Raw genomic sequence first — 54413 nt, forward strand, 5'->3', positions numbered from 1 at the left:
AGCGCGCTGCGCAACACGTATTTCGGCACCTGGGACGGCGTCGAGACGGACTTGCAGCTGCTCGGCGACGGCAGCTGGGTGGTGCACCACGATCTGTTGACTGGCAGAGTCGTCGACACGGGCTCGCCCCGCACCGTGAAACAGTTGACGGCCGACGACTGGCGCGCCGCCAGCATGAAGAACCGTGGCGTGGCCACGCCGGAAACGCCGCCGTTCGTCAGCGATGTTGCCGACCTGGCGACGGCGTTCCCGGCGAAAACCCTGAATGCGGAAATCAAGGACGTCGTGGCGTCGTGCGCGCCGATCAACACCCTGGTGGGGCAGTTGCGCGCGAATATCAAGCACGGCAACTGGTTCTTGACGTCAGGCGTGCCGAACAACCTGGCGTGCGCGCGCCGCGCCGACCCGCAGGGTTACCTGGGCCTGCTCGTGTTTGACGCGCGCAATGCGCAGGCGGCCGGCGCCAACCGGGTCAGCCGCTACATCGCGAAAAATGCCCGTCCGCCCAAGCTGGACAAGCCGTGGCTGCAGCGCGTGCAGCAACAGATCGGCATGCCCACGGGCGTGCACGTGGATGCGCGCAGCCTGGACGCCAATCCGAATTTGCTGGCCGATGCGGCCAGCCTGAACATGCCCGTCTTCGTGTACGCCGTCGATGGCGACTCGGCCCTGGCCGCGTCCTTGCTGCGCGCGCAGCAGCGCAGCCACCGCTGGCCCAGCGGCGTCATTCTTGATGGCAATCCCGAGACGTTTTGTGCGATGATGAAGTAAGCACTTTCACTGCGAGACCACGCCATGACCATGCCAAACACCGACCCCGCCGCCGCGCTTGCCCGTAGCGCCATTGGCGCCATGTTCTTTTCCGTGTTTGGCGGCCTGTGGGTGGCCGCCTGGTGCGTGCAGACGTATGGCGCGCAATCCGCGGCGCTGCTGCCGATTGCCGGCATCACCGTCTTGCTGTTCATGCTGGCGTGGCGCCAGTTTCGCCGCCACCGCGCCGCGCATGCGGCGGCGGAACAATCGCCGCAGGCCAGGCGCGTGGGCAGGCTGTTCAATATCGTGAATGCGGGGCAATGGATCGCCATCTTCATCGTCGGTAACGTTCTGAAAAACATGGGACTGCAGGCGTGGTTCATTCCTGCCGTCATCTTGATCGTGGGCTTGCATTTCTTTCCACTGGCCTGGCTGTTCAAGGCGCGCCGCCACCTGGCCATCGGCATGGCCCTGTGCGTATGGGCCATCGGCTATCCGCTCACCGTGCGCCACGGCCCCATCCATCCCATCGGCTGCCTCGGTGCCGGCCTGATCCTGTGGGTGGCGGCCCTGTCCGCCGTGCGCGCCGGTTTTGCCGTGCAGCAGAGCGCCTTGCAGCCCCAGAAATAGCTTTTCCGAAGGCCTGCGCAGGGCCGCTTTTTGCACAGTTTTTGCGCATCGCAGCATCGATAATGTTTGCATCGCGCGCGCGACTGGCATATAAATGTAATCGATTACATTTATATGAAAAGCACCATGCCAGCAGCCGTCCCATCCCCTTTGCCGACAGAAACCGTCTCCATCAGCGCCGTTGCCGCGCATGCGGGCGTGTCGGTGGCCACCGTCTCGCGCGTGATGAACGAGCAGGCGGGAGTGCGGGCGCCCACGCGCGACAAGGTGCTCGCTTCCGTGGCCGCGCTCGGCTACCGCATGAACCACCTGGCGCGCAGCCTGCGCACGGCCGAGAGCCGCATGCTGCTGACCATGGTGCCCGACGTGGGCAACCCCTTCTATGCGCAAATCGTGCGCGGCATCGATACGGTGGCGCGCGAACATGGCTATTTCGTGCTGCTGTGCGATACGGGCGCCGACGCGGGCCGCGAGCGCTCGTACTTCGACTTGCTGCGCATGCACCGCGCCGACGGCGCCATCTGCCTCGACCCGGACACGGTGCAGCACGCCCTGTCACATGAATCCGTCAGCCTGCCGTGGGTGGCCTGCTGCGAATTCGACCCTGCCGTCGCCGTGCCGTATGTCGGCATCGACAATCACCGGGCTGCCTCCGACGCCGTCGCGCATCTGCTGGCGCGTGGCCATACGCGCATCGGCCTGATCAACTCCGATGAACGCTATCTGTACGCACGGCAACGCCAGCAAGGCTACCTGGACACCCTGGCTGCCGCCGGCCTGCCCGTGCAGCCGCAGTGGGTGCACACGGTGCAAAGCCTCGATTACGAAGCGGGCACGGCCGCCACCTTGCGGATGATGGCGGAAGCGGATGCCCCAACGGCCATCTTTGCCGTCTCCGACACCCTGGCCATTGGCGTCTTGAGCGCGCTGCGCCAGCTGAAAAAACGCGTGCCCGAGGACGTGGCCGTCATCGGCTTCGACGATATCGCCATCGCCGCGCAGATCGACCCCGGTCTCACCACGATTGCGCAGCCGATGCGTGAACTGGGCGAGACGGCGGCCCGCTTGTTGCTGCAGCGTTTGGCGGACCCGGCGGCGCAAGTGCCGGGCGTGTTGTTGCAACACCAATTAATTTTGCGAGGGAGTGCATAGTGAGCGTTGCCGTCGGTTTCGAGGGGGTCTGCAAGGATTTCGGCCCCGTGCGCGTCTTGCATGGCGTCAGTTTTACCTTGTCGCCGGGGCGCGTGTATGGCTTGCTGGGTGAAAATGGCGCCGGCAAGTCGACCCTGATGAAAATCCTTGCCGGCTACGAGGCTGTGAGCGAAGGGCAGTTGCTGGTCGATGGCCAACCCCGGCGCTTTGCCAGTTCGCGCGCGGCGGAGTCGGCCGGTATCGTGCTGATCCACCAGGAATTCAACCTGGCCGAGCACCTGACGGTGGCGCAAAACATGTTCCTTGGCCACGAGAAAACGCGCGGCTGGCTGCTCGACGAGAGCGCCATGAAGGAAGAAGCGTCGCGTTACCTGAAACAGGTGGGCCTGGACGTGTCGCCCGACACGACCATCCGCGACCTCATAGTTGCTGAAAAGCAGCTTGTGGAAATCGCCAAGGCCTTGTCGCGCCGCGCCCGCTTCCTGATCATGGACGAGCCGACGGCCACCCTGACGTCGTCGGAAACCCAGCGATTGTTTGCCGTCATGGCGCAGCTGAAAGCGGATGGCGTGACGATTTTATATATCTCGCACAAGCTCGACGAGGTCGAGCGCAACACGGACGAGGTCATCGTCATGCGCGATGGGCGTTTCGTCACGCGCGAGCCGACGGCCAGCTTGACGCGCCAGCAGATGGCGAACCTGATGGTGGGGCGCGAATTGTCGGACATGTTCCCGGCCAAAGTGCCGCTGGCGAAAGACGCTCCTGTGTTGCTGAAAGTGGAGGGTTTGTCTGTGCCCGGCTGGGCCAAGGATCTGTCCTTCGAGGTGCGTGCCGGCGAAGTGCTGGGCTTTGCGGGCCTGGTGGGCGCGGGGCGCACGGAATCGTTCGAGGCCTTGCTGGGCTTGCGTCCGCGCAGCGCGGGTGTGATCGAGATCAATGGCCAGCCCGTGGACATCCGCACGCCGCGTGAAGCCATGCAGCACGGCATGACCTATCTGAGCGAAGACCGCAAGGGCAAGGGCTTGCACGTGAACCTGGGTTTACGGGAAAACCTCACCATGATGACGATGGAGCGCTATGCGCGGCCGTGGCTGGACTTGAAAGCGGAAAAGGGGGCGCTGGCCAAGGCCGTCGAGGATTTCAATATCCGCACGGGCGACCTGGACAGCCGCGCGCGCATGCTGTCTGGCGGCAACCAGCAAAAGCTGGCGCTGGCGAAATACCTGCATTCGGACCCGCGTGTCGTCGTGCTTGATGAACCGAGCCGTGGCGTGGACGTGGGCGCCAAGCGCGACATTTATTTCCTGATCCACCGCCTGGCCGCCGAAGGGCGCGCCGTGATCGTGATTTCATCCGAACTGATCGAATTGATAGGCCTGTGCCACCGCGTGGCCGTGATGCGCGCCGGCACCTTGCAAGCCACCCTGTCTGCTGACCACCTGACTGAAGAGGAGTTGATTGCCCATGCAACCGGCACGCACTGACACCACCGTATCCCCTATTGCTCGATTCGGCGCGCGCATCAAGGGCTTTGGCCCCGTGCTGGGACTGTTATCTCTGTGCATCGCGGGCACCTTGCTCAACGGCGACTTCGCCACCCTCGACAACCTGATGAACGTGCTCACGCGCACGGCGTTTATCGGCATCATCGCCGTCGGCATGACCTTCGTCATTATTTCTGGCGGCATCGATTTATCGGTCGGCTCGATGGCGGCCCTGATCGCCGGCTGCATGATTTATTTCATGAATGCGCTGGCGCAAGGCGCGGGCGGCAACCTGGCGCCGATCACCATGCTGGTGCTGGGCATCGCCATGGCGCTGGTATTGGGTGCCGGCTTTGGCCTGATGCATGGCTTGTTGATCAGCAAGGGCAATATCGAGCCGTTCATTGTTACCCTGGGCACCTTGGGCATCTTCCGCGCCGTCTTGACCTACCTGGCCGACGGCGGTGCCCTGACGCTGGACGCCACCCTGTCCGAGCTGTACAGCCCCGTGTACTACACGAGCGTGCTGGGCGCGCCGATACCCATCTGGATTTTCCTGTTTGTCGCCGCGGCCGGCGCCATCATTTTGAACCGCACGACCTTTGGCCGCCACGTGCAGGCGATTGGTTCCAACGAGCAAGTGGCGCGCTATGCGGCCATCAATGTCGACAAGGTGAAAATTGCCACCTATATGCTGCTGGGCGTCTGCGTGGGCATCGCCACGGTGCTGTACGTGCCGCGCCTGGGCTCGGCCACGCCGACGACGGGTTTGCTATGGGAACTCGAAGCCATCGCCGCCGTCGTCGTCGGCGGCACGGCCCTGAAGGGCGGAGAGGGGCGCATCGTCGGCACCGTGATCGGCGCCATCCTCTTGTCCGTGATCAGCAATATCCTGAATTTGACCAGCATCATCAGTGTCTACCTGAATGCCGCAGTGCAAGGCGTGGTGATCATTGCCGTCGCCTTCCTGCAGCGAGGCCGCAAATAAAAACACAGCGGCGTTCTGAAAGGGCAGCCAACGGGCGCCCACAACCTTGGAGGAGAGCAGCATGAAGAGCTTTATACGGGTAGCAGGGATGGCAGTGCTGGTGATGCAGGCGTGGGCGCTGCCTAGTGCGCAAGCCGCAGAAAAGCTGGTGGTGGGCGTGGCCATACCCACGGCCACGCACAGTTTTACTTCCGGCATCGTCTGGTGGGCGAACCAGGCCAAGGCGGAACTGGAAAAAGCCCATCCTGGCCTGAAAATCATCGTCAAGACGGCCGCCACGGCGCCCGAGCAGGCCAATCAGTTGCAGGACATGTTGACGGTGAACAAGATCAACACCCTGGTGATCTTCCCCATCGAATCGGCCTCGCTGACGCAGCCCGTCGCGCAAGTGAAAAACAAGGGTGTCTACGTGACCGTGGTCGACCGTGGCTTGACGAACACGCAATCGCAGGATGCGTACATCGCGGGCGACAACACGGCCTTCGGCAAGCTGCCGGCCGAATACCTGGCGAAAAGCCTGAATGGCAAGGGCAATATCGTCGTGCTGCGCGGCATGCCGACCACCCTCGACAACGAACGCTACGATGCATTCAGTGCCGTGATGAAGGGCCATCCCGAGATCAAGGTGCTCGACGCCAAGTATGGCAATTGGAACCGCGACGATGCCTTCAAGGTCATGCAGGATTACCTGACCCGCTTCAAGCACATCGACGCCGTCTGGGCCGCCGATGACGACATGGCCATCGGCGTGCAAAAGGCCATCGCGCAAGCCAAGCGCACGGACATCAAGCAAGTGTTCGGCGGCGCGGGCGCCAAGGGCGCCGTGAAAAAGATCATGGACGGTTCCGACCCGCTGATCGTGGCCGACGTGTCCTACTCGCCAAAGTTCATGTACGACGCCATCAAGCTGACGACGGAAGCGCGCCTGAAAGGTGATAAATTGCCGGCCAACACGATCATCCCTTCGGTGCTGATCACGCGCGAGAACGCCAAGCAGTTTTACTTTCCGAACTCGCCTTTTTAAATTGAACCTCCCCCAGGGCCAGATTCCTGGGGGCTAAAGGATACCCATGAAAACCATCCAGGGCCCGGCCATTTTCCTGGCCCAGTTTCTCGGCGATGAACCGCCGTTCGACTCGCTCGAGCACCTGGCGCAATGGGCGGCCGGCCTGGGCTACAAGGGCTTGCAGCTGCCGACGGCGCCGCGATTGTTTGATCTGGAACAAGCGGCCAATAGCCAGCAGTATTGCGACGACGTGAAAGCCCTGCTGGCGCGCCATGGCTTGCAGGTGACGGAACTGTCGACGCACTTGCAGGGTCAGCTGATCGCCGTGCATCCCGCCTACGACGCCCTGTTCGACGGCTTTGCGCCCGAGCACGTACGCGGCGATCCCGCCGCGCGCACGGCCTGGGCCACGCAGCAACTGCTGTGGGCGGCCACCGCCTCGCAGCGCCTGGGTTTGACTGCGCACGTGACGTTTTCCGGCGCGCTGGCCTGGCCGTATCTGTATCCATGGCCGCAGCGCCCGGCTGGCCTGGTGGAAACGGCATTTGCCGAGCTGGCCAAACGCTGGCTGCCCATCCTCGATGCGTTTGACGCGGCCGGCGTGGACGTCTGCTATGAATTGCATCCGGGCGAGGACTTGCATGACGGCGTGACCTTCGAGCGCTTCCTGGCCGCCGTCAACGACCACCCGCGCGCGTCGATCTTGTACGACCCCAGCCACTTCGTGCTGCAGCAGCTCGACTACCTGGCCTTCATCGACATTTATCATGCGCGCATCAAGGCCTTTCATGTGAAAGATGCGGAATTCCGGCCGAACGGGCGCCAGGGCGTGTATGGCGGTTATGGCGACTGGCAAGACCGGGCCGGGCGCTTCCGCTCGCTGGGCGACGGGCAGATCGATTTCAAGGCCATCTTTTCCAAGATGGCGCAGTACGATTTCCCCGGCTGGGCCGTGCTGGAATGGGAATGCTGTTTGAAACACCCGGAAGATGGCGCTGCAGAGGGCGCACGTTTCATCCGCGATCACATCATCCACGTGGCCGAACACGCATTTGACGATTTCGCGGGCAGTGCGGTTGACCAGGATCAAATCCATCACTTGCTTGGCTTGAAATAAGGAAACGACATGCAGCGACGCTTACGGCTGGGCATGGTAGGGGGCGGGCAGGGCGCATTCATCGGCGCCGTGCACCGCATCGCGGCGCGCATCGACGACCAATATGAACTGGTGGCGGGCGCCCTGTCGTCGGACCCGGACCGCGCGCGTGACAGCGGCGCGGCGCTGCACCTGGCGCCCGAGCGCTGCTATAGCGATTACCGCGCCATGGCGCAGGCGGAGGCCGCGCGTGCGGACGGCATCGAAGCCGTGGCCATCGTCACGCCGAATCACTTGCACGCGCCCGTCGCCACGGCGTTCCTGGAAGCGGGTATCCATGTGATCTGCGACAAGCCGCTGGGCATCTCGCTGGCGGAAGGGCAAAAGCTGGCGGCGCTGGCCGAGCGGAAAAATCTGCTGTTTGCGCTCACGCATACCTACAGCGGCTACCCGCTGCTGCGCCACGCGAAAGCCATGGTCGAGGCGGGCGAGATCGGCGAGCTGCGCCTCGTACAAGTGGAATATTCGCAGGATTGGCTGGCCGATGCCATCGCGGCGGGCGGCATGAACGAAGGCAACTGGCATAACGACCCGCTGAAAGCTGGCCCAGGCGGCACCCTGCTCGACGTGGGCTTGCACGCGTATCACCTGGCGCAGTTTGTCAGCGGCTTGACGCCGCAGTCCGTGCTGGCGGAATTGTCGACTTTTGTACCGAATCGCACCTTGGACGACCACGTGCAGGTGATGCTGCGCTACGCCAACGGAGCGAAAGGCACCCTGTGGGCCAGCCAGGTGGCGACCGGTTGCGAAAACACGGTGCGCCTGCGCCTGTTCGGCAGCAAGGCGCAACTGGACTTTGACCAGGAACAACCGAATGCACTGTGGTGTACGCCGCAGGGCGGCAACCGGCAACTGCTGCGTCCTGGCCGGGTCGACAGCGCCGCCGCGCGCCACGCCACGCGCGTGCCGGCCGGCCATCCGGAAGGGTACCTGGAAGCGTTCGCCCAGCTGTACCTGGATGCGGCTTTGCGCATACGTGCGTTGCAATCGGGCTTGCCCGTGCCCAAGGAAGCCAGCTGGCTGCCCACCGTCACCGATGGCGTGGCCGGCCTGGCCTTTGCGGAAGCCGTGCTGCGCAGCCATGCCAATGGCGCGAGCTGGACGACCCTGGCAAGCTGACTGTTACACTGGAGCCATGCGCTCCTTTACCATCACCATCCTTCCGCAAGGCTGGCAATTCCCGGCCGACGCGGGAACGACTCTGCTGGCCGCCGCCGAGCTGGCCGGCATCCGCCTGCTCAGTTCCTGCCGCAACGGCACTTGCCGCACCTGCCTCTGTCACATGCCCGAGGGAAAGGTGCGCTATACGGTGGACTGGCCCGGCATTAGCCCCGATGAACGCTTCGACGGCTACATCCTGCCCTGCGTGGCCGTGGCGGAAAGCGATCTCACCATTCAGGCGCGCGCCGTGCGCACGGGCAATTAATTCAGGACGGCTTGCCGCCCTTGAGGCGCTGCAGCAGCGCTTCCACGCTGTCGCTGACGGGCAAGCCGTGGCGGCGCAGCAACTGCACGTGCAGCACGAGGTTTTCCAGCACCAGCTTGGCCGCCACGGCCAGCAGGGCCAGGTTGCGGTCTTCCGGGCTGAAACTTTCCATCGCGTCGGCCATCTCGCACAGGTGGTTGGCGATCAGCCCGCGCAATTCCTGCTCATCGAAGGGCAAGTCGGCAAAATCGATGGGATCGGCCACTTCCACTTCCTGCATCAGCACCGCTAGTTCTTCCGGGGTAATCGTCATGCCTGGCCTCCTTGTGTGCTTGCCTCTATTTTAATTGTATTGGCCGCAAAGCGGACTAGAATGAGTCGAGGCCGACGACGTCGAAGGGCAGCATGGCGCATCTGCATTTTACGCAACAACTGGCACGCTTCCTGGACGTCCCCACGCTCGAGGTGGTCGCGCCACGCCTGCGCGCCGCCTTGGATAGCGCGTTTGCGCAGCAGCCGCGCCTGCGCGGTTATGTGCTCGACGAGCAGGGGGCCTTGCGTCCCAATGTGGTGATCTTCATCGACGGTGCCCGCTGCCGTGAGCGGCGCGTGCTCGACGATGCCTTGCGGCCCGACAGCCAGGTGTATATCTTGCAGGCCCTTTCAGGAGGTTGATGCCATGACAGCAGTCCCGCAGCGCGCGTATCTCGGCACCCGCAAGGGCTTGTTCCAGTTCGATGTCGATGCGGCCGGCGCCTGGCAGCTGGCGCTGGTGCAGTTTGCCGGCGATCCCGTTTCCATGCTGCTGCACGATGGCCGCGACGGTACCCTGTACACGGCCCTGAACCTGGGCCACTTCGGCGCCAAGCTGCACCGGCGCGATGCGGACAGCGGAGAATGGCGCGAAGTCGCCGTGCCCGCCTATCCCGCCAAGCCCGAGGGCAGCACCGATAGCGTGGACTGGACCGTGCGGCAGATCTGGTCGCTGGCGGCGGGCGGCGCGGACCAGCCTGGCGTGCTGTGGGCAGGGACTTTACCTGGCGGCCTGTTCCGTTCCAGCGACCGCGGCGACAGCTGGCAGCTGGTGGAATCCTTGTGGAACGTGCCGCAGCGGGCGCAGTGGTTTGGCGGCGGCTACGACGTGCCCGGTATCCACAGCATCTGCGTCGACCCGCGCGACAGTCATAAAGTGCTGGTCGGCGTGTCCTGCGGCGGCGTGTGGCAAACGCTCGATGGCGGCGCCAGCTGGGCCCTGAGCGCGACGGGCATGCGCGCCGACTACATGCCGCCCGAGCTCGATGAAAACGAAGCCGTGCAAGATCCGCACCGCATCGTGCGCAGCGCCGGCACGCCGGACGCGCTGTGGTGCCAGCACCATAACGGCATCTGGCGCTCGGACGATGCCGGCTGGCAGTGGCAGGAAGTCACCACGGTGCCGGTGTCGCATTTCGGCTTTGCCGTGGCCGTGCATCCGCGCGATGGCGACACGGCCTGGTTCGTGCCGGCGCAGGCGGACGTGCTGCGCATTCCCATCGATGGCGCGCTGGCCGTCACGCGCACGCGCGATGGTGGAAAAACGTTTGAAGTGTTGCGCGCGGGCTTGCCGCAGCAGCATTGCTACGACCTCATCTACCGCCACGGGCTGGCGCTGGCCGATGATGGGCGCAGTTTATTGATGGCGTCGACGACGGGCGGCGCCTGGTATTCGGGCGACGAGGGCGAACACTGGCAGACCATCTCTGCCCACTTGCCGCCCGTTTATGCCGTCTGTTTTGCCACGCCGTAGTAGCACAGGAAGATATCGACGGCCAGTTCCGTCACTTCGCGCCGGCGTGCCGGGCCCAGCAGAGGCTCACCCATGGTGATCTGCGGCCAGAAGGCAAAGGTTTTTAACGGCGACATCAGCAGGTGCGCCACTTCCAGCGTCTCGCCTGCCTTGATGCGCCCGTCTTGCTGCGCCGCCCGAATCCAGATATTCAGGCCCGTTTCCTTTTCATTCAGGCGCGCCACCATGGCTTGCGCCCGCTCGGGCGAGTGGATGGTTTCGCCAAAGATCACGCGCGCCAGGTCGATGAAGGCCGCGTCGCATAACAACACCATTTTCTGCTCGACCAGGGCCAGCACTTGCGGGCGCAGCGGCTGGTCGGCAACATAGGGCACGGCGGGCTGGGCCACGCTGCTTTCCCACATGCGTTGCAGGATTTCCGCGAACAACTCGTCCTTGCTGGGGAAGTGGTTGTACACGGTGCGCTTGGAAACGGCGGCCGTGGCAGCGATCCTGTCCATGCTGGTCGCATCAAAACCGTGGTCGCGGAACTCGGCGATGGCGGCATCGACGATGGCGACGCGCTTGCGGTCGGTGAGGCGTTGCGGTGCTGCCATGGCTGAAAATCTCCTTTGAAAACAATATTTTACACCTCTTGGTTTACTTTGCCAGAAATAGGAACTACACTGTGTAGTGTAATTTAACCCTTGTACATTCCTTGCCGGACCACATATGCACTTGCACCGAGCCGCACGTCGTCTCTTCTTTCTGGGAGTCCTGATCATCATGAGTTCTTGCACCCTGCGCGCCGCGCCTGCCGCGCCCGCTGAATCACCACAACGCCACGAAGGCAAATTCCGCAACCCCGTGGAAATGTACAAGCTGGGCACGACAGCGACGCTCAAGTTGCTGTGGACATTTGTCTTTGATAAACCGGATAGCACAGTGCCGGCTGCTGCCGTGCCCGTGCAAGTCTTGACCCGGGCGCAACTGCTGGCCGCGCCCGATAACAGCCTGTTTCGCCTTGGCCATTCGACCTTGCTGCTGAAACTCAACAACGAGTTTTTCCTCACCGACCCCGTGTTTTCCGAGCGGGCCTCGCCGGTGCAGTGGGCAGGACCGAAGCGTTTCCACCAGCCGCCCATCAGCATCGCCGACTTGCCGCCGATCAAGGCCGTGATCCTGTCGCATAACCATTACGACCACCTCGACTATGCTGCCGTGCTGCAGCTGGCCGCCAAGACGGAACATTTTGTTGCGCCGCTGGGCGTGGGCGATACCCTGGTCGAATGGGGCGTGCCGAAGGACAAGGTGCAGCAATTCGACTGGTGGCAAGGCACGACGATTGCTGGCGTGAAACTCGTCGCCACCCCATCGCAGCATTTCTCGGGACGCGGCTTGTTTGACAGCAATCAAACCCTGTGGGCGTCGTGGGTGATCGACGCGCCCGAGGTACGCGTGTTTTTCAGCGGCGACTCCGGCTATTTCGATGGCTTCAAGCAGATCGGCGACAAGTACGGCCCGTTCGACGTGACCATGATCGAGACGGGTGCCTACGACAAGCTGTGGCCGGACGTGCACATGCAGCCGGAACAGACCTTGCAAGCCCACCTGGACTTGCGTGGCAAGTGGCTCATGCCCGTGCACAACGGCACCTTTGACCTGGGGCTGCACGCCTGGCATGAACCGTTCGACCGCATCACGGGGCTGGCGGCCAAGCAGGGCGTGAACCTGGCTACGCCGCAGATGGGCGAGGCGGTCGACCTGGCGCAGCCGAAAAAAGGTGAAAAATGGTGGCTGGCGATGCTGGAAGAAGAGATGGTGCGGTAATCTACGCCGTGACGTCGATCAGGCGGCCCAGGGTCTGGCCATAGCCGTTCAGCTGGGGCGTGCTTTTCGGCGCAGCGGGGATGGCTTGTTGCGGCACGGCCACCTTGATCGCCTGGTCCAGCTGCGGCGCCTTGATGGCGGTGGGGGCATCGGCCTGGGCTTGCTGGCTGCTGCGCTGTGTCTGGCTCAGCGATTCCTGTTCCCGCGCCAGCAACTGGCGGCTTTGCGCCAGCTGTTCACTGTCGCGCTGTACCTGGTTCTGGCCTTGCTCGACCCGGCGTTGCGCCGTGACCAGCGAGGCTTGCAAGTTGTTGACAGACGTTAGCGTGACCACATTGTTCACCTTTGAAAGTATGCCCAGGCGTGTACAGAAGAGAAGGGAATCCAGGAAGATGTGCTGGATCAGGTGCAACATGCCAAGCGGTAATCTTTACCTGAATCAAGAGTAGGACAAATTCTCGCACAGTTCCAGTAAATTATGTTTTCTTGATAATGCTATCGTGCACGCCTTGCATTGCCAAGCCGTCATCCTGAAGCCGCTGCAGCACTTGTCAAAGTGAGTACCTGCTATCGTTTTTCGCCCTTGTCTGACTACCATCACTGCGCAGAGGGTAGACGTGGTCACATTTAAAATGTTGCTTTTTAAATAGTCAATATGTTGTTGTTTTTCTACCGGGTCTGCGCACGCTAATGCGCGGTCTGTTTGGCGCTCTGGGCTATAATTGACGGTCAGAGTTGGTTTCTTTTGCCATACAGACAGGTAGTTAACATGAATCTCAAGAGCCTCGCAATTGCCCTCGGCATGTCGAAAACGACAGTCAGCAGGGCGTTGAACGGCTATCCGGAAGTCAATTCCCGCACCCGTGAAATCGTCCTGGCCGCCGCCAAGAAAGTCGGCTACCGGCCCAACCCGCTCGCGCGCAGCCTGGCCGTCGGCCGCACCAATGTGCTGGGCATGATCTATCCCCTGCTGCCCAGCGACCTGGGCGACAGCGTCTTTCTTTCCGTGGTGAATGGCATGTCGGACGCCGTCGAAGCGTCGAAGATGAGTTTGATCATCGCCCCCGTGTCACCGCAGAATGAACAGCCTTCGTATGAAAACATGGTGCGCGGGCGCCAGGTCGATGGCCTGGTGGTGGGCCGCACCAAGGTGGTCGACGAGCGTATCGCCTACCTGACGAAAGTCGGTTTTCCCTTTGTCGCGACTGGCCGCACGCGCATCGACGCGCCGTATGCGTATTTTGACTACGACAATGACACGGGCATCGACCTGGCCGTGTCCTTCCTGGCGGCGCATGGCCACCAGCGCATCGCCCTGCTGAGCGCACCGCTGGACTTGCATTTCGCCTATGAGCGCAAGGAAAGCTTTATCCGTTGCATGGCGCAAGCGGGTTTGCCGGTCGATCCCGCCTATCTGCTCGACAATACTTTTGATCGCCGCAGCGGCTACCAGGCCATGCAGCAATTGCTGGCCTGCTCGCCCCGTCCCACGGCCGTCATCGTCGACAACCACTTGTCCGGCGTCGGCGTGGTGCGCGCGCTGATGGATGCGGGTATCGAGATCGGCAAGGAAATCTCCGTCATTGTCTGGGGCAATGTGGAAGACACTTTGATCGGCATCAACGTCACCACCATCGACCAGCCCGACCTGCGCCGCGCGGGCGCCAAGATGGTCGAAATGCTGCAATCGCTGCTGGCTGGCACGCCGCCGGAACGGCTGCAGGAAATCTGGCAACCGGTGCTGTTGCCGGGGGCGACGGTGGGGCGCTGCGCGGATTGAAAAAAAACGCAGAGCCGAGGCTCTGCGTTGTCTTTTATGCCGCGTGCTTGCTTCCATCAGCCAGCACGGCCAGCAATCTCGCCTTGTCCAGGCGATACGTGTCGACGGCCGCTTCCTTGACGTGGCCGAAGCCGCGGATTTTTTCGGGCAGGGTCGCCAGTTCCACGCAGGTCGCCAGGTTGTCCGCCGTCAGGTTGACCAGCATGCCGGCCAGCAGTTCGCGGTATTCGACGATCAGCGCGCGTTCCATCTTGCGCTCGGCCGTATAACCGAAGACGTCGAAGGTGCCGCCCCGTAGCCCCTTGGCTTTCGCCAGCAGCTTGAAGGCGCGCCACATCCAGGAACCGAACTCCGCTTTCACGAGGTGGCCTTTCGCATCTTTCTTCGCGAACAGTGGTGGTGCCAGGTTGAATTTCACGGAGAAATTCCCTTCGAATTGCTGCTGCAATTGCTCCACGAAACGGCCATCCGTGTACAGGCGCGCCACTTCATACTCGTCCTTGTAGGCCAGCAACTTGAAATAGCTCTTGGCGACAGCTGTCGACAGCTTCTGGCCCAATCCCAGGGTGTTTTCCCGGTCGCGTACCTGCTTGACCAGGGTCAAGTAACCATCCGCATACGCGGCATTTTGATACGCGGTGAGGAACTCCACTCTTTTCTTGATGACGCTATCGAGGCTTTGCGGCATTTGCACGATGATCGCTTGCGATGGCATGGCGATCTGCGTTACCTTGCGCACGTCGACGGCGGCGCGGCGGCCCCACAGGAAGCTTTTCTTGTTCGATTCGATGCCCACGCCATTCAATTCAATGGCGCGCAGCAAGGCCGCTTCCGTCAGCGGGATGCGGCCTTTTTGCCAGGCGTAGCCAAGCATGAACAGGTTCGCGGCAATCGAGTCGCCCATCAGCGCGGTCGCCAGTTTGGTCGCGTCGATGAAGTCGGCCGCGTCCGCGCCACCGACGGATTCCTCGATCAGCTGGCGCACTTCCGTCGTAGGATATTGCCAGTCGGCATTCTGCGCAAACGTGCCCGGCGGCTGCTCGTGCAGGTTGACGACGGCCAGGCTGCGGCCCGGACGCATTTTCGACACGGCGTCCTGCGCGCCGGCCGTCAGCATGTCGCAGCCCAGAATCAGGTCCGCTTCGCCCGTGGCGATGCGCTGGGCGCGGATGTGCGCAGGCGACCTGGCGATTTTCACGTGCGAGGTGACGGAACCGTTCTTTTGCGACATGCCCGTCATGTCCAGCACGGACGCACCCTTGCCTTCCAGGTGGGCCGCCATGCCCATCAGGGCGCCCACGGTGATGACGCCCGTGCCGCCGATGCCGTTGATGAGGATGTTGTACGGCGCGTCGCAAGCGGGCAGTACCGGTTCCGGCAAGGGGCCGAAGTTGTCCGTCTCGCCTGCTTTGCTGGCACCCGTCTTGGTCTTCTTCAGGCTACCGCCCTCGACCGTGACGAAGCTGGGGCAAAAGCCCTTGGCGCACGAGTAATCCTTGTTGCACGAGGATTGGTCGATGGTGCGCTTGCGGCCAAATTCCGTCTCTTTCGGCAGGATCGACACGCAGTTCGACTGCACGCCGCAGTCGCCGCAGCCTTCGCAGACGGCGTCGTTGATGACCATGCGTTTCGGTAAATCGGGATATTCGCCTTTTTTTCTTCTCCGGCGTTTCTCGGCCGCGCACGTCTGGTCGTAGATCAGCACGGACACGCCGGCTACTTCGCGCAATTCGCGCTGCACGGCATCCATGTCCTTGCGGTCGTGCAAGGTCAGGTGGGCGGGCAGGTTGCTGCGGTCGCTGTAGCGGCTCAGGTCTTCCGTGACCAGCGCGATGCGGGCGATGCCCTCGGCTGCCACCTGCTGCGCCATCATGGGCACGGTGATGAGGCCGTCGACGGGCTGGCCGCCCGTCATGGCGACGGCGTCGTTGTACAGGATTTTATAGGTGATGTTCACCTTGGCCGCCTGCGCGGCGCGGATGGCCAGGTAGCCGGAATGAAAGTATGTGCCGTCGCCCAGGTTCTGGAACACGTGCGGCAGCTCGGAAAACGCGGCTTGCCCGATCCACGGCGCGCCTTCGCCGCCCATGTGCGTGGTCAGCTTGTTCATTTCCGGGTAGATCGACGTGGCCATCACGTGGCAGCCGATGCCGGCCAGCGCCAGGCTGCCGTCCGGTACCTTGGTCGACGTGTTGTGGGGGCAGCCGGAGCAGTAAAACGCGGGGCGGAACGGCGTATTCACGGCTTTCTTTAATACCGCATCCTTGGCGTCGAGGAAACTCAAGCGCGCCTTGATCAGGTCGCAAGTGACGGGGTCGGAAATCAGGCGTGCGATGCGGCTGGCGATGACACGCGCCACTTGCGAGACGGAAAAATCCGCCTTCGAGGTCAGCAGCCATTCGCCGCGCGGCGCCACCCATTCGCCCTTTTCGTCGAACTTGCCGATGACACGCGGGCGCACGTCGTCGCGCCAGTTGTAGAGTTGTTCTTTCAACTGGTACTCGACGATTTGCCGCTTCTCTTCTACCACGAGGATTTCATCGAGACCTTGCGCAAACTCACGCACGCTATCCGGTTCCAGCGGCCACGGCATGGCCACCTTGAACAGCCGCATGCCGACGTCGGCCGCCATCTGTTCGTCGATGCCCAGCTCTTCCAGTGCTTCGAGCACGTCCAGATACGATTTGCCGGAGGCGATGATGCCCAGCTTGGCGTTCGGGCTGTCGATGGTGGTGTGGTTGAGCTTGTTTTCGCGCGCGTAGGCCAGGGCTGCATAGATCTTGTAATCCTGCATCAGCGCTTCCTGGTTGCGCGCCTGCTGGCCCAGCGGGATGCTCGACAGGCGCGCGTTCAGGCCGCCTTCGGGCATGATGAAATCCTGCGGAATCTTCACTTCCACGCGGAACGGGTCGGCATCGATGGAGGCCGACGATTCGACCGTGTCGGCCAGGGCCTTGAAGGCTACCGTGCAGCCGGAAAAGCGCGACATGGCCCAGCCGTGGATACCGAGGTCCAGGTATTCCTGCACATTGCAGGGATACAGGACGGGAATCATCGAGGCGGAAAACAAATGGTCGGACTGGTGCGGCAGGGTCGACGAATACGCGCCATGGTCATCGCCAGCCACCAGCAGCACGCCGCCCAGTTTCGACGTTCCCGCGTGGTTCATGTGCTTGAAGACATCGCCGCAGCGGTCCACGCCCGGACCCTTGCCGTACCACATGGCAAACACGCCGTCGTACTTGGCCGGGCCGATCAGGTCGACCTGTTGCGAACCCCAGACGGCCGTGGCGGCCAGGTCTTCGTTGACGCCGGGGACGAATTGCACGTGGTGCGCTTCCAGCTGTTTCTTGGCTTTCCACAGGTTCTCGTCGAGCCCGCCCAGGGGCGATCCCCGGTAGCCGGAGATGAAGCCGGCCGTGTTGAGGCCAGCGGCCTGGTCGCGCAGGCGCTGCATCATCGGCAGGCGCACGAGGGCCTGGATGCCGGACAGGAAGATGGCGCCGGAAGTGGCCGTGTATTTGTCGTCGAGGCTGACGGTGGTCAAACGGGAAGTGTCGGGGGGCGTAGATGGCGCGGCACCGGCGTTTCTAACGAACGCTGCGGAGCCGTTTTCCGTGGTCACGGACATGGCTGTCTCCAAAAGGGTGTTTCAGATAACGGCTGTACAAGGGGCGCGCCCGGTAAGGCGCGCGCTGTGCAGACGGGATGGCCGCGTGTGGGCGGCATATAACTATTTTAAATTTAAAATAGTTAATGTGGTCAGTGTAGAACGAGTCAGGGGAGTGGGCAAATACGCTTTGCCGATGGGGGTATAAGAAATACTTATGCCATAGGCGAGAGCACATTCGCCCCCACCCAGCGCCCGCTGCCACACAGCTCGGCGGCCACTTGCAGCACGAGGTTTTTCACGGCGTTGCCTGCATTCGTCAGCGGGATATTTTTTGACGCACACAGGGCCACCGTGCGCGACAGGACGGGGCTGTGGATGGCATAGCTGCGCATGGCGCCGCTATCGAGTTCGGCCAACAGGGGCGCGGCCGGCAGGATGGTGGCGCCCATGCCGGCCAGGATGGCCGATTTCAGGATGGCGATCGAATTGATCTCGATCACGTTCGCCGTTTCCAGGCCCAGTTCGCGCGCGCGGCTGTCGATGCGCGGGCGCACGCCATGCTGCAGGCCCGGCAGGATCAGGGTGGTGCTCAGGGCTTGCTGGAACGACACGGCATGGCCGGTGGGCGCGAATGGCGAATCGCTGCGGCAGATAAAACGCATCTCTTCTTCCACCAGCGGGCTGCAGGAAAACGGCGTCAGCTGGCCATCGTCGAACAGCACGGCCAGGTTGATGCGGCCCGATTTGAGCTGTTCATTGAGGTTGCCCGTGATTTCTTCCGTCAGCTGCAGGGTGATTTCGGGATAGCGTTCGCGCGCGGCCAGCAGCAGGGGCAGGGCCAGGGCACCGGAGATGCTGTGCGGTAAGCCCAGGGTGACATTGCCGGACGGCCGCGTGGCGCTTTGCGTGACGGCCGAGCGGGCGTCGGCCACCTGTTTCAGGATCGCCTGCGCATGTTCGTAAAACACCTTGCCCGCGTCCGTGCTGAGCACGCCTTGGGCCGAGCGGTGCAGCAGTTGCACGCCCAGTTCCTCTTCCAGCTGGCGCAGCTGCTGCGTCAGGGCCGGCTGCGCCACGTGCAGGATCAGGGCAGCACGCGACAGCGAGCCGTGGTCGACGATGGCAACAAAGTAGCGTAATTGGCGCAGTTCCATGGGTCCCAGAAGCGGTGCGTTGAGCGGAAAAAACGGGGTGTTGCGCCACGGCGCCGAACGCGGCCAGCAGAATAACAATTTTGTTATACTCATTCTAGCGCCTTCGGTGCTCCAGCCGCGTATTTGTGGGATGACAGCATGCTCAAGAAAGTTGATTCGTCTCAATTAAAAGTGGGCATGTACATTCATGACCTCAGCTGCGACTGGATGACGCATCCGTTCGTGCGCAACCGTTTCCTGTTGCGCAGCGACGATGAGATCCGCAAGATCGTGCAGGCCGGCATCCACGACGTGGTGATCGACAGCGGCAAGGGTCTCGACGTGCAGGACGCGCCCACCGTGGCGCAGGCGCGCGCCGAGACGGAGCGCGAACTGGTGCAGATCGCCACGCTGCCGCAAGTGGTCACGCGCGTGTCGCTGGGTATGGAGCTGGCGCGCGCCACGCAGGTGCGGCGGCAGGCGGCCAGCCTGGTGCGCACGGTGATGGCCGACGTGCGCCTGGGCAAAGCTGTTGAGCTCGACCGCGTGCAGCACACGGTGCAAGACATCACCGAATCGATCCTGCGCAATCCTGGCGCCCTGGTCGGCTTGTTGCGCATCAAGAGCAAGGATGACTACACCTTTTTGCATTCCGTCAGCGTATGCGCGCTGCTGGTGGCGTTTTGCCGCTCGCGCGGCATCGATGCGGCTACCACGCACCAGGCGGGCCTCGGTGGCTTGCTGCACGACACGGGCAAGGCCCTGGTGCCCGACAGCGTGCTGAACAAGCCCGGTCCCTTGACGCCGGAAGAATTTACCCTGATCAAACGCCATCCGCGCGACGGCTACGACATCCTGCGCCAGTCGCCCGAGGTGGGCGCGATTCCCCTCGACATCGCCCTGCATCACCATGAACGGCGCGACGGCAGCGGCTACCCGGACCAGTTGGCCGGCGACGCCATCAGCGAGCTGGCGCAGATGGCCGCCATCGTCGACGTGTATGACGCGCTGACATCGGATCGCAGCTATCACAAGGGGATTCCCGCCGCCGAAGCCTTGCGCAAGATCTATGAATGGAGCAAATTCCATTTCAACCCCGTGTTCGCGCAGGATTTCATGCGCTGCGTGGGCATCTATCCGGTCGGCACCATGGTGATGCTGGAATCGGGCCGCCTGGCCGTCGTTGTCGAGGCACACGAAAGCAATCTGCTGGCGCCGAAGGTGAATGTGTTTTTCAGTACGAAGAGCAAGACCTACATCAAGCCGGAAACGGTCGACCTGTCGCGCGGCTTCGGCTTCGGCGGCGCCGACAAGATCGTCGGCCATGAGTCGGCTGCCAAGTGGCAAGTCGATCCCATGCGCTTTTTATCGCTGGCGGATGCCTAGAAGAATTCTGCCGTATCGTTCGAGGTAATGGTTGTTAACAGACCTTTTGCCACCAGCTCATCGTAATGGCAGGCCAGGTTGCGGCCATGGCTTTTCGCGTAATACAGGGCCTGGTCGGCGCGGCCGAGGATGATGACGGGCGCCTCGTAGGCGTTGATGCTGACGAAGCCCACGCTGACGGTCACTCTGCCCACTTGCGGGAAGTCGTGCGCCTCGACGTTGGTGCGGAAGCGGTCGATGATTTTCTGCGCATTGTCCAGGGTGATCGAGCGCAGCAGCACGACGAATTCCTCGCCGCCGAAGCGGAAGATGCGGTCTTGCGAGCGGAACGACGATTGCAGCTGGTTGGCGATCAGGATCAGCACTTCATCGCCATACAGGTGGCCAAATTTATCGTTGACCAGTTTGAAATGATCGACGTCGATCACGGCCAGCCATTGCCGTTCCGTGTCCGTATGGTGGCGCCGTTCCTCATCGACGGGACGCGGCTTCTCCGCTTCCGGTTCGCCGCGGCTTTGCAGGATTTTCGCCAGCTGGTCGTCGAAGGTCTTGCGGTTCAACAAGCCGGTGAGCGAATCGCGTTCGCTGTAGTCGAGCAGGTTCTGGAAATTGCGGTACACGCTGACGATGCCGCCGATCACCTGGATGGTGGCGCCCGTGTACGGCGTGGGGTTGGTGATTTCCAGGCAGGTGGTGACCTGGTCGCCGATCCAGATGGGCAGCCACAGCAGGTGGCGGCCGTCGGCGCACAGGGTGTCGGCGCTTGCTTCATGGCGCTTGATGCAGGCGGCCAGGGCTGGATAGTCCGACAGCGGTTCGCCCGGCAGGGTAGGGTCGTTATGCTCTTCCATGCGGGCCACGCTGCCCGCCACGATGATGGCCCGCGACCGCACGAACACCTGGCCACGCACGGTGGTCAGGGCCAGCACACGGGTCTGTGACGCGGCAGCGAGTTCCTGGACCGCCGAGATCACGGAGATGTCGAGCATCGTGTGGTCGCGGTGCCCGGTCATGTCCACCATGTGTTTCAGTAGGGAATCCATTGTCGATCTCTGGAAAGTAGTCACACAAGTGTCGTCATACCAGCATTGCATCAAGCAAGAGCATGTTCGCGTCCGTCTACAAGAAGCCAAGATTTATTTGGTGGCATGACGCTCTGTACCGCCGGGCGAGAGGCCTTTCCAAAGAAGAGCTAAGCAGGATAATGTCTTTTTGCCTAATAGGCAATTAACGTATGCAATATTTCATGTAAATACATGAGATTCATGCACTGCATTGCAAAAAACTTGCTCTGACGAAGGCTTTCAATCCTGATCGCAACATTTGTTTGCGTTAGCCGTCATTTCAACAGGGTTTGATAATTTCCATGTGGAAACTTGTGGCGCGTCAATTTGCCAAAACGTGGACGCTTTATAGTCAATGCAATGGCGCAGAAATTTACGGCAGGAAACATATTAGCAGGAATGGGCAATGTTTCACACCCGATTGCGCCAGGGACTTGTGATTCACTTTTGGGAGCTTGTCATGCATACCTTCCTGTCGGCAGTACAGCAGTTTGTCAAGGATGAGGATGGCATTACGGCAATCGAATACGGCCTGATTGCGGCCTTGATGGCTACCGCCATCACGGCCGGTTTCTTGCTGATCAAGACCAACTTGCTGGCCGTCCTCACCGACATTTCGTCGAACCTGGTGTTGACGCCCTAAGCGGGTGCCCGTCATCGGCCGGCCGGTGGCGGGTTTTTTTCGGGAGGTGTGCCATGCCTGCAACTGCCTTGTGCGATTTGCTGTTGCTGTGCTTTGTGACGGGGGCCGCCGTCAGTGATTTGATCCGCCGCAAGATTCCGAACTGGCTGGTGCTGGCCGGCATCCTCACTGCCCTGGTCGTGCACCTGTGGCTGTGGCCGCAAAACGTGCTGCCGCTGTGGCTGGGCGGCATGGCGACGGGCTTTTTCCTCTTTTTACCCTTGTATGTGCTGCGCGGCATGGCCGCCGGCGACGTCAAGCTGATCGCCATGGCGGGCGCCTTTGCCGGTCCCTGGCCCGTGCTGCAGATCTGTTTCGCCACGTTTGTCCTGGGCGGCCTGATGGCCGTGCTGATGATCACGTACCAGGGCAAGTGGCGCGCCTGCCTGCTCAATCTGCGCCAGCTGCTGTGGCCGATGATCGCGCGCATGGCAGGCATTCCCCTGGCGCCAACCGCACTCGGCAGCGGCGCCAGCGTGGGCAACATGCCGTACGGACTGGCCATTGCCCTGGGCTGCCTGCTGGTGCAAGGGCGGCACTATTTCTGATTGGTATTCATTGCTCTTGATCAATGGGCGCCAGTCCCCGCTCGCTAGAATGAATTCTGTTGAATGCCCGCTTAACCGGCTAAGGAGACGCAGCATGACCGAGGTCGACTATTCCCTGAGCACCGAGAGTGCGCCGCGCCCTGCCGACGCGAACCTGATGCCGCCCTTGCCGCCGCAGCCGAAGAGCTTGCGTGAAACGGGACTCGAGCGGCCGCTGGTCGTCGAACTGATCGCCAAGCTGATGTTCGTGGGCGGCAAGACGCACCTGTCCGCGCTGACGACGCGCTTGCGCCTGTCGATCAATGTCTTGCGCGAAGTGCTCGATTTCATGGTGACGGAGCAGATGGCCGAAGTGGCCTGGCGCGGCGAATCCGATATCGATGTGCAGTACCAGCTGACGAGCGCCGGCAAGCAGCGCGCCAGCGCTTTTCTTGAGCGCTGCGCATATATCGGTGCCGCTCCCGTTACCCTGGAAGCGTATCGTGCCATGGTGGCGCGCCAGTCGTGGCTGGCGCAGGAACAGCGCGTCGGCAGCGATGACCTGGCCGCTGTGCTCGGAGGCGCGCACGCGGGACCGGGCATGCTCGACGTGGTCGGCGCGGCCCTGCATTCGGGGCGTTCGCTGCTGCTGTACGGTCCGCCAGGCAGCGGCAAGTCGACCCTGGCGCTGCAGCTGGGACAATTGCTGCACGGTCTAGTCGCCGTGCCCTACGCCATCGTCGTCGGCCACGACATCATCCAGCTGTACGATCCGGCCCAGCACCTGCCGCCCGCGCCGCAGCACGTCAGCCATGCGCGCCAGGCGCTGGAGCGGCGCAGCACAGACATCCGCTGGGTGCTGTGCCAGCGTCCCGTGATCCACGTGGGCGCCGAGCTCGACGCCGGCATGCTGGAACTGCGCCATGACGCCAGCGGCGGCTGCTACCAGGCGCCGCCCCATGTGCGGGCGAACAACGGCATGCTGATCATCGACGACCTGGGCCGCCAGCGCCTGGGCGCGCAAGAATTGCTGACGCGGCTGATGCAGCCGCTGGCACGCGGCAGCGACCAGTTGGGCTTGCCCGGCGGCGTGCAGATCAGCGTGCCGTTCGACAATGCCCTCGTGCTGGCCACGAACGTGCCGCCGGGCGAGCTGTTTGATGCCGCCTTGCTGCGCCGCATCGGCTACAAGGTGCAGGTGGGGCCGCTGGCCGAGAGCGCCTATCGCGCCTTGTTCCGCCAGCAATGCCGGCTGGCCGGCATGGCCATCGACGAGCAGGCCGTGCACCATCTGCTGCAGCTGCATGGCGCGCAGGGACGGCCCTTGCTGGCCAGCTATCCGCAGGAATTGCTGGCGCGCATAGGCGACTTCGCCGGCTTTGCCGGCAGCGAGGCCTGTCTGACGGTGGCCGCCCTGGAGCAAGCCTGGAGCAGCCTGTTTGCCAGCTGCGACATGCCGGCCGCCAGCCTGTGCGAGCGCATCGCATGAAAAACCGGCGCGCCCTCCTGATGATGGGCCTGGCGGTCGTGCTGGGCTTGTTGGCCGTGCTGCTGGCCTCGCACTGGCTGCTGCGCCAGACGCCGGCCGGCAAGGGCAAGATCGTCGTGGCCGCCAGCGATGTCAACCTGGGCCAGCGCCTGACGCCAGAGATGCTGCGCCTGGCCGAATGGCCGGCGGAAAGCTTGCCGCAGGGCGCGTTGCAAGACCCGGCAAAACTGGCGGGACGGGTGCTGAAAACCAGCGTGCTGCGCGGCGAGCCGCTGAGCGAAGCCAAGCTGGCGCCGGCCGGCACCCTGGGCGGCCTGTCGGCCCTGATCACGGAAGGCCGGCGCGCCATCACCGTGCGCGTCAACGACGTGATCGGCGTGGCCGGCTTCGCCTTGCCGGGCAACTATGTCGACATCATCGTGAGTACCCAGCAGGATGCCGGTGACCGCGCGTTTCCGCAAAGCCGCAACATTTCCAAGATCGTGCTCGAACGCATCCTCGTGCTGGCCGTGGCGCAGGAAGTGGGGCGCGACGAGACCAAGCCGCGCGTGGTCAATGCCGTGACTCTGGAAGTGACGCCGGAGCAGGCGGAAAACCTGGACCTGGCGCGCAGCGTGGGCAGCCTGTCGCTGGTGCTGCGCAACCAGGTCGACCCGCAGCCGGGCGTGACGGCGGGCGCCACCAAGCTGACCCTGCTGGGCGGACCGCACGAAGCTGACGAACCTGTTCCTGCCGCCACACCCGTGCTGGCCGCAGCGCCGCGTCCGGTACGCGTGGCGAAGGCGCCGCCGGAAGCGACGCGCCAGTGCAGCGGCGTCATCGACGGGACGCGCCAGTCGCGCGAATGTTTTTAGCCAACCATGGACACGCTCATGAACCGCGCCCTGCTGATACTGTTCTGCCTGCTGTCGCCGCTGGCCGGCGCGGCGGCCGATCCTGGCCCGCGCTGCGGCGGTGAAGCGGCCTCGCCCGGCAACTTGCAGCTACAGGTGGGCAAGTCGAGCATGCTGCGCCTGCCTGAAGCCGTGCAACAGCGCAGCGTCGGCAACCCGGCCATCGTGCAGGCCATGCTGGTCGCGCCCGACACCTTGTATGTGGTCGGCGTCGACGTGGGCAGCACGAACATGATCATCCAGGGCAGGAGCGGCGTGTGTAGCGTGGTGAACGTCAGCGTCAGCATGGACCCGGCCGGCTTGCAAGCGACTCTGACGGCCCTGATGCCGGAAGAAAAAGCCATCCGCGTGACGGCCGTGGCCGACACCCTGGTGCTGTCGGGCACAGTGCAGGATGCGGGCGCCGTGCTGCGCGCCGTCGAGCTGGCGCACGCGTATGTGCGCCGCGCTACAGTGCCGCTGGCGCTGCCCAAGCCTGCCGATGGCGCCGCCATGCCCCTCGCCGCCACGGCGCCCGGTGGCGGCGCGGGCGGCGCGAACAGCCGCATCATCAACATGCTCGACGTCAGCGCGCCGCAGCAGGTGATGCTGGCCGTGCAGATCGCCGAAGTGTCGAAGTCGCTGCTGGAACGGCTGGAAGTGGGCGCCACCCTGCGCTTCGCTTCCGGCAGCTGGGCCACCACCTTGCTGTCGAATTTCCTCAGCGGCACGGCCAATGGTTTGCTCGATGTGCGCAAGTCGAATGGCCGCCAGCAGCTGACCATCGAGGCGCAGAAACAGGATGGCCTGGTGCGCATCCTGGCCGAGCCGACGGTGATGGCGATCAGCGGGCAGGAGGGCAGTTTTCTGGCTGGCGGCAAGATATTCATTCCCGTCGGCCAGGACAACAACAAGATCACCTTGGAAGAGCGCGAATACGGCGTCGGCCTGCGTTTTACGCCGACCGTGCTGTCGGGCGGGCGCATCAATTTGAAGGTGGCGCCGGAAGTGTCGGAACTGTCGCGCGAGGGCGTGGGCATTTCCGCCGCCGGCGTCAGCGGACGTTCTATTTTGCCCGTCATCACCACGCGGCGCGCCTCGACCACGGTGCAGCTGTACGACGGCCAGAGCTACGCCATCGGCGGCCTCATCAAGAACAACCAGGTGAGCAACATCGCGGGCGTGCCCTGGCTCAGCGAAGTGCCTATCCTCGGTGCGCTGTTTCGCAGCACGGATTTCCAGCATGACCGCACGGAATTGCTGTTCGTCATTACCGCGCATCTGGTGAAACCCTTGCCGGCCGACGCCGTGCTGCCGACGGCGCAGCTGGCGCCGCCTTCGCGCAGGGACTTGATGTTAGGCGGCAAGATGGAAGGCACGCTGGCGCCGCCGTCCGTGCCGCCGTCGGTACCAGCACCGCGCGCGGCCAACGGTTTCGAGTTGAAATGAGACGGGGAGATACGCCATGCCGAACTCGCTCTTGACATCGCTGCGGCGCCTCGCGGCCCTGGCCCTGGCCATGCAGCTGGCCGCCTGCGCGCACGGCAGCACGCCGCAGCTGGACCGGCGCTTCGGCGACGCCGTGCGCCTGGCCATGGCGCAGCAGGTGCGCGATCCGGCCAGCACGGGCAATCGTACGCCGGCCGATGGCCTCGACGGACCCAGCGCGCACGCCGTCATGCAGCGCTACCGCGCGTCGTTTGCCGAACCGAATGCCCAGGCGCCGCAGCCGGTGCAATTCATGCTGGGAGGCGGCAGTGGCAAATAGACGCCAGCGCGGGGCGATGCTGATCGCCTTTTCCATCCTGCTCATCGTGGTGCTGGGCTTTATCGGCCTGGCGCTCGATGTGGGACAAGTCATCGGCCGCAAGACGGAACTGCAGAACCTGGCCGACAATGCGGCAATGGCGGCCGCCGCGGAACTGGTGGGCACGCCCGAGGGCTTGCTCGCCGCCGTGGAAAAAGCCAAGGGCAGTGCGGCCGACCGCAGCGCATGGCGGCGCCGCATGCAGGGCGCCATCCTGTCGGACGCCAGCATCCGCTTCGCCAGCGCGCCCGACGCACCCGCCAGCGGGTGGCATGCGGCGGGCGCCGTGCCCGACGCTGCCACGGCGCTGTTCGTGCGCGTCGATACGCAGGCCAATACACCCTCGCTGGGGCGGGTGGCGACGGCCTTCCTCGGCGCCTGGTCGCCGGCGCTGCGCACCCTGGACACGGGCGCGCGCGCCGTGGCGGGGCGCACCAGCCTGCACCTGATGCCGCTGGCCGTCTGCGCGCTGTCGGCCAGCGCGGCCAGCCCGCGCACGAATGCGGCACTGCTGCCGGCCGTCGAGTTGCTGGAATATGGCTTTCGCCGCGGCGTGGCGTATAACCTGTTGAAACTCAATCCGCATGGTGCCACGGCCGAACATTTCGTGCTCAATCCGCTGGGCCAGCCGGGCGTGGTGGGAGTGTCGCAGCAGGTCGGTGAAGCGAGCGTGTTGCCGTTTGTCTGCAGCGGCACGGTGCAGTATCCGCGCATCGGCAGCGCCCAGGTGCACGTGCACCGGCCTTTTCCCGCCGCGCTGTGGACGGCTTTCAATGCGCGCTTCAACCAGCATGCGGGCAGCGGCTGCCATGCCGTCACGGCGCCGCCCGACACGAATATCCGCGCCTATCCGAATACGGCCGCGAGCTGGTGGATGACGAACGCGCCCGACGCGCCGAGCGCCCTGAGCACGGGCAATCCGCTGCTGTCCGTGGCCGACCCGGAATCGAACGCGACGCCGCCCGCCGTCGGCAGTTACGGGCCGCTGTGGTCGTTTTCCAGGGCGGCCAGGTACAGCAACCCGAAGCCGGCCGGCGGCTATCTGCCGTTTGCCACCAGCGACTGGCCCAAGCTGTATCCGGCCAGCCCGGCCGCGCCGGCCGCCAAGTCCGGCTATCCTGCCACGCCGCCCTACCAGACGCTGGGCTTCCAGACGGCGCCGACCGGCAACACGGGCGTGGCGCAGCGGCGCCTGCTGCATATCCCCCTGCTGGCCTGCCCCGTGCCGGCCGGCAGCGACGTGCTGGCGCAGGTGCGCGGCATCGGCCGCTTCTTCATGACGGCGCCGGCCAGCAATGGCGTATTGAGCGGCGAATTTGCCGGCCTGGTGGACGAGGGCACGCTGGCCGGCCCCGCGGAGCTGCTGCAATGAGGCCGCCCTGCCGCGCCGCACGCCGCCAGGGCGGCGTCGCCGCCATCGAACTGGCGCTGATCCTGCTGTTCTTCATGGCGCTGCTGCCCTTCGTGCTGCTGTTCGGCCGCGCGCTGCTGGTGTACACGGCACTGCAAAAAAGCGCGCACGATGCGGCGCGCTACATGGCGACCATGCCGCTGCCGCAGATGGGCAAGTTCGATACGGCGAGCCAGGGCGCCGCGCTGGCGCGGGAAATGGTGGCCGAAGCGATGGCGGAAAGCTGGCCGGGCATCAATCCCGCATGGGTCAATGTGGATTGCGTGTACGCCGACGATTCCTATGCCTGCGGCAGCTACGCCACGGCGCCGCTGCAGGTGCGCATCAAGGTCACCGCCGACATGCCGGTGGATTTCCTGCCTGCGCTGACCCGCAAGTGGCTGCCGCAACTGGCGCCGATCCCGCTGCGGGCCAACGCGACCTTGCGCTATGTCCATTGAACCGCGCCTCCGCCGGCAGCACCAGCGCGGCGTCTTCGCCGTCGAATTCGCCATGCTGGCGCTGCTGTTCTTCCTGTTCCTGTTCGCCATGCTGGAAATGGCGCGCGCCGTGTACGTGTGGAACATGGTGCATGAGATTACCCGGCGCGCGGCGCGCGCCGCCGCCGTCACCGATTTCAGCAATGCCGGCGCCTTGCAGGCCGTGCGCACGCAAGCCGTGCTGCGCGCCACGCCGGGCACGCTGCCGCTGGGCGGCGGCATCGGCGACGCACATGTGCGCATCGATTACTTGTCGGAAAGCGCGGGGGGCGCCGCGCTGGCGGCCGTGCCGGTGACGGTGCTGCCGGGTTGCCCGCAGCGCAACCGCATCAATTGCCTGGATGATCCGCAGGGCGCCAGCTGTATCCGCTTCGTGCGCGCGCGCCTGTGCCAGCCCGGCGAGGGTGCGCGCTGCGAGCGCGTGCCGTACCGGCCCGTGCTGCCGCTGCTGGGGATGATGTTTCCCTCTGGCGCAGGCGCCATACGCTTGCCCAGCGGGACCACCATGGCGGTGGCCGAGTCGCTGGGCTATCCGGACAATCCCGGTTTTTGTCCATGAGCGCCAAGCCGCCGGCGCAGCCGAATGTAGTGCCTTGAATGAAGGAGGGGTGATGAAAGCCTTGGTGATTACCCGCGACGCCAGCCTGCACGATGAAATCGCGGCGCAAGGCGCGGCCCGCATGCCCGTGCTGCGGCTGCTGGAGCGGCGCAGCGGCCTGCGCGACGCCGTCGAGCGCATGCTGCCCGAAGCGCCCGAGCTGGTGATCGTCGACGCCAGCGGCATCGATGCCGACGAAGCCGACCTGCTCGAGCGCCTGGCGCGCCAGTATCCGCTGGCCGTGCTGATGCTGCTCACGCGTGGCCAGCAGCAGGATGTGCTGATACGCGCCATGCGCGCCGGCATGCGTGAAGTGCTGCAGCTGCCGCTGGTGCACAAGGCCTTCCACGAGGCGATGGATCGGGTCGATATCCAGGCCGGCGTGACGCAGATGCGCGACGGTAAAGTGCTCGCCTTCATTTCGTGCAAGGGCGGCAGCGGCGCCACTTTTCTATCGACGAATTTTTCCTACGCGCTGGCAAGCCTGGCCGGCTGCAAGGTGCTGCTGATCGACTTGCACGGCCAGTTCGGCGACGCCACCCTGTATGTCTCGGACCAGAAGCCGGCCATGACCTTGTCCGACATCTGCGCGCAGATCGCGCGCATGGATGGCGCCTTCCTCGCCTCGTGCCTGGTGCACGTGACGCCGAACTTCGGCGTGCTGGCGGCGGCCGACGACCCCGCGCACAAGATCGACATGCAGCCCGAGCACATGGACCGCATCCTGGCCGTGGCGCGCCAACACTACGATTACATCGTGCTCGACGTGGGGCGCCAGATTGATGCGCTGTCGCTGCGCGCGCTCGACAATGCCGACGCCATCTATCCGGTGCTGCAGCTGGCCTTGCCCGACATCCGCGACGGGCGCCGCCTGCTCGACATTTTCCGCTCGCTCGGCTATCCGGGCGAACGCCTGCGCCTGATCGTCAACCGCTATGAAAAGGGCGGCCGCCTGCGCCTGGCGGACCTGGAGCAGGCGCTGGGCGCGGAAGTGGTGCACACGGTGCCCAACGATTACATCGCCGCCACCGATTCCGTCAACCAGGGCATCCCGCTGCTGCAGCTGTCGCGCACCAGCGCCGTGGCGCGCAGCCTGGCCGAACTGGTGGAGCTGGTGACGGCGCGCCGCGTGACGGAAAGCCGCGGCCTGTTCGACCGCCTGTTCAGCCGCAGCGAGGCCTAGGACAGGATAGATGTCAAGGCTCCCGCCGGGAGCCATCATGGGAGCCGAGATGACTTTACGCGAACGCCTGGCGGCGAATGAAACGGTGCGCCCCGCCACGCATGGACAGGGCGCGCTGGCGCTGCACGCCTACCAGGAACTGAAAAAAACCATGCACCAGACGATACTCGACCGTATCGACCTGGAACGCTTGAAACGCCTGACGGCGGAGCAGTTCAAGCACGAGCTGGCGCTGCTGGTGCAGCGCGTGATCGAGGAAGAGCGCATCGTGCTGAACCAGCACGAGCGGCATAGCCTGGTGCTTGACATCCAGCACGAGATGCTGGGCTTTGGTCCGCTGGAACCGCTGCTGGCCGATGCCAGCGTGTCCGATATCCTCGTCAATACCTGCGACAAGGTTTACGTGGAGCGGGGCGGGCGGCTGCAGCTGACGGACGTGACCTTCCACGACAATGCGCACCTGATGAAGATCATCGAAAAGATCGTCTCGCGCGTGGGCCGGCGCGTCGACGAATCGAGCCCGATGGTCGACGCACGCCTGCCCGATGGATCGCGCGTGAATGCCATCATTCCGCCGCTGGCCGTCGATGGCCCGATCCTGTCGATCCGGCGCTTTGCCGTGCAGCCTTTGACGATCGCCAACCTGCTCGACTACAAAAGCCTGACGCCGCCCATGGTGCAGGTGCTGCAGGCGCTGGGGCAGGCCAAGGTGAATATCCTGATTTCGGGCGGCACGGGCAGCGGCAAGACGACCCTGCTCAACGTGCTGTCCGGCTTCATCCCCGGCAGCGAGCGCATCGTCACCATCGAGGATGCGGCCGAACTGGCGCTGCGCCAGCCGCACGTGGTGCGCCTGGAAACGCGTCCGCCGAATATCGAGGGCAAGGGTGAAGTGAGCCAGCGCGCGCTGGTGCGCAATGCGCTGCGCATGCGGCCCGACCGCATCATCCTGGGCGAGGTGCGCGGCGCCGAGGCGCTCGACATGCTGCAGGCGATGAACACGGGCCATGAAGGGTCGCTGGCGACCATCCACTCGAACACGGCGCGCGACGCGCTGGCGCGGCTGGAAAACATGGTCGGCATGGCCAGCGTGAACCTGACGCCGCGCGCCACGCGCCAGCAGATCTGTTCGGCCGTGACGGTGGTGATGCAAGTGTCGCGCCTGACGGACGGCGCGCGCAAGCTGGTCAGCCTGCAGGAGGTGACGGGCATGGAGGGCGACATCATCGCCATGCATGAAATCTTCCGCTTCGAGCAGACGGGCGTCGATGCCGCCGGCAAGGTGCTGGGCCACTTTTGCGCCACGGGCGTGCGGCCCCGCTTCACGGAACGCTTGCGCATGTTTGGTGCGCCCGTGCCAGACAGCGTCTTCGACCCCGACCGCATCTACGAATAGGAGGCAGCATGGACCTGGTCTTCTACGGCTTTGCCGTGCTGCTGTTCGCCGCCTGCATCCTGATGGTGGAAGGGGCCTGGCTGTGGTGGTCTGGCACGCATGGCAGCGCGGCGCGGCGCATCAACCGGCGCCTGCGGCTGATGGCGGCGCGCGGTGAGGCGGGCGGCGAGCGGGTCTCCATCCTCAAGCAACGCCGCTATGCGCGCACGCCCGGCCTCGAGCGCTGGCTGCGGCGCCTGCCGCAGGCGGCAAAGCTCGACCACCTGCTGCTGCAATCGGGTTTGTCCTGGTCGGTGGCGCAGTTCCTGGGCGGCGCGGGCGGCTTGCTGCTGGTGGCGCTGCTGTGGCTGCTCATCTGGCCCATGCCGCTGCCGGGTGCCTTGCTGCTGCTGGGCGTGGCCGGCGGCGGGCCGTGCATGGTCGTGCTGCGCGCGCGCGCGGCGCGGTTGAAAAAGATCGAGGCGCAATTGCCGGAAGCGGCCGATTTCCTGGCCCGCGCGCTGCGCGCCGGGCACTCGTTTTCGAATGTGCTGCAGATGGTCGGTGATGAACTCAATGAGCCGATCAGCGGCGAATTCAAGATGGCGCACGAAGAGATCAATTACGGCGTGCCGATGAACGAGGCGCTGCAAAACCTGGCCGCGCGCATTCCGCTGACGGACTTGCGCTACCTCGTCATCGCCGTGCTGGTGCAGCGCGAATCGGGCGGGAATCTGGCCGAGGTGCTGGTCAGCATCGCCCGCATCATCCGCGCCCGCTTGAAGCTGCTGGGGCAGGTGCGCGTGCTGTCGGCCGAGGGGCGCATGTCGGCCTGGGTGCTGGGGCTGATGCCGGTGGTGATGATCGGCGTCATGGCGCTGGTCAACCCGCAATACATCCGCCTGCTGTGGACCGATCCCAGCGGCATCAAATTGCTGTGGTACGCGGCCGGCATGGTGGCGCTGGGTGTCGTGTGGATGCGCAACGTCATCCGTATCAGGATATAAAACAGGAGGTCGCATGAGCGGTGCACAACTGCTGTTTCTCGTGATCGTCTTTGCCGTGGTGGTGGCGCTGGCCCTGCTGGCATGGGTGATCTTCTTTTCCGGCACCTTGCGCCAGCGCCTGTTCGGTTCCATGGCGCCGGCCGCCAGCGAGGCGGTGGCCGACTCTGGCTGGGTGGAGCGCGTGGCGCGCGTGGCGCAGCCGTTCAGCAAACTATCTCTGCCGGAAGAGGGCTGGGAGCGCTCGCCGCTGCGCACGCGCTTCATGAACGCGGGCTGGCGCCAGGCCAGCGCGCCGGCCCTGTACTTTGCGGCGAAAACCGTGCTGGCCCTGCTGTTTCCCACCGTGCTGGGCCTGTACGCGGCCAGCGCCATGGCGGCGCAGCTGCGCAGCGTGCTGCTCTTGCTGCTGTGCGTCAGTGCCACCCTCGGTTACTACCTGCCGAACCTGGTGCTGGCCAGCACGGCCAAGCGGCGCCAGCGCGACATCTTTGAAAACATCCCCGATGCGCTCGACTTGCTGACCGTGTGCGTGGAAGCGGGCCTGAGCCTGGAGCGCGCGCTCGTCAAAGTGTCGGGCGAAATCCATATCAAGAGCGTGGTGCTGGCGCAGGAATTGCAACTGGTGCTGATGGAAATGCGCGCCGGCTTTTCCAAGGAAAAGGCGCTGCGCAACCTGGCCTTGCGCAGTGGCGTGGAAGACGTCGACACCCTGGTCGCCATGCTGATTCAATCGGAACGCTTCGGCACCAGCATGGGCGATTCGCTGCGCGTGCATTCGGAAAACCTGCGCGGCAAGCGCAGCCTGCTGGCCGAGGAGGCGGCAGCGAAGATCGCCCTGAAACTGCTGTTCCCGCTGATCTTTTGCGTCTTTCCCACCCTCATGCTGGTGCTCATGGGGCCGGCCGTGATCGAAGTCTATCGCGTGCTCGTGCCGGCCATGGCCAACCGCTGAAAGGAGCTATCATGCGCTTGACGATTTCCCGCTTGGCCGCCGCCTGCGCCTGCCTGGGCCTGGCCGCCTGCACCACGCAGCTGGCCCACGCGCCGCTGCCGCAGTGGCCTGACGCCGATGCCGCCTACGTGGCGGGGCGCCGGCATTTCGAGCGGGGCGACTTGCCTGCCGCGCAAGCGGCCTATGAACAGGCGTTGCGCGCCGCACCGCGCCACGTGAATGCGCGCAACGGCCTGGCCGTGCTGCATGCGCAGCGCGGTGAACACGATGCGGCGATCGCCCATTGGCTGGCCTTGACGCGGGAGGCCAGTCCGCCGCAGCCGCAGCAGGCGTATCTGTTCAGCAATCTCGGTCACGCCTATTCCCTGAGCGGGCGCGATGCGCAAGCGTTGACGGCGCTGGAACAGGCGTGTCTGCTTGACCCGCTCAATGCGCTGGCCTGGCAGCACCTGGCGCAAGTGCTGGAACGGCTGGGACAGCACGCGCGCGCCGCCGTCATGCGGCGCCAGGCGCAGAGCCTGCAGGAACATGACTTACGGCGCGACCTGGCCGTCTTGCGCAGCGAGGCGCCGCCGCAGGCTGTGCCCGTGGCCGCGCCGCTGCCGGATGTGCCTGCCATGGCGCGCATCGACATCACGCAAACCGACGGCATGGCGCGCCTGCAGCGCGTGTCGGCGGCCGCGCACGGCGTGCCCGCTGTCGCTGCCGTGCCGCGTCCGCGCCTGGAAATTGTGAACGGCAATGGCGTGCCCGGCCTGGCCGCAGCGCTGGCGCGCAGCCTGGCCGGTGCTCCCGTGCAGGTGGTGCGCTTGGCCAATGAAACCAGTTTCCAGGTGGCGCGCACGCGCGTCGAGTACCGGCCCGCGCAGGAGCAGGCGGCGCTTCAGCTGGCCCGTCAGCTGGGGCTGCAGGTACAAACCCAGGTGCAGACCCAGGCCGCCGATTGCCCCGCCAGCGAGCTGCGCCTGGTGCTGGGGCGCGACCTGAGCGATCCGGCCATGCTGCACCGCTATTATCTGCAGCAGCTGCAGCTGGCGCGCCAGGCGCTGGCGCGGCTCGGTTAACACGTTCTTGCCTGCATAAAAAACGCGGCGCCTTTGCGGGCGCCGCGTTTTGTTGGCATGCCGGTGTCTAGCTTGGCCGGCGGCGGCGCGTAAAAGCCAGGCCAGCCAGTCCCGTGCCCAGCAGGAACAGCGTGCCTGGCTCGGGCACGACCAGGGGATCGATGACGACGATATCGGTGCGCGTGGATTTCGAAAAGTTCAAGGTATAGCTGCCGGCCGGCAGGGCGAAATTCGAGGTCAGGGAAAACATCGCAAAGCCATTCGTGAAGGCGCGCCCGCTGGCCGGGTCATTCGTGCCGGCCGTCATGTTCAGGCTGAACGGGTCGAGGCTGCCGGCGCCATGGTTGCCGTTGATGTCGCTGCCATTGTTGGCATCGCCATCGGGCGCGAACTGGAAGATCACGCCATCGGCATTCGCTTTCGACAGGCAACCGACGGGACTGGCGCTGTTGCACGAGATATTGAAGATATCCATGATCGATACGTTCGACTTGTCGCCCATGGTCGTGACGTTGGCCAGCAGGTCGCGCCGTCCCATGAAGCTGAAGGTGATGAAGCCGGCGCTCGACAGGGTCAGGTTGACGGAGCCGGTGAGCGTGTCGCCGGCCGTGGAGGATGCCGCCCCCACCGAGTTGCGCTGCGCTTCGGACACGGCGCTGACGGTGGAACCGGCGGCAGTGAGCATGTTGCCGAAGGAATGCGCATCGCCGCGCGCGAATTCCAGCGCGGCGGTGGGCGCATAGTGGTTTTGCGGCGAGGCGCCGCAGCCGGCGCCGGAGCACACTTGCAGCACGTCGGCGTTGGCGGCCGGGCCCGTATTGACGGCGCGCGGATTGACGGCCACGCCGCCCTGAAAGAAGGCGCTGTCGCTGGCATTGCGATTGGCGCCGGCCAACGACAAGGTGCCGGCACTCGTGGTGATGCGGAAATTGTTCAATTCATTGACGGCCAGGCCGTACGCGCCGGCATGCACCTGGCCGCTGGCCAGCAGGCTCGCCGCCGCCAGTGCGCCCAGCCAGCCCAGGGTCTTGCTTCGTGTGTGATCGACGTTCATCGCAGCCTCTTATCGTGGTCAGTCTCGGAAAATCCGGGGGCAAGGAATCCAGTTCGACTTGCCTGGATTCATCTTGTAGACAGTGATAAGCAGCTTGCGTGCCACACAAAAAAAGCATATTGAATCAAACACTTGCGCAAAGTGGACTGAACTGGAGAGGGCAAAGTGTAAGAAAGGCCGACGCCGCCTGGCGGGCGGTGCCGGCCAGCCTCAGGTGCCCCGGTGATAGCCGAGGTGGCCGCCCGAATTGCGTGCGCAGCCGCAACCGATGCGCGCCACTTCCTCGCCTTCCGTCAATTTCCAGTTGGTAATCGTCGTGTGCTGCCAGTCGATGTCGCTTTTCTTGACAGGTTTTACCGTCAGGGTACGTTGCTCCACATCCGTGTATTCCATCAATTCTTCGTCATCGGCGATGTCGAAATGGCGGTGGATCAGGGAAATACCGAAGCGGTCGAGTGCGCCGTAGCGTTGCAGCACGTCGCGCAGTGCGCGAAAGCAGGCGAGATCGCCGGGCAGCAGCGGATCGACGGCGGAAATATCGGCGACGGGCTGCCATTGCATGGCGTGGATGTTCAGGCTGTGCATGATGTCCTCCTGTGCCCCCCTTGTATCAAGCCCAGGCTGCCAAAGGGGCCTGGCACGCCTGGTGACATGCCCATCGTGGCCGCAATGCCGCTGCGGTGCTTGCGCCAGATCAAAGGTGCGGCACATCGCCTCTCGCTGATCATTGCCCGGTAAAATAGGCCATGGCAAACAAAACCCCCACCTTCCCCGGCGCGCGCACGGGCCGCGGCCAGGTCCTGGCCGTGCTGCTGTCGAACCGCGACCACTCCGGCGCCGAACCGCTGCAAGGCAGCGTCTCGTTGGCCGCTATCGTCAAGGCACTGAAACGCAAATACCACTGGCCGATTGAAACGCACAGTTTCCCCGCGAATACGCAGGACGGCCGCGCAAGCTGGGCAACCGTCTACAGCTTGCCGGAAAAGGTCATTGAGACCGCGCTGGACAGCGGCGGCCGGGAGTGGCTGGGGAGCCGGACAGTAGCCGGGCGGCGCTGAGCGCGCCGCAGTACGCTATTCGAGCCGGAAGCCGACCTTGAGCGTGACCTGAAAGTGCGCCACCTTGCCATCGACGATATGGCCGCGCGATTCCGTCACTTCATACCAATCCATGTGCTTGACCGTCAGCGCCGCCTTGGCAATGGCATCGCGTATCGCCTGATCGCTGCTCTCGGTCGATGTTCCCACCAGTTCGATCAGCTTGTAAGTGTGTGCGGACATGATATTTCCCCAGGTAGGCAAGCCAGACATCGTGAGCCTGCTTTGCGCAAGCACATGCTCATCTTGCGCCTAAATGCGCTGGACGTCATTGCGCGGTGCAGCAATGCATGCACGTGGAACTATGTTCATCGGCACATATTGATAGTCCCGATATCTCGCGTCCTCCTCCTACCTGCGGTGGAAGCTTTTGGTTGTGTTGTAAGACCGTTGTCGGCTATTCTGCTCAGAATGTAAACACTCATCACCAAGGGTAACCCATGCTACGGAACTTCATTGCAGTTGCGGTAGTTACATCGTTATTGCAAGGTTGCGCAGCAATCATGCCCGGTATTGAAAGTAACGTGAAGGTGTTCCATCAGATGCCAACAGCACAAACGGCAGATGCGACCTATTCAATACTTCCATGGCGTAAGGAACATGAAGGTTCATTAGAGCATGACGCGTACGCTCAGCAGGTAGCAACATGGCTTCGTTTGAAAAACCTGAATGTTGTATCCCTTGGCGCCCCCGCCAAATTTGCTGTGTATCTCGATTTTGGTATTGACGATGGCCGCACTGAGTCCGTAACTTACTCACAGCCCCAATGGGGTGTAACCGGCTATGGAAGCTCCACGACCACCGGCACAGTCAATCGAATTGGGAATACTTCATATGTCAATGCCACCACAACCGTACAGCCAACCTATGGTGTCACTGGATTCAATCAAGTTACGGACTCGACAAGAGTTTATCGCCGGTTTGTCAGTATCGACATTGTTGAAGTTGGAACGCAGGGCGGTCCTACCCCAAAGAAAATTTATCAAGGGCAATTAAAGAGTGAGGGGTCTTGTGGAAACCTCCCAGCAGTCATGCCATCGTTTCTACAGGCACTGCTAAGCGACTTCCCTGGCACGTCTGGTACTTCTCGCAAAGTGAAACTGCCGTGGTCAAGTCAATGCTAGGAGGTAGCATTTTCTATAGCAGGTAGTAATTGTTTCGTGCAAAGCAAAAAAGGGCTACCTGCCGAAGCATGTAACCCTTTGATTTCCTACTAAAATTCTGGTGCCGACTGCCGGTTTCGAACTGGCCACCTGATGATTACAAATCAACTGCTCTACCAAATGAGCTAAGTCGGCAAAAACTGCGCGTTGCGAATTATACGCTATTTAATGCGTGTCAGGGTCGGGCGGCCGCCTTTTTTTGGTGGCTCGTCGTCGCCGGGCGTGGCGCTGTCGCGTTGTTCGGGGGAACTGGTCGGCACGGACGACAGGGTCGGGGCGCTGGATACCGGGGCGATCGCTGGCGGCGGGACGTCGGCGGAGGCCGGGCTGTCCGTCGGTTGCGCGTCCGGGTCATCGTTGCCCAACACGGGCTCGAAAGCCATGCCCTGGCCGTTTTCGTTGGCGTAGATGGCCATCACGTTGTCGACCGGTACGTAGATTTCGCGCGAGACGCCGCCAAAGCGGGCGTGGAAGCGGATGGCGTCGTTGTCCATCTTCAGGCCGCTGGTGGCGCCGAAGCTGATGTTGAGCACGATTTCGCCCTTTTTCACGTATTCCATCGGTACCGTGGTGCGCGAATCGACTTTGACCGCGAGATAAGGCGTGTAGCCGCTGTCGGTGCACCACTCGTAGATGGCGCGCAGCATATAAGGTTTGGTTGAGATTTCAGACATGGTAGACACTGTGAGGCGGGAGCGCCCCTGTCAATGACAGGGTGGCGCACCGGTAATTCAAAAGACTGGCTGCTGACGCAAGATGCCCCGGCAGACGCTGCCTGCCGGGAAGATCTTTTAGCGGCGCATCACTTTCTCGGATGGCGTCAGTGCTTCGATATAGGCCGGACGCGAGAAGATGCGTTCGGCGTATTTCATCAGCGGTGCAGCCGTCTTCGACAGTTCGATGCCGTAGTGGTCCAGGCGCCACAGCAGCGGCGCGACAGCCACGTCGAGCATCGAGAATTCGTCGCCCAACATGTACTTGTTTTTCAGGAACAGCGGCGCCAGGGTCGTCAGGCGGTCGCGGATTTCCGCGCGTGCCTTGTCGTGGGCCTTGTCGTTGCTCTTGGCGCGTTCGCTTTCCAGCACGTGCACGTGCACGAACAGTTCTTTTTCGAAATTGAACAGCATCAGGCGCGCGCGGGCACGCATCAGCGGATCGGCCGGCATCAGTTGCGGATGCGGGAAGCGCTCATCGATGTACTCGTTGATGATGTTCGATTCATACAGGATCAGTTCGCGCTCGACCAGGATAGGCACCTGGCCGTACGGATTCATGGTCGAAATGTCTTCCGGTTTGTTGAACAGGTCGACGTCGCGCACTTCGAAGTCCATGCCTTTTTCAAACAGGACCAGGCGGCAGCGTTGCGAAAATGGGCAGGTTGTACCCGAATAGAGAACCATCATTTTTTATAGTTCCTTAGAAACAAAGGGGGTGAAGCCGCGAACGGCTCACCCCAGGTCGCTTGTCCACTCATGCGGACAACGCAGAAACAGGCATAAACCGGCCTATGGCCGGCGCCTCACTTATTTGACTTCCTTCCAGAACGACGCGTTAAGGCGCCATGCCAGCAGAGCAAAGACCGACAGGAACAGCAGCACCCACACGCCCAGGCGCTTGCGTGTCTGCTGTGCCGGTTCGGCCATCCACTCCATGTAGCCGACCAGGTCGGCTACCGCATTGTCATACTCGATCTTGTTCAACGTACCTGGCTTGACCTGCTCGAAGCCGGCAAATTTGTGGATCTTCTTGCCAGCGTCGTGCGGATCATTCTCTTCCACGAACTTGGCAGACTGGACACCTTGCAATTCCCATAATACATGCGGCATGGCAACATTCGGCACGACCATGTTGTTCCAGCCGGTCGGACGAGTGTCGTCTTTATAGAACGTACGCAGGTAAGTATACAGGTAGTCGCCGCCTGTGCCAGCGGAAGATGATTTCGCGCGCGAAATTACCGACAAATCCGGCGGTACGACGCCAAAGAAAGCCTTGGCGTCCTGCGGTGCCAGGCTTGTCGTCATCAAGTCGCCGACTTTATCGCCGGAGAACAACAGATTCTGCTTGATCTGGTCTTCCGTCAAACCCAGGTCGCGCAGCCGGTTGTAGCGCATCGACACGGCGGCGTGGCAATTCAAGCAATAGTTGACGAACAATTTGGCGCCATGTTGCAGCGCCGCCATGTTGGTTTGGCGGTCAGGAGCCTTGTCCAGCGGAAAGCCGCCTTCGCTGGCGAGAGCCATGGTAGGCACGAAGGCCAGGATGGCGAGCAGTTTTTTTGCAATCTTCATATGATGTATGTCCTTTGAGCGTGGCGTGAGAGCGGCTTAGTGCGGGTGAAACGTCACACGCGACGGCACGGTCTTGAACTTGCCCATTGCACTCCACCATGGCATCAACAGGAAGAAGCTGAAGTAAATCAGGGTGCACACTTGCGACACGATGGTTTTCGTATCCGTTGGCGCCTGGGTCCCCAAGTAGCCGAGGATCAGGAACGACAGGCCGAAGATGGCGTACACATATTTGTGCCAGGTCGGACGGTAGCGGATCGATTTCACGGGCGAATGGTCGAGCCATGGCAGGAAGGCCAGGATCACGACGGAACCGCCGAAGAACACCACGCCCCAGAATTTCGCGTCCAGCACCTGCGGCAGCATGCCGATGATGGCGACGATGGCGATGCCGGCGATGACCGACTTGACGATCGTCGACAGGCGCGACTTGAGCCAGATGAACACCACGTAAGCAGCCACGACACCCATCAGCACGTACATGAAGTCGGCCGTGGTGGCACGCAGCACCGAGTAGAACGGCGTGAAGTACCAGGTTGGCGCGATGTGCAGCGGGGTCTTCAGCGAATCGCCGGGCAGGAAGTTGTTATATTCCAGGAAATAACCGCCCATTTCCGGCGCGAAGAAGACGACGGCGCTGAAAATGACGAGGAAGATCGACACGCCGAACAGGTCATGTACGGTGTAGTACGGATGCGAAGGAATCGAATCGACCGGGTGGCCATCGGCGCCCAGATTTTCTTTGACTTCGATGCCGTCCGGGTTGCTCGAACCGACTTCGTGCAGGGCGATCAAGTGCGCTGCAACCAAGCCCAGCAGTACCAGCGGGATGGCGATCACGTGGAAGGCAAAGAAGCGGTTCAGGGTCGCGTCGGAAACGACATAGTCGCCGCGGATCCACAGCGACAGGTCAGGGCCGATCAGCGGGATGGCGCCAAACAGGTTGACGATCACTTGGGCGCCCCAGTACGACATCTGGCCCCATGGCAACAGGTAGCCGAAGAACGCTTCGGCCATCAGGCACAGGAAGATGGCGAAACCGAACAGCCAGATCAGTTCACGTGGCTTGCGGTACGAGCCGTACAGGAGGCCGCGCGTCATGTGCAGGTAGACGATGATGAAGAAGGCCGAGGCGCCCGTCGAGTGCATGTAGCGCACCAGCCAGCCCCACGGTACTTCGCGCATGATGTACTCGACGGAATTGAAGGCCAGGGCCGCATCCGGTTTGTAGTGCATGGTCAGGAAGATGCCGGTGACGATCTGCAAGACCAGCACCAGCATGGCCAGCGAGCCGAAGATGTACCAGAAGTTGAAGTTTTTCGGGGCGTAGTACTTGCCCCATTGGTCGTTCCACAGCTTGGTCAGGGGAAAGCGGTCATCGACCCAGCCCAGTGCTTTTTCGGCGACGGGAGCGTCTGCCGGGAACTTCGTTTCTTTGAAAGCAGCCATGATCAAGCCTCGCCTTTCTCGTCTTTACCTATCAGCAATTTGGTGTCGCTCAGATACATATGACGCGGCACTTGCAGGTTGTCCGGCGCCGGCTTGTTCTTGAACACGCGGCCTGCCATGTCGAAGGTGGAGCCGTGGCAAGGGCACAGGAAGCCGCCTTCCCAGTCATCGGGCAGCGACGGTTGCGGGCCGGGGGTAAATTTCGAGGAAGGGGAGCAGCCAAGGTGGGTGCAGATGCCGACAGCGACGAGAATTTCAGGCTTGATCGAACGCGCCTCGTTCATGCAGTATTCCGGCGTGAATTCGGCGGGATTGCGTTGGGAATTGGCATCGGCGACCTTGCCATCGGTTTGTTTGAGCGACGCGATCATTTCCGGCGTGCGCTTGAGGATCCAGACCGGCTTGCCGCGCCATTCGACGGTGCGCATTTCGCCGGGTTGCAAGGTGGTGATGTCTACTTCGACCGGCGCGCCAGCCGCTTTCGCGCGCTCCGACGGCTGGAAGGTGCTTACCAAGGCTCCCGCGGTTGCCAATCCAACTACACTGCCCGCCGCGCACGTGGCGACGAGCAAGCCGCGACGGCCTGAATCGACCTGCTTTTCGTTACTCATGCAAACCCCAATCAGTCAAAATGCGAATCTTTATTATGAGTGGCAGCCGCGAAAAACCCGTCGCCGAAGCTCTTTCCCACTGATTGCCGCAACCCGCATCTTTGTACGGTAAAGTGGCAACATCCCTGCGGAACTTCGGACTATGGCGCAGCCCATGCCAGTTTCTTGTTGATTATCCGGAAGTGAAAAAGCCACTTCTGGCAACCGCAAATTATAAGTGAAGCAAACAACGAATAAAACAAAAACGTTGCTTGTACCATAATTTATATACTTTTGCAGGAGGTGGCTAGTTCTTTCGAACTAGATGCGCACGGCTGTGCCGGAATTGGTCTCGCCGGCAACCACAAGTTGGTGTACCCGGGAATCAATAGTATGATCGGCATGTTTTTTATACATATCCGAAGGAGAAATTCATGGCAATGATGAAAGAATTTAAAGAATTTGCAATGAAAGGCAACGTCGTCGATCTGGCGGTTGGTGTCATCATCGGCGGCGCCTTCGGCAAGATTGTCGATTCTCTGGTGCAAGACGTGATCATGCCACCCATCGGCCGCATTTTCGGCGGACTCGATTTCGCCAATTACTATCTGCCCCTGAATGGTCAAGCTACCACGATGACCCTGGTGGAAGCGAAAAAGGCGGGCGCCGTGCTGGCCTACGGTAATTTCCTCACCATTCTGCTCAATTTCGTCATTTTGGCCTTCATCATCTTCCAGATGGTGCGCCTGATGAACAAGGCCCGCCGCAGCGAACCGGTCGCGCCGGCAGTTGCACCGGCCACGCCGGAAGACATCGTGCTGCTGCGTGAAATCCGCGACTCACTGCAGAAGAACGGACAGAATAGCAACGATCTGGCAAAATAAGTCGTTCCGGCACCGGCCGGCTGACCTGGGTGGAGTGCTATGCGACGATTCTGGTTATTGTTTGCGCAAACCGTGACGATCGCGTTGGCGCTGTACTTTGTGTACGGCGCGCTGCGCCCGGCCAGCCGGGTACAGCAACTGGGCTCTCCCACCAAGCCGGTGCCCGTGGTGGAAACGGCGTCGAGCAGCCTGGCGCCCGGCTCCTACCGCGACGCGGCGGCGCGCGCCATGCCCGCCGTCGTCAACATCCTCACCCTGCAAGTGCCCAAGCGCGGCGCCCATCCGCTGGCGCGCGATCCCTTCTTTAAACGTTTCTTCGGCGACCGCGACCCGGACGGCGAGGATGACGACGACTTGAAAAACAGCCTCGGTTCGGGCGTGATCGTCAGCCATGAAGGCTATGTGCTGACCAACAACCACGTGGTTGAAGGCGCCGACGAAATCGAAGTCGTGCTCACGGATGGCCGCAAGGCGCCCGCCAAGATCGTCGGCCTGGATCCGGAAACGGACCTGGCCGTGATCAAGATCGACCTCGACAAGCTGCCCGTCATCGTGCTGGGCCAGTCGGAGCTGGCGCGCGTGGGCGACGTGGTGCTGGCCATCGGCAACCCGTTCGGCGTGGGTCAGACGGTGACCATGGGCATCATCTCCGCCCTGGGCCGCAACAACCTGCACATCAACAGTTTTGAAAACTTCATCCAGACGGATGCGGCCATCAACTTCGGCAACTCGGGCGGCGCCCTGGTCGACACGCGCGGCAATCTGATCGGCATCAATACGGCGATCTACTCGCAAAGCGGCGGCTCCGTCGGCATCGGCTTCGCCATTCCCGTCTCTACGGCCAAGACGGTGATGGAAGCCATCATCAAGGATGGCCACGTGGTGCGCGGCTGGATCGGCGTGGAAACGCAGGACATCACGCCCGAGCTGGCGCAAAGCTTCGGCTTGCAGCGCACGAGCGGCGCCATCATCGCCGGCGTGGTGCGCAACGGCCCGGCCGACAAGGCGGGCATCGTGCCCGGCGACATCCTGCTGACGGTGGAAGGCAAGCCCGTCGGCGACACGACGGAAATGCTGAACCTGATCGCCCAACTGCCGCCCGGCGGAAAAGCTAAAATGACGGTGCTGCGCAAGAATCGCGAAGCGGCGCTCGACGTGATGGTAGGCAAGCGCCCCATCCCGAAAGAGCTTTCCAAATAGTTGCTGATCGGAATTTGACACATGCATGTGCGTGATTTGACCCAATTTTTACGTGAACTGAGCGACAACAACAACCGTCCCTGGTTTGTCATGAACAAGCCCCGCTACGACATCCTGCGCGAGGAATTCCTCGCGCTGGTCACCAGCCTGATCGGTGAGTTGGGCAAGTTCGACCCGGCCGTGAAGTACTGCAATCCGAAAAAGGCCTTGTTCCGCATCAACCGCGACGTGCGTTTTGCGCACGACAAGAGTCCGTACAAGACGCGCTTTTCGGCCGCCATCGCGCCGAACGACATGCGCCGTCCCAGCAAGGCGGGCGGCCCCACGTATTATCTGCAGATCGATGGCCAGGGCAATTTACTGTTCGGCGCCGGCGAATATATGCCGCCGCCGGGCCGCCTGAAGGCGCTGCGCGAGCATATGCTCAACGACGCGCCAGGCTTTTCCAAAGTGTTGAAAAATAAGCGTTTGAAGGCCCGTTTCGGCACCATCCAGAACGAAGGCAAGCTGCAGCGCCCGCCGAAGGGGTTTGACGCGGACGCCGAACATATCGAATTCATCAAGCTGAAGAGCTTTTTTGTCTGGACCGAAGTGCCGCTGCCCGTGAACGCGCCCGAGAAACTGCTGCCGACCCTGGCGGAAGGCTTGAAGGATGCGTGGCCGCTGGTCGAGTGGATGCGCGGTGCGAAAGAGCCGGAGGAAGTCACCGAGTAATTGCGGAAGGAGCACATGATGGCACTGGAGCACGCAAGTTCAGGACAGGTGATCGAGGTGCTGCGCAGGGACGGCGACGACCTGTCGCAGTTTTCCGCCATCGCGCTGGCCAAAACGGATGAGCTGGAATTGATCCGCATGTGCATGCCCAAGGGCAAGACCATGCCCGAGCATCACGTGCTCGGCGAAATCACCTTGCTGTGCCTGCAAGGGCAGGTGGCGGTGGAGGCGCATGGCGGCGTGCAGGTGCTGGGATCGGGGCAGATGCTGTACCTGCTCGGCGGCCAGGCGCACGCCCTGGAAGCGCGCGAAGACAGTCTGTTATTGCTCACCATACTCATGCACAAGGCGGGGCGCTAGCTTTCCGGGTGCTTCAAGCCGCCTCGGCGCGCGGATCGCGCGACAGCAGCTGCTGCACCATCACGTGCGGCAAGTCCCCATCGAACAGCACGCCGGCCACCGCGTTGGTGATCGGCATGTCGACGCCCATGCGGCGCGCCAGTTCGCGTACGGCCTTGGCGCAGGGCACGCCTTCGGCCACGTGACCGAGCTCAGCCACGATGGTGTCCAGCGCCTTGCCTTGCGCCAAACCCAGGCCGACGCGGCGGTTGCGCGACAGGTCGCCCGTGCACGTCAGAATCAAGTCGCCCATGCCCGTCAAGCCCATGAACGTTTCTGTCTGGCCACCCAGCGCCGTGCCCAGGCGCGTGATTTCCGCCAGGCCACGCGTGATCAGCGCGGCGCGCGCATTCAAGCCCAGGCCCAGGCCGTCGGCCACGCCGGTGGCGATCGCCAGCACGTTCTTGACGGCGCCGCCCACTTCCACGCCCACCAGGTCGTCGCTCGCATACACGCGGATGGTGCCGCCATGCAAGGCCGAGACGACGGCGCCGCGCAAGGCGGCATTGTGCGAAGCGATGGTCAGCGCGCACGGCAAGCCGCGTGCCACTTCCTGCGCGAACGAGGGGCCGGACAGGGCGCCGCCGGGAATCTTGTCGCCCAGCACTTCCTGCACGATCTGGTGCGGCAGCAAGCCCGTGCCGCCTTCAAAGCCTTTGCACAGCCACACCAGGTTGCCGATCGCCTTGTCTTTCAGCTGATGCAGCATGGGCCGCAAGCCCGCCACAGGGCAGGCGGCGATCAGGAGGCCGTGTTCGCCGCTGGCATGCGCGACGGCGGCGTCGAAATCGGCGCTGATGCGCAGCTGCGGCGGTAAAGGGAAACCGGGCAAATAGCTGTTTTCACCGCTGGCGGCCATGGCGGCCATGGCCTGGCCGTTGCGGCCCCACAGCAGCACGTCATGACGGCCAGCCAGGGCCATGGCCACGGCCGTGCCCCAGGCGCCGGCGCCCAGGATGGTGATCTTGCGGGCGGCGGGAATATTGTCGGGAGTGACTTCAGGAGAAACTTGCATGCAACCTCAACGGGGCAGGGGGAACGGACGCGGTGCTTACAGGCCCCACACTTCGCTGGTCTTGACGTAGCCGCTCTGGCCATCCTTGTGGCGCACCTTGACCCAGCCGGAGCTCGGCTGCTCGCTCATTTCCAGCAGCACGCCCTTGTCGACGAGGATGATGGGGGAGGCGATGTCGTCGGGGCTGGCGCGAACCTTGAGGTTCGCGGCGCGCGCCACGACGTTGCGCTTGGCCGACAGGCCCTTGGCTTCCGTCCAGGCCATTTCGCCGCTGGCGTCGCGTACCTTGACCCATTCGCCGTAGCTGAGCACCACTTCCAGCGGCATGCCGCGTGGCGCCACGTACAGCTTGCCTCCCTTGGAGGATGGCGCGTCGTACAGGATCACGGGAGCGGCGCCCACCGTTTTGAAATCGACGGCGTGGCTGGCGGCGGTCGCCAGCAGCAGCACGGCGCCGGCCATCCAGCGGAACTTGCTCAAGAGCGCACTTTTCAACATGATATTTTTGAACCTTAACGAAACACGGCGGCCAGGCCGCCGTGTCAGGCCAGCCTTGACGGCCAGCGGGGTCTTGCAAGAGCTTAGTGCGTTTCGCTGGCTGCTGGCGCTGCGGCAGCGGCGTCAGCAATAGCTTGCAGACGTTGTTGGTAGAACACTTCGAAGTTGATCTCGGCCAGGTGTACTGGCGGGAAGCCGGCACGGGTGATCACGTCGGCGATGTTGGCGCGCAGGTAAGGGTAGATGATGTTCGGGCAGCCGATTCCCAGCAGTGGATCGAGTTGATCAGCAGGAATGTTGCGTGCTTCGAAGATACCGGCTTGCTTGCCTTCAACCAGGAAAGCGACTTTTTCGCCGACTTTGGCGGTGACGGTGATGGTCACGGTGGCTTCGAAGATGCCGTCGGCCAGAGGCGCAGCGCCCACGTCCAGTGCCACTTCGATGGCTGGTGCTTCTTGTTCCAGGAAAATAGCTGGGGAATTTGGTTGTTCCAGCGACATGTCTTTCAGGTAGACGCGTTGGATTTGGAAGACTGGTTGCAGATTTTCGTCAGACATGGAACGCTTTCGTTGTAAAGGACAAGAACGGCACACCGTTCAAATATGGTGCTTGCGGTATTCAAACCGCGCCGGATAGGCGCGGCCAGATCAGGTGCGAGGGCAATTGTATCAAAACAATACGACAAAAAACCAAGCAATTTCTCGAACCCGCTTTATATCAGGCTGCCGTGCCATTTAACAAGGGGTCCAGCTTGCCAGCTTGATCGAGCGCATACAAATCGTCGAATCCGCCCACGTGGGTATCGCCCACATAGATTTGCGGGACCGTGCGGCGGCCCGTGCGTTCCATCATCTTGATGCGCTCTTCCGGGTCGAGGTCGACGCGGATCTTTTGTACGGCGACGCCCTTCGATTCCAACAGGCGCTCGGCGCGCACGCAATACGGGCACACGGCGGTGCTATACACAATTACTGGGACGGTCATGATGATTCCTTCAGTTAATGCTGGTTTATTTCGCCAGCGACAAGGTTTTCAATGGCAAACCCTGCTTTTTCCATTCGTCGAGGCCGCCTTCCAGGCTCGTTGCCTCAGCGAAACCAGCTTTGCCCAGCAGGCCGACGGCGGTTGCCGAACGCGAACCTTTCTGGCAAACCACTACAATGGGGCGCGTTTTGAATTTTTCCAGCTCGCCCACGCGTTTTGCCAGTTCCGGCAGCGGAATATTTTTTGCGTCAGGCAAGTGACCCGTGGCGAATTCTTCCGCGCTGCGCACGTCGACGATGATGGTTTTGCCGCGGTTGATCAGTTGCGTGACTTCCAGCACGGTCGCGCGCTTGCCGCGCATCGACAGCAGTGGCCAGAGGAGGGCGCCGCCGGAAATAATGACGATGGCAAACAGAAAAATGTGGTCGATAATGAATTTCACGTAGGGTCCAATGGTTTAAGTCAATCCGCGCATTATAAAATAGAAGCTGGACGAGGTCTTTTTACGTTTTGCTTTTTTGATTTGAACCCCTTGAGAAGATAGAACTATGTACAAAATCGTTTTCATGCGTCACGGCGAGTCCACCTGGAACCTCGATAACCGCTTCACCGGCTGGACCGACGTCGATCTGACGGAAAAGGGCGTCAACGAAGCCAAGGCCGCCGGCCAGATCCTCAAGCAGGAAGGTTTTACGTTCGACGTGGCCTACACTTCCGTTCTGAAGCGCGCCATCCGCACCCTGTGGCTGGCGCTCGACGAGATGGACATGATGTATTTGCCAATCAAGAACGACTGGCGCTTGAACGAGCGCCACTACGGCGCCCTGCAAGGCCTGGACAAGGGCGAGACAGCCGCCAAGTATGGCGACGAGCAAGTACTGGTATGGCGCCGCAGCTACGATACGCCGCCGCCGCCGCTGGAAGCGAACGACGACCGCGCCTCGTACAACGACCCGCGTTATGCCGGCTTGCCGCAAGCATCGATTCCGCTGACCGAATGCCTGAAAGACACCGTGGCGCGCGTGATGCCGGCCTGGGATGAAGAAATCGCCCCGGCCATCCGCGCCGGCAAGAAAATCATCATTTCGGCCCACGGCAACAGCCTGCGCGCGCTGATCAAGATGCTCGACGGCATCAGCGACAGCGACATCGTCGGCCTGAACATTCCGAACGGCCAGCCGCTCGTGTATGAACTGGACGCCGACCTGAAACCGATCCGTCATTATTATCTGGGCGACCCGGCAGCGATTGCGGCAGCGCAAGCAGCCGTGGCGAACCAAGGGAAGGCCAAGTAACTTGTCGTCTTCCTTCCGCGGCACAGCCATCGCCCCCTCTGCTGAACGACCCCTGCCGGCGTGGCGCGCCGGTGCCATGCTGTGCCTGGCGCTGCTGCTTTGCAGCGGTGCCGCGCAGGGCGCCAAGCCCACCGAACGCAGTAAGCAGAAGGCGGCCGCGGAAGCACAACGTGCAGGACTGCAACAAAAGCTGACGGCGCTCAAGCGCGACATCAGCCGCACGGAAAGCGCCAAGGATGACGCGGCCGATACCCTGGCCGAGTCGGAAGAGGCCATTTCCAATGCCAACCGCGCCTTGCGCGACCTGGCGCAGGAACAAAGCGCGACGGGTGTGAAACTCAATGCGCTGGGGCAAGAGCACCAGCAGTTGACGGCCACCGTCGAGAAACAAAAGACGCAGCTGTCGAAGTTGCTGCGTGAACAATATGTCGCCGGCAATGAAGACCGCATCAAGCTGCTCTTGTCGGGCGATAACCCGAACCGCATCAACCGCGACCTGCAATTGATGGCGTATGTGTCGCAGGCGCAGGCGCGCCTGCTGGAAGCCTTGCGCGCCAACTTGCTGGCCGTGGAGAAAAACCAGGCGGACGTGCAGAACGCCAAGGATGAACTGGAAGAAATCGCGCAGGAAGAGCGCGACCAGAAAGCCCTGCTGGTGCAGGAGAAGGCGCGCCGCGCCGCATTGCTGACGAGCTTGTCGCAACGCCTGGTGGCGCAGCGCAAGGAAGTGGGCAATGTCGAGCGCGACGAACAGCGCATGGGCAACCTGGTCGACAAGCTGGCAAAACTGATCGAAGAGCAGGCCGCCGCTGCCGCAGCGGAAAAGAAACGCCAGCAATTGCTGGCCGAACAGCGTGCCGCCGCCAAAGCGGCCGCCGACGCCAAGATTGCCGCGGAAAAACGCGAACGCCTGCTGGCCGCGCGCGCCAAGGCCGCCCAGGCGCAGGCCGAGCGCGAGCGCATTGCAAAAGAGCAACAAAACAAATCGGGCAAGATCAAGCCGCAAACGCCGCCACCGCCACCCGTGAAACTGGAACCGATCGATGACGACGAGCCGCCGCAAGTGGCCAAGGTGGCGACTAGGCCGGAACCGAAGCCCGAACCGGAGCCGGAGCGCCCAAGCCTGGGCCCGGCCGCGCCAGCCGGCGCCTTTGCCAGCCTGAAAGGGCAGCTGCGCGCGCCCGTGGCGGGCAAGATCGCCGCCCGCTTCGGCAGCAAGCGCGGTGACGGCCCCAGCTGGAAGGGCGTGTTCATCCGCACGGGCGAAGGCAGCGAGATCCACGCCATCGCCGGTGGCCGCGTCGTGTTTTCCGACTGGTTGCGCGGTTTCGGCAATTTGATCATCGTCGACCATGGCGGCCAGTACATGAGCATTTATGGCAACAACCAATCCCTGCTGAAAAGAGTGGGCGACGCCGTCAAGGGCGGCGACGCCATTGCCAGTGCGGGCAACAGCGGCGGCAACGAGGAATCAGGGCTATACTTTGAATTGCGTCATCAGGGCCGCGCCTTCGACCCCGCCACCTGGGTGAAGTTTTAATTCAGTTCCCACCATTGCTGCGGCAGCGAATTTGTAGATTGCGAAGAATACATGGGTATCAAAGTCAAAAGTATCGGCCTGATCGGTCTGGGCGTCCTGGCCGGCATCGGCATGTCGCTGCAGTTCCCGGCCGTGGCGCAGAAGATCACGAATGCCCCGCTGCCGCTCGACGAGCTGCGCCAGCTGTCCGACGTCTTTGGCCTGATCAAGTCCGATTACGTCGAGAAGGTGGAAGACAAGAAACTCTTGACGGAAGCCATTTCCGGCATGGTCTCGTCGCTCGATCCGCACTCCGTGTATCTGGATAAGAATGCCTTCAAGGAAATGCGCGAAAGCGTGCAGGGCAAGTTTGTCGGCATCGGCATCGAAGTGAGCATGGAAGACGGCTATGTGAAAGTCGTCTCGCCCATCGAGGACAGCCCTGCCGCCAAGGCCGGCATCCTGGCGGGCGACCTGATCACCCGCCTCGACAATATCCCGCTGAAAGGCTTGCAGCTGGAAGAAGTCATCAAGAAGATGCGCGGCCAGCCGGGCACCAAGCTGGTGCTGACGATGTCGCGCAAGGGCGAAAGCAAGCCGCTGGTGTTCCCCATCGTGCGCGAGGAAATCCGCGTGCAAAGCGTGAAGGCCAAGATGGTCGCGCCCGGCTATGCCTGGCTGCGCATCGCCCAGTTCCAGGAACCGACCGTCGGTGACATGGTCAAAAAGATCAACGCCCTGTATGCGCAAGACCCCAAGCTCAAGGGCCTGGTGCTGGACTTGCGTAACGATCCCGGCGGCGTCGTGCCGGGAGCCATTGGCGTGGCGACAGCATTTCTTCCGGGTAACTCCGTGATCGTTTCCACCAAGGGCCAATTACCCGAGTCGAAACAGGTGTTTTATGGCCGCCGCGAATTTTATGCGCCGCCGGGCGCCAAGGCCGATCCGCTGGCCAAGCTGCCGGCAGGGCTGAAAACCGTGCCGCTGGTGGTGCTGGTCAATGCCGGCTCCGCTTCCGCCTCGGAAATCGTCGCCGGCGCCTTGCAGGATTACCAGCGCGCCACCGTCATCGGCACGCAAACGTTCGGCAAGGGTTCCGTGCAAACCTTGCGCCAGATCACGGCCGACACGGCCGTCAAGCTGACGACGGCCCGCTACTACACGCCGAAGGGCCGGGCCATCCAGGCGCGCGGCATCGTGCCGGACTTGCTGGTCGATGAAACGGCCGAGGGCGACGGCTGGAACAGCCTGCGTATCCGCGAGGCGGACCTGGAAAAACACCTGAGCAGCAACGACGGCAAGCCGGAAGCGGCCAAGCCAACCATGGAAGGCATGCAGGATCAATTGGAAGAAGAGCAGCGCCTGATCGCCACGGCGAAAAAGCGCAAACCGCTCGAATACGGCGCCAAGGATGATTTCCAGCTGCAGCAAGCGCTGAACCATTTCCAGGGCTTGCCGGTGCAGCTGGCCAAGGTGGACCCGAAGGCGGAGAAGATCGGCGCCAAGCCGGAAATTGCTTCCGACATCAAGGCCGATGACAAGAAGATTCCTGTACAAAAACCGTAGTCGCCGCCATGAACGACCATCAGCTGCTGCGCTATTCGCGCCATATCCTGCTTGATCAGATCGGCATCGAAGGCCAGCAAGCCTTGCTCGACGCGCATGTGCTGGTGATCGGCGCGGGCGGGCTCGGCTCGCCGGCGGCCATGTATTTGGCCGCCAGCGGTGTCGGCAAGCTGACCCTGGTCGATGACGATACGGTCGATCTGACCAATCTGCAGCGCCAGATCGCCCACACGACGGCCCGCGTGGGCCAGCCGAAAGTGCTGTCGGCGCGCGAGACCTTGACCGGCATCAATCCCGAGATCGATATCATCGCCTTGCAGGAGCGCCTCGACGGCGCGCGCCTGGCCGAACTGGTCTGCTCCGCCACGGTGGTGCTCGACTGCACCGACAACTTCGCCACGCGCCATGCCGTCAACCGCGCCTGCGTGGCGGCCAGGGTGCCGCTGGTGTCGGGCGCCGTGATCCGTTTCGACGGGCAAGTGAGCGTGTTCGACCCGCGCACGGGTACCCAGCCATGTTATTCCTGCCTGTTTCCGCAGGAGCAGCAGTTCACGGACGAGGCGTGCTCGACCATGGGCGTGTTCGCGCCGCTGGTCGGCGTGGTGGGCGCGATGCAGGCGGCCGAGGCCCTGAAACTCATCATGGGCGCGGGTGTATCCTTGGCCGGACGGTTGCTGCTGCTCGACGGCTTGCACATGGAGTGGAGCAGCATGCGCGTCGCGCGTGACCCCGGCTGCGCCGTTTGCGGCGAAGTGGTCTTGCCGGCCTGACAGGCCCCGCAGAAATTTTTCCCTATATGACAGGCTTTGTCATATTTCCGCTTTATACTCTGCACTCATTACTCACCTTCTTCTCTCTTTCTTATGCAAAACGCAGCAAACCATCCGATACGCCAGCGCCGCGCGCGCGGCTTCACTTTGATCGAAATCATGGTCGTGGTGGTGATCATGGGTATCCTCGCGTCGCTGGTGGTGCCCAAGCTGATCGCCCGCACGGGCGAGTCGAAAGTGGCGGCGGCGAAAGTCGACATCGCTACCGTGATGCAAGCCTTGAAACTGTATCGCCTGGATAACCAGCGCTACCCGACCACCGAGCAGGGCTTGCAGGCGCTGATCGAAAAACCGACCACGGGACCGGCCGCGAATGGCTGGAAAGCGGGCGGCTACCTGGAAAAAATGCCGAAGGATCCATGGGGCAACCCGTACCAGTTCCTGTCGCCGGGCGTGAAAGGCGAAGTCGACATCATTTCGCTGGGCGCCGACGGCCAGCCTGGCGGTAGCGGCGACGACGCCGATATCGGTTCCTGGGAACTGTAAGTTTTCCATTGCATGCCTGCCATGACCACCGGTCGCGCACCGCCCCGGCCACGCGCCAGCGGCTTCACGCTGATCGAATTGCTGGTGGTGATGGTCATCATCGGCGTGACCCTGGGCCTGGTGTCGCTGAACGCGATGCCGAATGGCCAGCAAGCCTTGCAAAAGGAAGCCGAGCGCATCGCGCTGCTGCTGCAACTGGCGCGCGATGAAGCCATCGTGCGCAGCCGGCAGGTGGCGTTCGAGGCTGACGAAAATCAATACCGTTTCCTGGTTCTCAATGAAAAGCTGTGGCAGCCCGTGACGCAGGACGATTTGCTGCGCGAGCGCGCGTTTGCCAACACGCCCATGCTGCTCAGCGTGCAGCCCTCGAACAGCGTGGCCCAGCCGCTGCGCATCATCTTCGGCCGCGAACCGGTCGACAAGCCTTTCGTGCTGACTTTGGCCAGTGGCGAGCGCAGCGTGGCCATCCGCGCCGACGGCATCGGCCACTTCACGGTCGAGCAATGATGGCCTTCCCACGACAACGCCGCCAGCGTGGCTTTACTTTGCTGGAAGTCCTGGTCGCCCTCGTCATCGTCGGCACGGCCCTGGGCGCCTCCCTGCGCGCCGTCGGCAGCCTGACGCAAAACAGCGACGGCTTGCGCAGCGCCATGATGGCCACCTGGTCGGCGGAAAACCATTTGGTGCGCTTGCGCCTGGCGAAAACGTTCCCGCAGACGGGCAAGCGCACGGTCGACTGCCCGCAGGGCGATTTAAAACTCATTTGC

The 54413-nt window shown here is 62.8% G+C and carries 60 protein-coding genes and 1 tRNA gene (2 of these 61 running past the window's edge); 41 read left to right on the forward strand and 20 right to left on the reverse strand.

What is annotated here, in order from left to right; all coding sequences use genetic code 11:
- From CSQ93_RS09345 to CSQ93_RS09385, 9 genes are all read left to right on the forward strand, one after another.
- Positions 1–771, forward strand: partial view of a glycerophosphodiester phosphodiesterase gene (locus tag CSQ93_RS09345; RefSeq protein ID WP_099377812.1) — the 3' portion only. Its footprint begins 141 nt before the window's first position; the window shows 771 of its 912 coding nt (coding positions 142–912); its start codon lies beyond the left edge, outside the window; its stop codon occupies positions 769–771.
- Between the two features lie 24 nt (positions 772–795).
- Entirely contained in the window at positions 796–1383 is a 588-nt protein-coding gene (locus CSQ93_RS09350) for a hypothetical protein (RefSeq protein ID WP_099377813.1), read from the forward strand.
- Positions 1384–1509: 126 nt separating this feature from the next.
- The gene (locus CSQ93_RS09355; RefSeq protein WP_233516121.1) at positions 1510–2535 is read left to right on the forward strand and encodes a LacI family DNA-binding transcriptional regulator; all 1026 of its coding nucleotides are present in this window, start codon (positions 1510–1512) and stop codon (positions 2533–2535) included.
- A complete protein-coding gene (locus tag CSQ93_RS09360; protein WP_099377815.1) occupies positions 2535–4022 on the forward strand; it encodes a sugar ABC transporter ATP-binding protein in 1488 nt (495 codons plus the stop codon). Before CSQ93_RS09355 ends, CSQ93_RS09360 begins: the two co-directional genes overlap by 1 nt.
- On the forward strand, positions 4003–5010 hold the full coding sequence (locus tag CSQ93_RS09365; RefSeq protein WP_099377816.1) for an ABC transporter permease: 1008 nt from the start codon (positions 4003–4005) through the stop codon (positions 5008–5010). Before CSQ93_RS09360 ends, CSQ93_RS09365 begins: the two co-directional genes overlap by 20 nt.
- Positions 5011–5098: 88 nt before the next feature.
- Positions 5099–6034 (forward strand): substrate-binding domain-containing protein, encoded by a 936-nt coding sequence (locus CSQ93_RS09370; protein ID WP_225243231.1) that lies wholly within the window; start codon positions 5099–5101, stop codon positions 6032–6034.
- A gap of 46 nt (positions 6035–6080) precedes the next feature.
- Positions 6081–7133 carry a sugar phosphate isomerase/epimerase family protein gene (locus CSQ93_RS09375; protein WP_099377818.1) on the forward strand — a complete coding sequence of 351 codons (1053 nt, stop codon included), beginning with the start codon at positions 6081–6083 and terminating at the stop codon, positions 7131–7133.
- 9 nt (positions 7134–7142) lie between these two features.
- Positions 7143–8291: a Gfo/Idh/MocA family protein gene (locus tag CSQ93_RS09380; RefSeq protein WP_233516122.1), complete on the forward strand. Its 1149-nt coding sequence runs from the start codon at positions 7143–7145 to the stop codon at positions 8289–8291.
- 16 nt (positions 8292–8307) lie between these two features.
- Entirely contained in the window at positions 8308–8598 is a 291-nt protein-coding gene (locus CSQ93_RS09385; protein ID WP_099377820.1) for a 2Fe-2S iron-sulfur cluster-binding protein, read from the forward strand.
- A 1-nt stretch (position 8599) separates the two neighbouring features.
- Here the strand turns inward: CSQ93_RS09385 and CSQ93_RS09390 are convergent, their stop codons facing one another.
- Positions 8600–8911 carry a hypothetical protein gene (locus CSQ93_RS09390; RefSeq protein ID WP_071325785.1) on the reverse strand — a complete coding sequence of 104 codons (312 nt, stop codon included), beginning with the start codon at positions 8909–8911 and terminating at the stop codon, positions 8600–8602.
- A 92-nt stretch (positions 8912–9003) separates the two neighbouring features.
- On the opposite strand from CSQ93_RS09390, the gene CSQ93_RS09395 reads away from it, so the two are divergent.
- The gene (locus CSQ93_RS09395; protein ID WP_099377821.1) at positions 9004–9273 is read left to right on the forward strand and encodes a MoaD/ThiS family protein; all 270 of its coding nucleotides are present in this window, start codon (positions 9004–9006) and stop codon (positions 9271–9273) included.
- A 4-nt stretch (positions 9274–9277) separates the two neighbouring features.
- Positions 9278–10384 (forward strand): WD40/YVTN/BNR-like repeat-containing protein, encoded by a 1107-nt coding sequence (locus tag CSQ93_RS09400; protein WP_099377822.1) that lies wholly within the window; start codon positions 9278–9280, stop codon positions 10382–10384.
- Here the strand turns inward: CSQ93_RS09400 and CSQ93_RS09405 are convergent.
- Positions 10357–10980, reverse strand: a complete 624-nt coding sequence (locus CSQ93_RS09405) for a TetR/AcrR family transcriptional regulator (RefSeq protein ID WP_099377823.1) — start codon at positions 10978–10980, stop codon at positions 10357–10359. The genes CSQ93_RS09400 and CSQ93_RS09405 overlap by 28 nt on opposite strands.
- 169 nt (positions 10981–11149) lie before the next feature.
- Here CSQ93_RS09405 and CSQ93_RS09410 point away from each other — a divergent pair, with 169 nt between their 5' ends.
- Positions 11150–12193, forward strand: a complete 1044-nt coding sequence (locus CSQ93_RS09410; RefSeq protein WP_099377824.1) for an MBL fold metallo-hydrolase — start codon at positions 11150–11152, stop codon at positions 12191–12193.
- Between the two features lies 1 nt (position 12194).
- Here the strand turns inward: CSQ93_RS09410 and CSQ93_RS09415 are convergent, their stop codons facing one another.
- Positions 12195–12527 carry a hypothetical protein gene (locus CSQ93_RS09415; RefSeq protein WP_158301185.1) on the reverse strand — a complete coding sequence of 111 codons (333 nt, stop codon included), beginning with the start codon at positions 12525–12527 and terminating at the stop codon, positions 12195–12197.
- Positions 12528–12962: 435 nt separating this feature from the next.
- Here CSQ93_RS09415 and CSQ93_RS09420 point away from each other — a divergent pair, with 435 nt between their 5' ends.
- Positions 12963–13973 carry a substrate-binding domain-containing protein gene (locus CSQ93_RS09420; RefSeq protein ID WP_099377826.1) on the forward strand — a complete coding sequence of 337 codons (1011 nt, stop codon included), beginning with the start codon at positions 12963–12965 and terminating at the stop codon, positions 13971–13973.
- Positions 13974–14007: 34 nt separating this feature from the next.
- Here CSQ93_RS09420 and CSQ93_RS09425 read toward each other — a convergent pair whose 3' ends face one another.
- The gene (locus tag CSQ93_RS09425; RefSeq protein WP_099377827.1) at positions 14008–17604 is read right to left on the reverse strand and encodes an indolepyruvate ferredoxin oxidoreductase family protein; all 3597 of its coding nucleotides are present in this window, start codon (positions 17602–17604) and stop codon (positions 14008–14010) included.
- A 194-nt stretch (positions 17605–17798) separates the two neighbouring features.
- Entirely contained in the window at positions 17799–18740 is a 942-nt protein-coding gene (locus tag CSQ93_RS09430) for a LysR substrate-binding domain-containing protein (RefSeq protein ID WP_099377913.1), read from the reverse strand.
- A 138-nt stretch (positions 18741–18878) separates the two neighbouring features.
- Here CSQ93_RS09430 and CSQ93_RS09435 point away from each other — a divergent pair, with 138 nt between their 5' ends.
- Positions 18879–20105 carry an HD-GYP domain-containing protein gene (locus CSQ93_RS09435; protein ID WP_099377914.1) on the forward strand — a complete coding sequence of 409 codons (1227 nt, stop codon included), beginning with the start codon at positions 18879–18881 and terminating at the stop codon, positions 20103–20105.
- Here the strand turns inward: CSQ93_RS09435 and CSQ93_RS09440 are convergent.
- Complete coding sequence (locus CSQ93_RS09440) at positions 20102–21148, reverse strand: GGDEF domain-containing protein (RefSeq protein WP_099377828.1); 1047 nt, start codon at positions 21146–21148, stop codon at positions 20102–20104. The genes CSQ93_RS09435 and CSQ93_RS09440 overlap by 4 nt on opposite strands.
- 481 nt (positions 21149–21629) lie before the next feature.
- Here CSQ93_RS09440 and CSQ93_RS09445 point away from each other — a divergent pair, with 481 nt between their 5' ends.
- The 14 genes from CSQ93_RS09445 to CSQ93_RS09505 all read left to right on the forward strand — a co-directional run bounded on the left by CSQ93_RS09445 (position 21630) and on the right by CSQ93_RS09505 (position 34615).
- Positions 21630–21812: a Flp family type IVb pilin gene (locus CSQ93_RS09445; protein WP_034752975.1), complete on the forward strand. Its 183-nt coding sequence runs from the start codon at positions 21630–21632 to the stop codon at positions 21810–21812.
- Between the two features lie 53 nt (positions 21813–21865).
- Entirely contained in the window at positions 21866–22399 is a 534-nt protein-coding gene (locus CSQ93_RS09450) for an A24 family peptidase (protein ID WP_099377829.1), read from the forward strand.
- A gap of 94 nt (positions 22400–22493) precedes the next feature.
- On the forward strand, positions 22494–23867 hold the full coding sequence (locus CSQ93_RS09455) for an ATP-binding protein (RefSeq protein WP_099377830.1): 1374 nt from the start codon (positions 22494–22496) through the stop codon (positions 23865–23867).
- Entirely contained in the window at positions 23864–24721 is an 858-nt protein-coding gene (cpaB, locus tag CSQ93_RS09460) for a Flp pilus assembly protein CpaB (protein ID WP_099377831.1), read from the forward strand. The genes CSQ93_RS09455 and cpaB overlap by 4 nt, the downstream gene beginning before the upstream one ends.
- An 18-nt stretch (positions 24722–24739) precedes the next feature.
- On the forward strand, positions 24740–26188 hold the full coding sequence (locus CSQ93_RS09465) for a type II and III secretion system protein family protein (RefSeq protein WP_099377832.1): 1449 nt from the start codon (positions 24740–24742) through the stop codon (positions 26186–26188).
- Between the two features lie 16 nt (positions 26189–26204).
- Positions 26205–26507 (forward strand): hypothetical protein, encoded by a 303-nt coding sequence (locus CSQ93_RS28805; protein ID WP_158301186.1) that lies wholly within the window; start codon positions 26205–26207, stop codon positions 26505–26507.
- A complete protein-coding gene (locus CSQ93_RS09470; protein WP_158301187.1) occupies positions 26497–27918 on the forward strand; it encodes a pilus assembly protein TadG-related protein in 1422 nt (473 codons plus the stop codon). The genes CSQ93_RS28805 and CSQ93_RS09470 overlap by 11 nt, the downstream gene beginning before the upstream one ends.
- Positions 27915–28397 (forward strand): TadE/TadG family type IV pilus assembly protein, encoded by a 483-nt coding sequence (locus tag CSQ93_RS09475; RefSeq protein WP_099377834.1) that lies wholly within the window; start codon positions 27915–27917, stop codon positions 28395–28397. Before CSQ93_RS09470 ends, CSQ93_RS09475 begins: the two co-directional genes overlap by 4 nt.
- Entirely contained in the window at positions 28387–28995 is a 609-nt protein-coding gene (locus CSQ93_RS09480) for a TadE/TadG family type IV pilus assembly protein (RefSeq protein ID WP_099377835.1), read from the forward strand. Before CSQ93_RS09475 ends, CSQ93_RS09480 begins: the two co-directional genes overlap by 11 nt.
- Before the next feature lie 52 nt (positions 28996–29047).
- Positions 29048–30217, forward strand: coding sequence for an AAA family ATPase (locus tag CSQ93_RS09485; RefSeq protein ID WP_099377836.1), 1170 nt, complete (start codon positions 29048–29050; stop codon positions 30215–30217).
- Positions 30218–30266: 49 nt separating this feature from the next.
- Entirely contained in the window at positions 30267–31613 is a 1347-nt protein-coding gene (locus CSQ93_RS09490) for a CpaF family protein (RefSeq protein WP_199534321.1), read from the forward strand.
- 8 nt (positions 31614–31621) lie between these two features.
- On the forward strand, positions 31622–32599 hold the full coding sequence (locus CSQ93_RS09495) for a type II secretion system F family protein (RefSeq protein WP_099377838.1): 978 nt from the start codon (positions 31622–31624) through the stop codon (positions 32597–32599).
- A 13-nt stretch (positions 32600–32612) separates the two neighbouring features.
- Positions 32613–33551 (forward strand): type II secretion system F family protein, encoded by a 939-nt coding sequence (locus tag CSQ93_RS09500; RefSeq protein ID WP_099377839.1) that lies wholly within the window; start codon positions 32613–32615, stop codon positions 33549–33551.
- Between the two features lie 11 nt (positions 33552–33562).
- A complete protein-coding gene (locus tag CSQ93_RS09505) occupies positions 33563–34615 on the forward strand; it encodes a LytR C-terminal domain-containing protein (protein WP_099377840.1) in 1053 nt (350 codons plus the stop codon).
- 67 nt (positions 34616–34682) lie between these two features.
- Here CSQ93_RS09505 and CSQ93_RS09510 read toward each other — a convergent pair whose 3' ends face one another.
- Positions 34683–35669 carry an EDSAP-1 family PEP-CTERM protein gene (locus CSQ93_RS09510; protein WP_099377841.1) on the reverse strand — a complete coding sequence of 329 codons (987 nt, stop codon included), beginning with the start codon at positions 35667–35669 and terminating at the stop codon, positions 34683–34685.
- A 210-nt stretch (positions 35670–35879) separates the two neighbouring features.
- Positions 35880–36254, reverse strand: a complete 375-nt coding sequence (locus CSQ93_RS09515; RefSeq protein WP_099377842.1) for a hypothetical protein — start codon at positions 36252–36254, stop codon at positions 35880–35882.
- 161 nt (positions 36255–36415) lie between these two features.
- On the opposite strand from CSQ93_RS09515, the gene CSQ93_RS09520 reads away from it, so the two are divergent.
- Positions 36416–36727, forward strand: a complete 312-nt coding sequence (locus CSQ93_RS09520; protein ID WP_099377843.1) for a hypothetical protein — start codon at positions 36416–36418, stop codon at positions 36725–36727.
- A 15-nt stretch (positions 36728–36742) separates the two neighbouring features.
- On the opposite strand, the gene CSQ93_RS09525 is transcribed toward CSQ93_RS09520, so the two are convergent.
- Positions 36743–36949, reverse strand: a complete 207-nt coding sequence (locus tag CSQ93_RS09525) for a dodecin (RefSeq protein ID WP_034753599.1) — start codon at positions 36947–36949, stop codon at positions 36743–36745.
- 257 nt (positions 36950–37206) lie between these two features.
- Here CSQ93_RS09525 and CSQ93_RS28810 point away from each other — a divergent pair, with 257 nt between their 5' ends.
- Positions 37207–37890, forward strand: coding sequence for a hypothetical protein (locus CSQ93_RS28810; protein ID WP_158301188.1), 684 nt, complete (start codon positions 37207–37209; stop codon positions 37888–37890).
- A 98-nt stretch (positions 37891–37988) separates the two neighbouring features.
- On the opposite strand, the gene CSQ93_RS09530 is transcribed toward CSQ93_RS28810, so the two are convergent.
- The 6 genes from CSQ93_RS09530 to petA form a co-directional block, all read right to left on the reverse strand.
- A tRNA-Thr gene (locus CSQ93_RS09530) sits at positions 37989–38064 on the reverse strand.
- Between the two features lie 26 nt (positions 38065–38090).
- Complete coding sequence (locus CSQ93_RS09535; protein WP_099377844.1) at positions 38091–38603, reverse strand: ClpXP protease specificity-enhancing factor; 513 nt, start codon at positions 38601–38603, stop codon at positions 38091–38093.
- 117 nt (positions 38604–38720) lie between these two features.
- The gene (locus CSQ93_RS09540; RefSeq protein WP_010394154.1) at positions 38721–39332 is read right to left on the reverse strand and encodes a glutathione S-transferase N-terminal domain-containing protein; all 612 of its coding nucleotides are present in this window, start codon (positions 39330–39332) and stop codon (positions 38721–38723) included.
- 120 nt (positions 39333–39452) lie between these two features.
- Positions 39453–40217: a cytochrome c1 gene (locus tag CSQ93_RS09545; RefSeq protein WP_099377845.1), complete on the reverse strand. Its 765-nt coding sequence runs from the start codon at positions 40215–40217 to the stop codon at positions 39453–39455.
- Between the two features lie 36 nt (positions 40218–40253).
- Positions 40254–41666 (reverse strand): cytochrome b, encoded by a 1413-nt coding sequence (locus CSQ93_RS09550; RefSeq protein ID WP_099377846.1) that lies wholly within the window; start codon positions 41664–41666, stop codon positions 40254–40256.
- A gap of 2 nt (positions 41667–41668) precedes the next feature.
- Complete coding sequence (petA, locus tag CSQ93_RS09555) at positions 41669–42277, reverse strand: ubiquinol-cytochrome c reductase iron-sulfur subunit (protein ID WP_034783594.1); 609 nt, start codon at positions 42275–42277, stop codon at positions 41669–41671.
- A 413-nt stretch (positions 42278–42690) separates the two neighbouring features.
- Between petA and mscL the strand changes: the two genes are divergently transcribed.
- From mscL to CSQ93_RS09575, 4 genes are read left to right on the forward strand one after another with little or no spacing between them, the layout of a single operon-like run.
- The gene (gene mscL / locus CSQ93_RS09560; protein ID WP_099377847.1) at positions 42691–43140 is read left to right on the forward strand and encodes a large conductance mechanosensitive channel protein MscL; all 450 of its coding nucleotides are present in this window, start codon (positions 42691–42693) and stop codon (positions 43138–43140) included.
- A 39-nt stretch (positions 43141–43179) separates the two neighbouring features.
- A complete protein-coding gene (locus CSQ93_RS09565; protein ID WP_099377848.1) occupies positions 43180–44340 on the forward strand; it encodes a Do family serine endopeptidase in 1161 nt (386 codons plus the stop codon).
- A 21-nt stretch (positions 44341–44361) separates the two neighbouring features.
- Complete coding sequence (locus CSQ93_RS09570; RefSeq protein WP_099377849.1) at positions 44362–45054, forward strand: DUF2461 domain-containing protein; 693 nt, start codon at positions 44362–44364, stop codon at positions 45052–45054.
- A gap of 15 nt (positions 45055–45069) precedes the next feature.
- On the forward strand, positions 45070–45414 hold the full coding sequence (locus tag CSQ93_RS09575; protein WP_233516124.1) for a hypothetical protein: 345 nt from the start codon (positions 45070–45072) through the stop codon (positions 45412–45414).
- 13 nt (positions 45415–45427) lie between these two features.
- On the opposite strand, the gene CSQ93_RS09580 is transcribed toward CSQ93_RS09575, so the two are convergent.
- From CSQ93_RS09580 to CSQ93_RS09600, 5 genes are all read right to left on the reverse strand, one after another.
- On the reverse strand, positions 45428–46468 hold the full coding sequence (locus CSQ93_RS09580; protein WP_099377850.1) for an NAD(P)H-dependent glycerol-3-phosphate dehydrogenase: 1041 nt from the start codon (positions 46466–46468) through the stop codon (positions 45428–45430).
- A 36-nt stretch (positions 46469–46504) separates the two neighbouring features.
- The gene (locus CSQ93_RS09585) at positions 46505–46966 is read right to left on the reverse strand and encodes an SH3 domain-containing protein (protein ID WP_099377851.1); all 462 of its coding nucleotides are present in this window, start codon (positions 46964–46966) and stop codon (positions 46505–46507) included.
- 83 nt (positions 46967–47049) lie between these two features.
- On the reverse strand, positions 47050–47523 hold the full coding sequence (secB, locus tag CSQ93_RS09590) for a protein-export chaperone SecB (protein WP_034783580.1): 474 nt from the start codon (positions 47521–47523) through the stop codon (positions 47050–47052).
- 160 nt (positions 47524–47683) lie between these two features.
- Positions 47684–47950 carry a glutaredoxin 3 gene (grxC, locus tag CSQ93_RS09595; protein ID WP_034753025.1) on the reverse strand — a complete coding sequence of 89 codons (267 nt, stop codon included), beginning with the start codon at positions 47948–47950 and terminating at the stop codon, positions 47684–47686.
- Positions 47951–47975: 25 nt separating this feature from the next.
- Positions 47976–48392 carry a rhodanese-like domain-containing protein gene (locus CSQ93_RS09600; RefSeq protein WP_034783578.1) on the reverse strand — a complete coding sequence of 139 codons (417 nt, stop codon included), beginning with the start codon at positions 48390–48392 and terminating at the stop codon, positions 47976–47978.
- A 106-nt stretch (positions 48393–48498) separates the two neighbouring features.
- Here CSQ93_RS09600 and gpmA point away from each other — a divergent pair, with 106 nt between their 5' ends.
- The 7 genes from gpmA to gspI all read left to right on the forward strand — a co-directional run.
- Positions 48499–49245: a 2,3-diphosphoglycerate-dependent phosphoglycerate mutase gene (gene gpmA / locus CSQ93_RS09605; RefSeq protein ID WP_099377852.1), complete on the forward strand. Its 747-nt coding sequence runs from the start codon at positions 48499–48501 to the stop codon at positions 49243–49245.
- A 76-nt stretch (positions 49246–49321) separates the two neighbouring features.
- Positions 49322–50785: a murein hydrolase activator EnvC family protein gene (locus tag CSQ93_RS09610; protein ID WP_099377853.1), complete on the forward strand. Its 1464-nt coding sequence runs from the start codon at positions 49322–49324 to the stop codon at positions 50783–50785.
- A gap of 51 nt (positions 50786–50836) precedes the next feature.
- On the forward strand, positions 50837–52330 hold the full coding sequence (locus tag CSQ93_RS09615) for a S41 family peptidase (protein WP_099377854.1): 1494 nt from the start codon (positions 50837–50839) through the stop codon (positions 52328–52330).
- An 8-nt stretch (positions 52331–52338) separates the two neighbouring features.
- Positions 52339–53100, forward strand: coding sequence for a HesA/MoeB/ThiF family protein (locus tag CSQ93_RS09620; protein ID WP_099377855.1), 762 nt, complete (start codon positions 52339–52341; stop codon positions 53098–53100).
- Between the two features lie 93 nt (positions 53101–53193).
- Complete coding sequence (gene gspG / locus CSQ93_RS09625) at positions 53194–53646, forward strand: type II secretion system major pseudopilin GspG (protein WP_035823835.1); 453 nt, start codon at positions 53194–53196, stop codon at positions 53644–53646.
- A gap of 12 nt (positions 53647–53658) precedes the next feature.
- Positions 53659–54153 carry a GspH/FimT family pseudopilin gene (locus tag CSQ93_RS09630; RefSeq protein ID WP_051959291.1) on the forward strand — a complete coding sequence of 165 codons (495 nt, stop codon included), beginning with the start codon at positions 53659–53661 and terminating at the stop codon, positions 54151–54153.
- On the forward strand, positions 54150–54413 hold the 5' portion of the coding sequence (gene gspI / locus CSQ93_RS09635; protein WP_099377856.1) for a type II secretion system minor pseudopilin GspI. Its footprint extends 120 nt past the window's final position; only the first 264 of its 384 coding nucleotides appear in the window; its start codon is at positions 54150–54152; the stop codon falls past the right edge of the window. Before CSQ93_RS09630 ends, gspI begins: the two co-directional genes overlap by 4 nt.

It is taken from the genome of Janthinobacterium sp. BJB426, from assembly GCF_002735705.1.
In the GTDB taxonomy this organism is placed as follows: domain Bacteria; phylum Pseudomonadota; class Gammaproteobacteria; order Burkholderiales; family Burkholderiaceae_D; genus Janthinobacterium.

Bases quoted from the DNA above. Each gene is read 5' to 3' on its own strand.
- CSQ93_RS09350 (WP_099377813.1), top strand. From the start codon at position 796: ATGACCATGCCAAACACCGACCCCGCCGCCGCGCTTGCCCGTAGCGCC.
- CSQ93_RS09355 (WP_233516121.1), top strand. From the start codon at position 1,510: ATGCCAGCAGCCGTCCCATCCCCTTTGCCGACAGAAACCGTCTCCATC.
- CSQ93_RS09365 (WP_099377816.1), top strand. From the start codon at position 4,003: ATGCAACCGGCACGCACTGACACCACCGTATCCCCTATTGCTCGATTC.
- CSQ93_RS09370 (WP_225243231.1), top strand. From the start codon at position 5,099: ATGGCAGTGCTGGTGATGCAGGCGTGGGCGCTGCCTAGTGCGCAAGCC.
- CSQ93_RS09375 (WP_099377818.1), top strand. From the start codon at position 6,081: ATGAAAACCATCCAGGGCCCGGCCATTTTCCTGGCCCAGTTTCTCGGC.
- CSQ93_RS09380 (WP_233516122.1), top strand. From the start codon at position 7,143: ATGCAGCGACGCTTACGGCTGGGCATGGTAGGGGGCGGGCAGGGCGCA.
- CSQ93_RS09385 (WP_099377820.1), top strand. From the start codon at position 8,308: ATGCGCTCCTTTACCATCACCATCCTTCCGCAAGGCTGGCAATTCCCG.
- CSQ93_RS09390 (WP_071325785.1), bottom strand. From the start codon at position 8,911: ATGACGATTACCCCGGAAGAACTAGCGGTGCTGATGCAGGAAGTGGAA.
- CSQ93_RS09395 (WP_099377821.1), top strand. From the start codon at position 9,004: ATGGCGCATCTGCATTTTACGCAACAACTGGCACGCTTCCTGGACGTC.
- CSQ93_RS09400 (WP_099377822.1), top strand. From the start codon at position 9,278: ATGACAGCAGTCCCGCAGCGCGCGTATCTCGGCACCCGCAAGGGCTTG.
- CSQ93_RS09405 (WP_099377823.1), bottom strand. From the start codon at position 10,980: ATGGCAGCACCGCAACGCCTCACCGACCGCAAGCGCGTCGCCATCGTC.
- CSQ93_RS09410 (WP_099377824.1), top strand. From the start codon at position 11,150: ATGAGTTCTTGCACCCTGCGCGCCGCGCCTGCCGCGCCCGCTGAATCA.
- CSQ93_RS09420 (WP_099377826.1), top strand. From the start codon at position 12,963: ATGAATCTCAAGAGCCTCGCAATTGCCCTCGGCATGTCGAAAACGACA.
- CSQ93_RS09425 (WP_099377827.1), bottom strand. From the start codon at position 17,604: ATGTCCGTGACCACGGAAAACGGCTCCGCAGCGTTCGTTAGAAACGCC.
- CSQ93_RS09430 (WP_099377913.1), bottom strand. From the start codon at position 18,740: ATGGAACTGCGCCAATTACGCTACTTTGTTGCCATCGTCGACCACGGC.
- CSQ93_RS09435 (WP_099377914.1), top strand. From the start codon at position 18,879: ATGCTCAAGAAAGTTGATTCGTCTCAATTAAAAGTGGGCATGTACATT.
- CSQ93_RS09440 (WP_099377828.1), bottom strand. From the start codon at position 21,148: ATGGATTCCCTACTGAAACACATGGTGGACATGACCGGGCACCGCGAC.
- CSQ93_RS09445 (WP_034752975.1), top strand. From the start codon at position 21,630: ATGCATACCTTCCTGTCGGCAGTACAGCAGTTTGTCAAGGATGAGGAT.
- CSQ93_RS09450 (WP_099377829.1), top strand. From the start codon at position 21,866: ATGCCTGCAACTGCCTTGTGCGATTTGCTGTTGCTGTGCTTTGTGACG.
- CSQ93_RS09455 (WP_099377830.1), top strand. From the start codon at position 22,494: ATGACCGAGGTCGACTATTCCCTGAGCACCGAGAGTGCGCCGCGCCCT.
- cpaB (WP_099377831.1), top strand. From the start codon at position 23,864: ATGAAAAACCGGCGCGCCCTCCTGATGATGGGCCTGGCGGTCGTGCTG.
- CSQ93_RS09465 (WP_099377832.1), top strand. From the start codon at position 24,740: ATGAACCGCGCCCTGCTGATACTGTTCTGCCTGCTGTCGCCGCTGGCC.
- CSQ93_RS28805 (WP_158301186.1), top strand. From the start codon at position 26,205: ATGCCGAACTCGCTCTTGACATCGCTGCGGCGCCTCGCGGCCCTGGCC.
- CSQ93_RS09475 (WP_099377834.1), top strand. From the start codon at position 27,915: ATGAGGCCGCCCTGCCGCGCCGCACGCCGCCAGGGCGGCGTCGCCGCC.
- CSQ93_RS09480 (WP_099377835.1), top strand. From the start codon at position 28,387: ATGTCCATTGAACCGCGCCTCCGCCGGCAGCACCAGCGCGGCGTCTTC.
- CSQ93_RS09485 (WP_099377836.1), top strand. From the start codon at position 29,048: ATGAAAGCCTTGGTGATTACCCGCGACGCCAGCCTGCACGATGAAATC.
- CSQ93_RS09490 (WP_199534321.1), top strand. From the start codon at position 30,267: ATGACTTTACGCGAACGCCTGGCGGCGAATGAAACGGTGCGCCCCGCC.
- CSQ93_RS09495 (WP_099377838.1), top strand. From the start codon at position 31,622: ATGGACCTGGTCTTCTACGGCTTTGCCGTGCTGCTGTTCGCCGCCTGC.
- CSQ93_RS09500 (WP_099377839.1), top strand. From the start codon at position 32,613: ATGAGCGGTGCACAACTGCTGTTTCTCGTGATCGTCTTTGCCGTGGTG.
- CSQ93_RS09505 (WP_099377840.1), top strand. From the start codon at position 33,563: ATGCGCTTGACGATTTCCCGCTTGGCCGCCGCCTGCGCCTGCCTGGGC.
- CSQ93_RS09510 (WP_099377841.1), bottom strand. From the start codon at position 35,669: ATGAACGTCGATCACACACGAAGCAAGACCCTGGGCTGGCTGGGCGCA.
- CSQ93_RS09515 (WP_099377842.1), bottom strand. From the start codon at position 36,254: ATGCACAGCCTGAACATCCACGCCATGCAATGGCAGCCCGTCGCCGAT.
- CSQ93_RS09520 (WP_099377843.1), top strand. From the start codon at position 36,416: ATGGCAAACAAAACCCCCACCTTCCCCGGCGCGCGCACGGGCCGCGGC.
- CSQ93_RS09525 (WP_034753599.1), bottom strand. From the start codon at position 36,949: ATGTCCGCACACACTTACAAGCTGATCGAACTGGTGGGAACATCGACC.
- CSQ93_RS28810 (WP_158301188.1), top strand. From the start codon at position 37,207: ATGCTACGGAACTTCATTGCAGTTGCGGTAGTTACATCGTTATTGCAA.
- CSQ93_RS09535 (WP_099377844.1), bottom strand. From the start codon at position 38,603: ATGTCTGAAATCTCAACCAAACCTTATATGCTGCGCGCCATCTACGAG.
- CSQ93_RS09540 (WP_010394154.1), bottom strand. From the start codon at position 39,332: ATGATGGTTCTCTATTCGGGTACAACCTGCCCATTTTCGCAACGCTGC.
- CSQ93_RS09545 (WP_099377845.1), bottom strand. From the start codon at position 40,217: ATGAAGATTGCAAAAAAACTGCTCGCCATCCTGGCCTTCGTGCCTACC.
- CSQ93_RS09550 (WP_099377846.1), bottom strand. From the start codon at position 41,666: ATGGCTGCTTTCAAAGAAACGAAGTTCCCGGCAGACGCTCCCGTCGCC.
- petA (WP_034783594.1), bottom strand. From the start codon at position 42,277: ATGAGTAACGAAAAGCAGGTCGATTCAGGCCGTCGCGGCTTGCTCGTC.
- mscL (WP_099377847.1), top strand. From the start codon at position 42,691: ATGGCAATGATGAAAGAATTTAAAGAATTTGCAATGAAAGGCAACGTC.
- CSQ93_RS09565 (WP_099377848.1), top strand. From the start codon at position 43,180: ATGCGACGATTCTGGTTATTGTTTGCGCAAACCGTGACGATCGCGTTG.
- CSQ93_RS09570 (WP_099377849.1), top strand. From the start codon at position 44,362: ATGCATGTGCGTGATTTGACCCAATTTTTACGTGAACTGAGCGACAAC.
- CSQ93_RS09575 (WP_233516124.1), top strand. From the start codon at position 45,070: ATGATGGCACTGGAGCACGCAAGTTCAGGACAGGTGATCGAGGTGCTG.
- CSQ93_RS09580 (WP_099377850.1), bottom strand. From the start codon at position 46,468: ATGCAAGTTTCTCCTGAAGTCACTCCCGACAATATTCCCGCCGCCCGC.
- CSQ93_RS09585 (WP_099377851.1), bottom strand. From the start codon at position 46,966: ATGTTGAAAAGTGCGCTCTTGAGCAAGTTCCGCTGGATGGCCGGCGCC.
- secB (WP_034783580.1), bottom strand. From the start codon at position 47,523: ATGTCTGACGAAAATCTGCAACCAGTCTTCCAAATCCAACGCGTCTAC.
- grxC (WP_034753025.1), bottom strand. From the start codon at position 47,950: ATGACCGTCCCAGTAATTGTGTATAGCACCGCCGTGTGCCCGTATTGC.
- gpmA (WP_099377852.1), top strand. From the start codon at position 48,499: ATGTACAAAATCGTTTTCATGCGTCACGGCGAGTCCACCTGGAACCTC.
- CSQ93_RS09610 (WP_099377853.1), top strand. From the start codon at position 49,322: ATGCTGTGCCTGGCGCTGCTGCTTTGCAGCGGTGCCGCGCAGGGCGCC.
- CSQ93_RS09615 (WP_099377854.1), top strand. From the start codon at position 50,837: ATGGGTATCAAAGTCAAAAGTATCGGCCTGATCGGTCTGGGCGTCCTG.
- CSQ93_RS09620 (WP_099377855.1), top strand. From the start codon at position 52,339: ATGAACGACCATCAGCTGCTGCGCTATTCGCGCCATATCCTGCTTGAT.
- gspG (WP_035823835.1), top strand. From the start codon at position 53,194: ATGCAAAACGCAGCAAACCATCCGATACGCCAGCGCCGCGCGCGCGGC.
- CSQ93_RS09630 (WP_051959291.1), top strand. From the start codon at position 53,659: ATGCCTGCCATGACCACCGGTCGCGCACCGCCCCGGCCACGCGCCAGC.